Origin of the sequence: Pseudomonas sp. CCI4.2 (genome assembly GCF_034350045.1) — a bacterium.
Taxonomy (GTDB): domain Bacteria; phylum Pseudomonadota; class Gammaproteobacteria; order Pseudomonadales; family Pseudomonadaceae; genus Aquipseudomonas.
Window position 1 is genome coordinate 380,001 of record NZ_CP133781.1, and the last position, 57,671, is coordinate 437,671.

Sequence of the window (57,671 nt, forward strand, 5' to 3'; positions counted from 1 at the left end):
AACAACACACCGATCCCGGCATACAGCGCCCACTCCTTAAGGTCGGCACGGACAATCCAGAACATATGAAGCAGCCCCAGCCCGAGAATCACATAAATGAGGCGATGGAGCTTCTTCCACTGCGTGCCCAACCGACGCTGACTATAACGATTGGACGTTATCGACAACGCGAGCAAACACAGAAACGCCAAACTGCCCACAATGATGTAGGGACGCTTAACCAACTCGACACCCAATTGGGACCAGTCCAATCCTAGAATGAAGAAGGCGTAAGCGCTCATGTGCAGAACAACATAGGTGAAGCACCACAGCCCTAGCTGCCTGCGCACCGCAATCCACCCCGCCCATCCGCTCAAACGCTGAAAGGGGGTCATCGCCAATGTAATCAACAACAAGGTCAACGTACCCAAACCGAGACGATCAACCAAAACCTTGCCGGGATCAGGCCCTAACGCAAAAATCCAAGCCTGGTATAGCCACAAAACAGGTGCGATGCAGGCCGCGATAAAAACGCCAACACGCCAAAATGGATAACGCATCAATAGTTCTTCCGCAGGTCCATACCCGTATATAAAGAGGCAACCTCCTCCCCATACCCGTTGAACATCTCCGTCTGCCGAATATTGGGACTGAACAAACCGCTGGGCAGACGCCGCTCATGTGCCTGTGTCCAACGCGGGTGGTCAACCGTAGGGTTCACGTTGGCGTAAAACCCATACTCATTCGCCGCAATACTTTGCCAGGTGGTTTTCGGCTGCTCGCTGACCAAACTGATGCGTACGATGGACTTTGCGCTTTTAAAGCCATACTTCCACGGAACGATAAGACGCAACGGCGCGCCGTTCTGATTAGGCAATTCGCGGCCGTACATCCCGACTACCAGAATCGTCAAAGGATTCATTGCCTCATCCAGGCGCAGACCTTCAGCGTAAGGCCAATCAATCAATGCAAAATCAGAACGCTGACCCGGCATGGATTTAGGATCCTGAAGTGTTTCGAAGCGGATGTATTTGGCGCTGGCCGTCGGCTGTACCTGCTTTAGCAACGCAGACAGAGGGAAGCCCATCCAGGGAATGACCATCGACCATGCCTCTACACAGCGCAACCGATATATCCGCTCCTCCAATTGATAGGGCTTCATCAAGTCTTCAAGCGCATAACGACCCGGCTTCCCCACCTCGCCGTCAATCACCACAGTCCACGGTTCGGTTTTCAACGCACCCGCATTTTGCGCGGGGTCACCTTTATCGGTGCCGAACTCATAAAAGTTGTTGTAGTGAGTCGCATCTTTGAATGGCGTGATCGCCTCACCCTTGACCGTAACTGCCTGCCACTTGGTATCTGGCAGCTTTGCCTCGAACCAAGCAGGCGCGGAACCGGGCTCGACATCGGCATAAGGAGAGGGGTCTGTCGCGTCGGCCCAACGGGGCAATGCGCTAGCCGCCACAGCAGCAACTGAGCCGCCCAGCAATGCACGACGGGAGAAGTAAGACGATTCAGGCGTGACATCCGACTCATTGCAGTCGGATGCCGAGGGCAGCTTGATTAGCATGATGACTCCACAGCGTTGGGGGCTAGTGCACCAATAGACTGTGGAGTATGGGGGAAATCGGGCTACTCGGCCGATTTATGGCGACGAAGTCTTAACAAATATTGAACCGGGCCGGACGCCGCGTACGCGAGGAATATCAGCAATAGGATGCGTGGAGGGTCACTGAACACGACCGCAAAAACCAGCACCACCGCGAGAATGGCAACAAACGGCACGCGCCCTTTGAGATCCAGTTCCTTGAAGCTGTTGTACTTGATATTGCTCACCATCAGCATTCCAGCCGCTGCAACCAGCAACGCGACCAGGAATGACATCTTCGATCCCTGGATCCCGTAATCACTGAATGACCAGACAAGGCCGGCGACTACACCTGCCGCAGCCGGGCTGGCCAAACCGATGAAGTAGCGCTTATCAGCCTTGCCAACCTGGGTGTTGAAGCGTGCCAGGCGCAATGCGGCACCCGCGACATAGATAAATGCAACCATCCAGCCAACTTTACCCATATCACCCAGCGCCCAACCAAACGCTAATAAGGCCGGTGCAACGCCAAAAGCAACCATGTCGGCCAGGGAATCGTACTCGGCGCCAAAAGCGCTTTGGGTGTTAGTCATGCGTGCCACTCGGCCATCAAGACCGTCGAGCACCATGGCAATAAAAATAGCGATGGCAGAGAAGCCAAAATACTTGCTCGCTTCGGCCGGGTCCCCGGCACTCATCGCGCTTTGCGCACTCATCGAGCTGATGATGGAGTAAAAGCCTGCGAACAGATTCGCCGTGGTGAACAGATTTGGCAGTAGGTAGATGCCGCGATGCCGGACTTTACGTCCTTCGGCGTCATGGCCTTCTTCAACATGCTCATCGATCGGTAACAGGCTTTCGGCGTCAGAGGCCTGGTTTGGCTCTTCGGGACGTTCGCTCATGGACAATACCTTGCAACGGTGTGGAAAATTTCAATAGAGGTTTGCAACGAAGGTTCGTTATCAAACGATGCAGCTTTATACCAGAAGCGTGCCGCCATAACGAAAAAACGCGGCCGAAGCCGCGTTTTCCTACAACAAAAACCGTCAGAGCTGAAATCAGTTCTTGGTTCTGTCGACGATTTTGTTAGCGCCGATCCAAGGCATCATCGAGCGCAGTTTCTCGCCAATGATTTCGATGCCGTGGTTAGCGTTGTTGCGACGCTTGGCGGTCATCGAAGGGTAGCCAGTAGCACCTTCGCTGATGAACATCTTGGCGTACTCACCATCCTGAATGCGTTTCAGAGCGTTGCGCATAGCCTGACGCGATTCAGCGTTGATGACTTCAGGACCGGTCACGTATTCGCCGTATTCAGCGTTGTTGGAGATCGAATAGTTCATGTTGGCGATACCGCCTTCGTACATGAGGTCAACGATCAACTTCAATTCGTGCAAGCACTCGAAGTAGGCCATTTCCGGCGCATAACCAGCTTCAACCAGGGTTTCGAAGCCAGCTTTTACCAGTTCAACGGTACCGCCGCACAGAACGGCTTGTTCGCCGAACAGGTCGGTTTCGGTTTCGTCTTTGAAGGTAGTTTCGATGATACCGGTACGGCCGCCGCCAACGCCCGAAGCGTAGGACAGTGCAACGTTTTTAGCGTTGCCGGAAGCATCTTGGTAGATCGCGATCAGGTCAGGAATACCTGCGCCTTTGACGAACTCGGAGCGAACAGTGTGCCCCGGTGCTTTCGGCGCGATCATGATCACATCGAGGTCGGCACGCGGAACAACCTGGTTGTAATGGATGGCGAAACCGTGGGAGAAGGCCAAAGTCGCGCCTTTCTTCAGGTTAGGCTCGATCTCGTCCCGATACAGCTGGGATTGGAATTCGTCAGGAGTCAGGATCATGACCAGGTCAGCAGCGGCCACAGCGGAAGCAACGTCAGTCACTTTCAAGCCGTGAGCTTCAGCCTTGGCGACAGTAGACGAACCTTTACGCAAGCCAACAGTGACATCTACGCCGGAATCTTTCAGGTTGCACGCTTGAGCGTGACCTTGAGAACCGTAACCGATGATGGCCACTTTTTTGCCCTGGATGATCGAAAGGTCGCAGTCTTTGTCGTAATAAACTTTCATGAAATTCCCCTGTTATCGTGGCCGCTCGGGCCATTATCAAATTAAGTTAGATGCTCAGTACTTTGTCGCCACGGGCAATGCCCGTTACGCCACTGCGTACTGTTTCCAGGATGGCTGAAGTGCCAATGGCCTGAATGAAGCTGTCCAGTTTGTCGCTAGTCCCTGCCAGTTGCACAGTGTAAACGCTACTGGTTACATCAACGATTTGCCCACGGAAGATATCCGTGGTGCGCTTGATCTCGGCGCGCTGGGCGCCAGTCGCCTTGACCTTGACCAGCATCAGCTCGCGCTCGATGTGCGCGCTCTCGGACAGATCGACCAGTTTGACCACCTCAATCAATTTGTTGAGGTTTTTGGTGATCTGTTCGATGACTTCATCGTGCCCAACCGTAGTCAGCGTCAGACGCGACAATGTCGGGTCTTCGGTCGGCGCCACGGTGAGGCTTTCGATGTTGTAGTTGCGCTGCGAAAACAGGCCAACCACCCGCGACAAAGCGCCGGGTTCGTTTTCCAGCAGTAAGGAAATAATGTGCCGCATGATTAAGTCCGCTCCGTCTTGCTCAGCCACATATCGCGCATCGAGCCGTCTTTGATCTGCATGGGATAGACGTGCTCGCTGGTGTCGACCTTGATATCAAGGAACACCAGACGATCTTTCATGGCAAACGCTTCTTCCATCATCGGCTTCAAATCTTTCAGCTCAGTGATGCGCATGCCGACATGGCCGTAGGCTTCAGCCAGCTTGACGAAATTCGGCAACGACTCCATGTAGGAATGTGAGTGACGAGCACCGTAGTTCATGTCCTGCCACTGACGCACCATACCCAGCGCGCCGTTGTTCAGGTTGATGATCTTCACCGGCAAGTCGTACTGCAAGCAGGTGGACAGCTCCTGGATGTTCATCTGGATGCTGCCTTCGCCCGTTACGCAGGCAACGTCTGACTCCGGAAAGCTGAGCTTGACGCCCATGGCCGCAGGGAAACCGAAGCCCATCGTGCCCAGACCACCGGAGTTGATCCAGCGATTAGGCTTGTTGAACCGATAGTACTGCGCAGCAAACATTTGATGCTGGCCTACGTCGGACGTCACATACGCATCGCCACGGGTGACTTCACTGAGCGTCTCGATAACGGTTTGCGGCTTGATGATGCTGCCGTCGCCCCGGTTGTACGGGAACATGGCACGGTCACCGCGCCACTCTTCGACCTGTTGCCACCAACTGGCGACGATTTCCTTGTTCGGGGTTTCGCCGATTTCCTTGAGGGTCGCAACCATCTCGGTCAATACGCTTTCGACCGGGCCGACAATAGGAACGTCAGCCTTGATGGTCTTGGAGATCGAAGCCGGGTCGATATCGATGTGAATAATCTTGGCGCTCGGACAGAACTTGGCCGGACCATTGATAACCCGATCATCGAACCGCGCGCCGACAGCCAAAATCACATCGGCGTGGTGCATGGCCAGGTTGGCGGTGTAGCTGCCGTGCATGCCCAGCATGCCAAGGAACTGCCGATCATTGCCCGGATACGCACCAAGGCCCATCAAGGTATTAGTCACTGGCACGTTGAGCAATTGTGCCAACTCGGTCAACGGCGCTGAACCGTTGCCCAGAATCACACCGCCGCCGGCGTAAATGATCGGCCGCTTGGCAGCCAACAACATTTCCACTGCCTTGCGGATCTGGCCCGAGTGACCCCGAACGGCCGGGCTGTAGGAGCGCAGCTTGGCTTTCTTCGGAAAAATGTACTCGAACTTCTCAGCCGGGTTAGTCATATCTTTCGGGATATCGACCACGACTGGACCCGGACGACCGGATTGCGCCAGATAAAAGGCTTTTTTGAGCACTTCAGGAATTTCCGCGGCGTTTTTGATCATGAAGCTGTGCTTCACGATAGGCCGGGAGATTCCGATCATGTCGGTTTCCTGAAACGCGTCGGTACCGACCATGTTGCTCGGAACCTGACCCGACAGGATCACCATTGGGATCGAGTCCATGTACGCAGTCGCGATACCGGTAATGGCATTGGTTGCCCCCGGACCGGACGTCACCAGCACTACGCCAGCCTTGCCCGTCGCGCGAGCATACCCATCAGCCATGTGCGTTGCGGCTTGTTCATGGCGAACCAGGATGTGAGTCACAGCCGGCTCTTTGAACAGGGCGTCATAGATATGCAGGAGGGCACCGCCGGGGTACCCGTAAATATGCTTAACGCCTTCGTCACGCAAAAAGCGGACGACCATTTCAGCGCCAGATAAAAGCTCCACGTTATTCACCTCTAAAACGCCAGAATTCCGCCCACACGCGGGACGGATCTTAATTAGGTTTACTGCTAGCAGAGCATGAGCGACGGTGGTCGCCGACTACGTCAGCACTGACTGAGCAAGTATTGGGAGTTCCCCAAGTGTTGCGGGGCTTTCCCACCCAGCGCGAGGTAACGCGTTGCGGGTGTTACAGGTCGGCGCGGATGTGCGCCTCATGATCTACCGAGACGGCCTGCTTCTGGCAGTCCGTCTTCAGCGAACTTTGGATTGTTGTGATTAGACCTGCTCAAGTCAAGTCATCCGTGCGCTTTCTTCCGACTAACAGCATGAAAAATCACTGAATCACGGCTCTGACCCCGCACTTATGGTAGTTTGCCGCGTGCACAGTCATCGAAGGAAGGAACCATGCGTTGCATGATTTTAGCGGCAACCTTGTTGTGTTCGCTAAGCGCCGTCTGCCAGGCAGGCCAGATCTACAAGTGGGTCGATGCTCAAGGTCAGACTCATTTTGATGCGCAGCCGCCTGCTAACCAGCCGGCGCAGCAGATAGACATCAAGCAAACGCAGACACCACCATCCAGGGCAGCTCTGCCGAAAGCGCCCTTGTCAGGAAGTGACCACGGTGATCAGGCCGCGATAGACGCCAAGGTCAAAAAGCAGGTAGCGGTTCAGGAAGCCAAGCGTGCCACCTACTGCGAGAACGTGAGGACTAACCTCGCGCAGCTTCGCAATAATCCACGGGCCCGTCTGGAGGTCAACGGCGTGATCAGGCGCTTGACTGACGAGGAACGCCAGACCCGCACCGCCGAAGCTGAAAAAGGAATCGCGGACAATTGCCAATAGACCTACTCCGGAGTAGGTCCGACGTATGCCTTAGCGTGTTTCGGTGATTAACCGGTCGAACTGCGCCAGCAATTGCTGAAGAGTACGCGTATCTTGCGGATGACCTGAATAGACCATTTCGGCCATTTCCAAAATGCCAGAGGCGTTGGGAAGTGGCAGGTCCTGCTCAAGAATAACTTTCATTTTTGGCAGAAAAATCCACTGCAACCACTGATCAAACGCCAGCAGATCGACACAAAACGGTTCATGACTGGCCAAAGCTTGCGCACTGGGTGGCGACTCACGCCACCATCCCAGCACGCGTAATTCGCGCTCGATCAGCAGCAAATGCTCAGCCACTTGAGGGAAGCGCTTGTCCATCAGGAGCCGGTTCCCGCTTTTTGACGGGCCAACGCAGCACCCGCCGCATCACCTTGTTTTGCGCGGGATTGAGCAATCAACCCCCACAGACTCGCCTGCAAGTCTGATCGGCCGTTGGAGTAGGTCAAAGCGCGGCGAGCAAGTTGCTCAGCCTGAGGAGAATCGCCCTGAGCCAAACGCACTTGGGCCAGACGGAATAGCACTTGTGGTTCGCGTGGAGCCACACGTTGAGCGCGCTCCAGACTCGACGACGCACCATTCAGATCGCCACTGGATTGTTGCTGCTGTGCGGTGGTGAGCAACGAAAGTACCGCGCCATCGAGCTGCTCATCCGCTGACAAGCCCCCGCCGCTGTTGCTGCTGGGAATCCCTGTCGGCGCTGTGGAGTTATAGCTGTTGTTGATCGGCGCTGGATCCATCGGGGCTGAATTGATGGGGGCCGTATCGATAGGCATGGTGTCGATTGGACTGGTATTGAACTGGGGAGCCCCCGTTGATGCAGGGTAGCTCTGGATCGGAGCCGAGCCACCGCCACTTGGGATCATTACGGTCACACCCGAATCTTGTGGCACCGCTTGCTGTTGCTGCTGAGGCGCGGTCTGACGATAGCCGCCTGCACGATTACCCTGAACACGCTCGCTATTGGAGACTTTGCTACCGGAATCTTCTACCGGAATGGAACCACGCTGTACGCTGGCGCAACCGTTTAGCAAAGCCACCGCTGTTAAAGCAGGAATCAACCACTTATTCACGTCACATCCTCTTTGCTTATTTCAACCAGCCCTTGACCCAATCCATGACGGAATCGGCTGCGGCGGGGACGCCGCCACAAGCAGTGCCGGGCGCCGGTTCACTGCCGCGAATATACGGCATCTGCACCGCATTCGGGCAGGTCGAATCAGAGCCTTGGCCCGTGCTGGAATTGATCCAGGCCTGAACCACATTATCGGGCTGCGCGGTTTCCAGCGAAATCGGATCGGCCCGGCGCATGAAGCTGGTCCATATTTGCAACGCCCCCGTTGCGCCAGTGAACGGTGTTTGGCCGTTATCGTCGCGACCTACCCAGACCACCGCCAACAAATCCTGGCTGAAACCAGCAAACCAGCTGTCACGCGAATCATTGGTAGTACCGCTTTTACCGGCCAGATTCAGCGTACTCGGCAACTGGTTATATGCCGACTTGCCAGTGCCTTCGCGCATGACGCGCTGCATGGCATTTTGCAGCAGATAAATGGAGCCCGGATCGAAGCGCTGCTGGATCTGGAACGGGTAACGCTTAAGGGGTTCACCTTCGGCGGTCAGTACGCTACGGATGCCTCGCATCGGGGTATTGAAACCACCGTTGGCAATGGTCTGATACATCGTTGCCACTTCAATCGGACTGAGGCTGCCCGCACCCAATAGCATCGATGGATACGCTGGCCACTCTCGGGTTATGCCCAACTTAGCCAATGTTTTGAACACATTAGGCACACCTAGTTCGAGACCCAGCTTCGCCGAGGACAAGTTGTAGGAATGCGCCAGGCCCTGATACAGAAAAATATTACCGTGGGATTTGTGATCGAAGTTCTGTGGTTTCCAGATCTGACCATCCGCGCCTTTGACCGAAAATAGTTCGTCGGCGATCCAACTGGTCAAGGTGTATTTACTTGGCTGTTCCAGCGCCGTCAGGTAAATCGCCGGCTTAACCAGTGATCCGATCGGACGTACGGCATCCAGTGCTCGGTTAAATCCGGCGTAGCCTGCTTGACGGCTACCAACCAGGGCTTGAACTTCACCGGTTTCCGGGTTGGTCACGACCATGGCAGTTTCCACGTCCTCGCCACCCTTGCGCCCGTCAAGCTTTTTGAATGCCTCGGTGACTGCGGCTTCGGACTTCATCTGCAGGATCGGGTCAAAACTGGTGAAGATGCGCAGACCTTCTTCGGTCAAATCCTCGTCGCGGTAATCTTCACGCAACTGTCGCTTGACCAGATCCAGGAAGTCCGGGAACGAGCTGTCCGCCAGGCTGCCGACTTTGCTCACGCCCAAGGGCATTTTCTTCGCGGCGGCAACCACCTCCGCCGTCGCTACGCCCTGCTGCTCCAGCAGATCAAGCACCAGATTGCGGCGCTCCATTGCCCGGTCAGGATAGCGACGAGGGTTGTAATAGGACGGACCTTTGACCATACCGACCAACAGCGCCACTTGGTGCAGCTTCAGTTCAGACAGCGGCTGACTGAAAAAATATTGGCTGGCAAGCCCGAAACCATGAACGGCGCGCTGACCATCCTGACCAAGGAAAACCTCATTGAGGTAAGCCTCCAGAATTTCCTTTTTGCTGTAATGAATCTCCAGCAGCACTGACATCATGGCCTCGGTCAGCTTACGGCTGAGGCTACGCTCGTTGGTCAGGTAGAAGTTTTTGACCAACTGCTGCGTAAGCGTACTGCCGCCCTGGCGCATCTGGCCAGATGAGGCGTTGACCCAGAATGCCCGGGCAATCGACTTGGGTGAAACGCCAAAGTGGTGATAGAAATCCCGGTCCTCGACCGTCACCAGGGTGTCGAGCAGATACGGCGGCGCCTGATCGAGCTTGATCAGGATGCGGTCTTCGAGGTTTTTCGGGTACAGCCCGCCGATCATCAGCGGCTCAAGCCGAGCCACTGATAGCTTGGAACCGTCGGTCGCTGATAAAGCGGCGACAGAGTTTCCCGCAAAACGGACACGCACTTTCTGGGCGGGGTCAGTGCCCTCGTAGAATTGGAAACCCCGCGTATTGAGATCAACGGTTGTGCCGCTGACCGCCGCTGCGCCCGGACCGTTGGCCACTGCTTCACGACGATAGCCCAGCGCGTCGAGTTCAGTCAGAAAATCGACCTGGGACAGCTTTTGCCCGACGAACAACTCCAACGGACGCGCGTAAACCTTGGCCGGAATAGTCCATCGCTTACCGGAAAACTTTTCCTGAACGATGGCATCAAGGTAGATGGCAAAGCCGGCGAGCACGACCAAGCCGACCAGCCCGAGCTTCAGCGCCCAGCCTAACCAGGGACGAAGACCGCCAGAGGCGCGTTTTTTTGGGGTACGAGAAGTGCGGGTACGAGTCATGGCGGCGGATTATACGCACTTTATCGATGATCGAAAGACGCGCTTCTAGCGGTTTGCAGCACAGCGATGAGTCGCCATAATAGCGGCCTGAATTTTTAACCCCTTGAAGGATCGCCTGTGAGCCAATCCCTGATAACCGCACTGCAAAACCCGGCTTTATTTCCACACCCGGTCGACAGTTTTCAGGTCATTGAGACACATATTTCCTGGGTACTGCTAACCGGCCCTTATGCTTATAAATTCAAAAAACCGGTAAATTTCGGTTTCCTCGACTTCACTACGCTTTCAGCCCGGGAACACTTTTGCGGCGAAGAGCTGCGTTTGAACCAGCGCCTGACCGAGGACCTTTATCTGGAAGTCTTGCCGATTACCGGCAGCGTCGACGTACCGCAGATAGGCGGTGATGGCGAAGTGATCGAATACGTCCTGAAAATGCGCCAGTTCCCACAAAGTCAGTTACTCAGCACCTTGCAGGCCAATGGCGAACTCACCACGTCGCACATCGACGAAATGGCCAAGCAGATTGCTGAGTTCCACCTCGCCGCACCTCATGTGCCGTTGGCGCACGCGCAAGGCACGCCTGAATCCGTAATGGCGCCGGTGCAGCAAAACTTCGATCAAATTCGAGCACTGATCAGCGATAAAGCTGACTTGCAACAGCTGGAAGCATTGGAAGCCTGGGCGCAGTGCAGCTTCGAACGGCTCAAAAGCCTGCTTTCCCAGCGTAAAGCCGAGGGATTTATTCGCGAATGCCATGGCGACATTCATCTGGGTAACGTCACGATGATCGACGGCAAGGTCGTCATTTTCGATTGCATCGAATTCAACGAACCCTTCCGGTTTACCGACGTCTACGCAGACATAGGTTTTCTCGCGATGGACCTCGAAGACCGTGGCCTGAAGTCTTTGTCACGACGTCTGATCAGCCAATACCTGGAACTGACCGGCGACTATCAGGGCCTTGAACTGCTGAACTTCTATAAGGCGTATCGGGCGCTGGTTCGCGCAAAAGTCGCGCTGTTCAGCCTGCCTGCAGACGCTGAGCCCGTGCAGCGAGCGACCACGCTGCGTCAATATCGCAACTATGCCAATCTGGCGGAAAGCTATAGCGCAATACCATCACGCTTTCTTGTCATCACCCACGGCGTCTCTGCCGTAGGAAAAAGCCACGTGGCGATGCGTCTGGTGGAAGCATTGGGGGCGATTCGCTTGCGTTCGGACATTGAACGCAAGCGCCTTTTCGCCAATAACAAAGAGACTGGCGACCTTTATGGCGCTGATGCCAGCACCGCCACCTACACCCGATTGAATCAACTCGCCGATAGCATCCTGCGCGCGGGTTTTCCCGTGGTCATCGATGCAACCTATCTGAAGCGCGAGCAACGTGACGCCGCAGCCAAAGTTGCCGAAGCGTCTGGCGCGCCGTTCCTTATTCTCGATTGCAGCGCGCCGCAAGCCGTTATCGAAGGTTGGCTGGCGCAACGTCAGGCACAAAACAACGATCCGTCCGACGCCACTCTGGAAGTAATCGAAGCTCAACAAGCTAATCGTGAGCCACTGGGTGCGGATGAAATTCTGCGCAGCACGCAGGTCGAAACCAACAACAGCAGCGATTTAGACGGTCTGGTCGCCCACCTCCGCCAACGCTTGCCGGGCCTCTGAGCGTCTTTTTGAGCCGTACAGCAGTTATCGCTTCACGGCTCAAAAGTAGTGGCACTATACTGGCGTCATAAATAAAACAGGAGAAATTTCATGAGCCATCCCAAGCAGCTCGACTCCCACCTCTATGTGCTGCTGCACCACGAAAAAATTGAAGATTTCAATCTTCAGAAACCCAGGACGGGCCCCATAGATTTGGCTGGCGGAGATTTTCGCGGGCTGGACTTAAGGCAACTGGATGCTGTGGGCATTGACTTCACCGATGCGTACTTTCGTGCCGCTGATTTGCGAGGACTTGATTTGCGTCATACCTCAATGGAAGGTGCGAGCCTAGGCCATGCGCAAATCTCTGGGGCCTTTTTCCCGGCAGAACTGTCGGCAGACGAAATTCTGATGTCGGTGAATTTCGGTACGCGCCTGCGCTACCGAACCAAGTAATCGATACTTCTGCCTGAGGTACCGTTTTTCCCCGCACGTTCTTCCGTGCGGGGGAGGGTCGCAGCACGCCGACCGAAATCCCAGCGAGATTGAACTCGCCGCAGCAACCTTCCCAACTCCTCATTGTCAGCTGATCAGCGCCTTACGCGCTTTTTTTACTCCCCGCTACACTTCTTTAAGGTTTGCTAACACAGCAAACGCAGTGCAGTGCTCAGCCATCGCAAGGAGGCAGGATGAACGATGAACTGCAACACCTGAAAAATCTCGGTAAAACATCGTCACAGTGGTTGCACGCAGTGGGTATCCACAGCGCCTCCGATTTACGTCGGCTGGGTGCGGTGGACGCTTACAGGGCGGTGCGTACGCGAGGTTTCCGTGCATCAAAAGTTCTACTCTATGCCATCGAGGGGGCACTTTTAGACATCCATTGGAGCGACATACCCGCCGAGCGCAAGGACGCGTTGAACGAACAACTCGACGCGATTTCGCTGCGCCCAAATGCCTTGAATTCAAACGCCAGGTCAGCCCAATGAAAATAGCGTGAATGACGGTGTTGACATACAAATGAGAATTGCTATGATTCGCACAACTGGTCGCGAGACTGGTCGATGATTTGGCAGACCATTGGTTCGGAATCTCAGATTATCTCCTCATCAGGCTAATCACGGTTATTTGACCCGGCAGTTTTGCCGGGTCTTTTTTTGCCTGCCGATAAGTGCTCATCTGCTTATCAACGCCCCGGCGCCAATACGCCCAAGCGAGTGAGCACATCATCCAGCAAGCTTGCGGCGCCCAACCTCACGCGGTCGACACCCACCCAATGTGGGCCGAAACGGGCCTTTGCTAAGTCGAGATAGACCCTCGCTTCATCAAACGTTCGGATACCGCCAGCCGCTTTGAATCCGCCCTGCCCGCCCGCTTCAGCGATCACCTCCAGAATAATCCGCGCGGCTTGCGGCGTGGCATTGACGATGACTTTGCCCGTGCTGGTTTCGATGAAGTCCGCACCCACCGCAAACATGTCCACGCACACTTTGCGAATGATTTGGGGGTCTCTCAACTCTCCGGCTTCCAAAATAACTTTGAGTGTCGCCCGATCCCCGCACATTGCTTTACAGGCTGCCACCAAATCCGTCGCCCCCTGATTATTGCCAGTAAGGTGCATGCGATAAGGGTATACCAGACTGATTTCATCAGCGCCCGATGCCAACGCTGCACGGGTTTCGGACACGGCTGACAGAAGATTCGACCCACCATAAGGGTAATTGGCGACCGTAGAGATGCGCACAGTATCAGCACGCAAATCGTCCAGGGCGCGGCGCGCCAAGTGAACAAAGTGTGGAAAGACACACACCGCAGCGACCGCGCCCACAGGCGTGATAGCCCGTCGGCAAAGAGCGAGGACGCGCGCTTCGTTGTCATCTGCGTTGAGCAAAGTTAAATCCAGCAACCCAATCATTTGAAGCGCTAACTGCTCCTCTTGCGATGTCATTTCTCTCATCCTGTTCAGCCGCTCAGTGGCAACCGAGACAATAAACGAGACGCAAGCAACAAACGTGTCCGACCTTAGAACAGAGAAAGGGACTACACAAATACAGGAAGTATCCTAAATGGCAAGCAACACTATTTAGACTGATTACGCCATTGCGCGCAGTAATCCTTCCGTGACGATGCGGCGGTGTACCACACGTAATCGGCAGAAGCGGACGTCACATAAGCGCCCACTTCCGCCAACAGCAGCACGACAGTACCGTCTGCCGCGCCCAGATCAAGAAGATGGATTGGTACGCCGACGTCCTTGCGCACGTGGTACGCCCCCGCAAACAACAGCGCCGGAACGGGAGCGGCGAGCAGCCGCTGAGCCATTCGTCGATCACGTTGTTGCTGGACGGCAAGCATCGCAGGCATGTGCTCTTCTGGAAGTTGACCACAATGGGAATCACGAATTTGCGCCAGCAACTGCTCACGCACAACCAACGCCGTAGAGTGAACTCCCGTCAACAGGGGCTGTTGCGTATAGATTGCAGTGATTTCATCAGGGTCCAGATTTGCAGACAACAGAGGATAAGACTGCCCAAGCGCATAACGAACAATGGGGCCGTATAAAGCCCAGTCCCAACCCTCTTGCCATGCCAGCTCGGTAGGAAGATCAGCGGGGACTACCGACTTATACGCCGCCTTGGCCTCATCGACCCTTGATTGCTGATTCGGGTCGAGCATCTCCAGAAGCAGGCTGCCCTGAGAACGTCGATCGGCCAGCACCTGCAACACCCATAACTCCAACGCGTGATGGTCTGGATTATCATGCTGCTCGCCGACCAACACTCTGGGGGCCTGCGCCAGACGATCAGCCAATTGCTGCGCCGTCAGTTTTTGACCAGTGTTTAAATCACGAATCATGCCTGCATTCACACGCTCATACCCAAGACGGCTTTGCCAAGCCGGTATATTTCCTGACTGAGAAGCCGCCTGATCAGTGCCCGGCGCCCCTAGCCCTCCTGCCAGCAGTATTATCAACAGCAAACGAAGCATCAAATCTGCCTCTGGTGAATGCCTGTCATCGCCAAAGCCCTACACTACCAAAAAACCTGCACAGTTCAAGAGCGGCAGACGGCCACATTAACGCGCTGTAAGACCCAAGTCATGCCGCTATAGCGCCCTTGGTCGGCAACTTAGTGAATTTATGTGTCAAAGTGCCATTATCGCATTGAATTCCCGGACGAGCAGCGTCGAACTGCCGGACCTGCGACACTGGCCCTCCACTGAAAGACAATGGAGCCCAGCATGAAATTCCTCTGCGACGCAGAGTATCTAGCCGAAGCCCAAAGCCGAGGTTTCGACATCGACGGGCTCAAGCTGGTGGCAATCCGAAGGGAAGGCCAAGTATTTGTTTACCGCAACCGCTGCCCGCATCGGGGGGTGCCGCTTGAATGGGAGGCTGATCAATTTCTCGACTTGAGTGGCAGCCTGATCCAGTGCGCCACCCACGGCGCACTGTTTCTCATTGAGAGCGGGGAATGCGTGGCGGGGCCTTGTGCCGGTCAGTCACTGAGCGCAATGACTTGCCGTGAGGACTTAAGCGGAATCTGGGTCAGCCTGCCTTCTGACAACTAGGCTTGGCGCCCGCCAAATGCACATCAAGGCGACGGTCTATGCGAATTTCTTCGGGGGTCAATTGCACGCCGTAGGCCAACACCTCTACGCCAGCGGCCACCGCCTCACGCAGGGCCGCCGCGTAAATGGGGTCAATCTCTTCTGCTGGGCGTACCGCATCGATGCCAGTAAGGTTGACGCAATACACCAACACCGCACGCACCCCATTGCGCGCCAGGCTCGCCAACTCACGAAGATGACGGGCGCCCCGCTGGGTCACCGAGTCAGGAAACGCCGCGATCTTCGAGTCGTTAAAACCCAAGGTGACACTTTTGACTTCTACGAATGCTGGCCCGCTCGGGTAGTCCAGGCGAAAATCCACCCGACTGTTTTCTTGCCCGTACGGCACTTCGCGCTTGAGCACCGTAAAGCCATTTAGCTCGGTAATCACACCCGCACGCAGGGCTTCTTCCACCAGGTTATTCGCCCGCCCCGTGTTAACACAGGCCAAACGTCCCTGTGGTGTTTCGGCAATTTCCCAGGTTCCAGGCAGCTTGCGTTTCGGATCGCTGGAACGACTGAACCAAACCCGCCCACCGGGCGCCATGCAATTGAACATCGAACCGGTATTGGGACAGTGAATGGTCAGTTTTTCACCGCTGGCGGTTTCAATGTCAGCGAGAAAGCGTTTATAGCGAACCAGCAGGCGACCGTGTTCGAGTTCGGGAGAAAACCGCATCAGCCTTGCCAGCTCCGCAAACCCTGGGCAATTCGCTCAACCGCTTCTTGTAACCGAGGCAGACTTTGAGTGTAAGCAAATCGAACATGATGGCCCGATTGATAGCGGCCAAAATCCAGGCCCGGAGTGATTGCGACGTGTTCGACTTCAAGAAAATGCTGACAGAACGCAAAGGCGTCGCCACCAAACGCGCTGATGTCTGCGTAGAGATAGAACGCCCCTTCCGGCTCGACAGCGATGCCAAAGCCCAATTCGCGTAACGCGGGCAACAGAAAATCACGTCGACGCCCGAACTCAGCGCGCCGTTCTTCGAGAATCTCCAGGGTTTGTGGTTCAAAACACGCAAGCGCGGCGTATTGGGCCATGCTCGGGGCACTGATGTAGAGGTTTTGCGCAAGTTTCTCCAAATCTGCCACCGCATCTTCCGGCGCGACCAGCCAACCCAACCGCCAGCCGGTCATACCAAAGTATTTGGAGAAACTGTTGAGAACGAAGGCATCGTTATCAACTTCAAGCACGCTGGCCGCGTCACAGCCATACGTGAGGCCGTGATAGATCTCATCCACCACCAAATGACCATTTCGGACTTTCAACGCCGCAGACAATGCGGCCAACTCATCGCGACTGAGCATCGTGCCGGTGGGATTGGCGGGCGAAGCGACCAATGCACCGACGGTGTTTTTATCCCAATGGCGGGCCACCAAATCAGGGGTTAATTGATAGCGCACGTCCGGACCCACCGGGACCAGTTGCGCAGCGCCTTCGATCAGTCGCAAAAAGTGACGATTGCAGGGGTAACCTGGATCGGCCAATAACCAGTGTTTGCCAGGATCTACTAACAGGCTGGTGGCCAGCAGTAACGCCCCGGAGCCACCCGGCGTAACCAGGATCCGGTTGGGATCCACCGTTACGTTGTAGCGCTGAGCGTAAAACCCGGCGATGGCTTCGCGTAGTTCAGGCAACCCACGGGCGGCGGTGTACCGGGTCTTGCCTGCTGCCAACGCGGCCTGGCCTGCGGCGATGATCGGTTCGGCTGTCGTGAAATCGGGCTCGCCGATTTCAAGGTGGATGACATCGTGCCCTGCCGCCTGCAACTCGTTCGCCCGCGCCAACAGGGCCATGACATGAAAGGGTTCGATAGCGCGACTACGCGCACTGTAGGGGTAAGCCATGAGCCTTCCTTAAACGGAGAATCGGAATATCAATCGCCTGATTCTACCCAACCGGCCGCCTTACAGTCCGGTTTATGACGCTTACTTTTGGACAACCAAACCTTGCGCTAAAAAAACCAAACGGGTACTTACCACCGGACTAAAATCAATTTTTGCGAACGATTTTTCGTACCCTACTCAAGTATCACAGCCTACAAAGGTAAAAAGGTGCTAGCAGGCTCGACAACCGGGAGTAGCGCGCTCCGATTTGATCTGGTAAGTTCGCCCGCTTGCAGCCGCAGGGCCGGCAGGTGTCGGTGTAGAAACAATCCTGCGCAATGGATAGAGAAAAGCGAGAGGCGGTCCATTCATGCCCACCCAAGAAAAGCAGCAAAGCAGCCAGCCAGTTCGTGACTTCGAACCTTACGCAATCAGTAAGGGCGAGGAATACATGAGCGAGCCTATGCGTTTCCACTTCATCGGCATCCTCAATAAGTGGAAGCTGCAGTTGATGCAAGAGGTCGATCGGACCATGGATCACATGAAGGACGAAGCGGCCAACTTTCCCGATCCAGCAGATCGTGCAAGCCAGGAAGAAGAGTTCAACCTGGAACTGCGCGCCCGCGACCGTGAGCGCAAGTTGATCAAGAAGATAGACAAAACGTTACAGCTGATCGAAGCAGAAGAATATGGCTGGTGCGAGTCTTGTGGCGTAGAGATCGGCATTCGCCGACTTGAAGCCCGCCCTACCGCTGACCTTTGCATCGACTGCAAGACGTTGGCGGAAATCAAAGAAAAACAGGTCGGTAAATGACCTGTAACAAGGGGCGCTTCGGCGCCCCTTGTTGTTTCTGGCGTTCTCACTCTCTTTAGGAGATGCCGCCCCGTCTTCGACGTGGACCTGTCGCGCAGCAAACACTGGCAAATTATAGGACTCGGCTGGGTGGTCCAAGAAAACTGGATCGCTACACGTTCGCGCCTACAGTAATGGAGCGCAAATACCCCATATATCAATGCTGACTGTTCCATTACCATCGCACCATGAAATCCCCCTCGTATATCGGGCGCTTTGCGCCAACCCCCAGCGGTTATCTGCACTTCGGCTCACTGGTTGCCGCATTGGCGTCGTACCTCGACGCGCGCGCCGTGGGTGGAAAATGGCTGATGCGCATGGAAGACCTCGACCCGCCACGCGAAGTCAGCGGCGCGCAGACAGCCATTTTGCGCACTCTGGAGAGCTACGCGTTTGAGTGGGACGGCGAACTGATCAATCAAAGCCAACGACATGAAGCCTACGAGCAGGTCATCCATCGCTGGTTGAGTCAGGGTTTGGCTTATGCGTGCAGCTGCTCACGCAAACAATTGGAACGCTCCAACGGTGTGTATCCCGGCGGATGCCGCAACCTCGGGCACGACACTGACAACGCCGCAATACGCATACGTGTGCCCGAACTGAACTACGTTTTTGAAGACCGGGTACAAGGTCTTTTTACCCAACACCTAGGGCGCGACGTCGGCGATTTCGTTATCCGTCGCCGCGATGGCTTATATGCATATCAACTGGCAGTGGTCATCGATGATGCTTGGCAGGGGATCACCGATGTTGTCCGTGGCGCGGACTTGCTCGATTCGACACCCCGCCAGATCTACCTCCAGGAACTGCTCGGCCTGCCGCAACCCCGCTATCTTCATGTGCCGCTGATTGTTCAACCCGACGGCAACAAGCTCGGCAAATCGTACCGTTCACCACCACTAGAACAAGGCCAGGCAACCTCGCTGCTGCTTCGCGCCTTACGGGCCTTAGGTCAACCGGCGGACGATGAACTTAACTACGCGAGCCCCCACGAGGTGTTGAAATGGGGAATCCAGCGATGGAATGCTACCTTAATCCCCCGATTGCGAAGCCTTGAAGAAGCTGAGTTAAGCTGAGTTAGAGCCTTCGGCGTGGCCAGGTGGCAACCGTCCGCAAAACGCCACTTGCAGCTTCGCTGCCATCCAGTACCATCGCCCGACCTTTTTAGTGAGGCCAGTATGTACATCTATCGATTGGTCCTGCTCCTGGTGGTAGGGATATACCTGTTCTCCCCAGCCATCATGGACTGGTGGATTGAACCAACAGGCGCGTGGTATCGCCCGTATTTGCTCTGGCTGATTCTGATCGTCGTGACCTTTATCCTGCAGAGTCAACGAGATGCCGATGAGCTTTAGCCTGACCCAAATGGTCCTGATCAGCGCCGCCTATTTGCTGGTACTGTTCGGCGTCGCTTGGGTCAGTGAGCGTGGCCTGATCCCACGCTGGATCATTCGTCACCCGCTGACCTACACCTTATCGCTCGGCGTGTACGCCAGCGCCTGGGCGTTCTACGGCACGGTGGGACTGGCCTATCAATACGGCTACGGCTTTTTATCCAGCTACCTCGGCGTATCCGGGGCATTTCTGCTGGCGCCGGTATTGCTCTATCCGATCCTCAAGATCACCCGTACTTACCAGCTGTCATCGTTGGCAGATTTGTTCGCCTTTCGTTTCCGCAGCACGTGGGCCGGCGCACTGACCACCATCTTTATGCTGATCGGCGTGCTGCCGTTGCTGGCTTTGCAGATTCAATCAGTCGCCGACTCCATCGGCATCTTGACCCACGAACCGGTGCAAAACCGAGTCGCACTGGCGTTCTGCGCCTTGATCACACTGTTCACTATCTTCTTCGGCTCCCGGCATATCGCGACCCGGGAGAAACACGAAGGCCTGGTGTTTGCCATCGCGTTCGAGTCAGTCATCAAGCTGGTGGCCATGGGCGGCGTTGGTTTATACGCCTTGTACGGGGTATTCGACGGCCCGACTCAGTTGGAGCAGTGGTTGCTGCAAAACCAGGCCGCCCTCGCCGCGCTTCATACCCCGCTGCAAGAAGGCCCATGGCGCACGCTGCTGTTGGTGTTCTTCGCCTCAGCCATCGTCATGCCGCACATGTACCACATGACCTTCACTGAAAACCTCAATCCACGCTCGCTGGTCAGCGCCAGTTGGGGTTTACCGCTGTTTCTGTTGCTGATGAGTTTGGCGGTGCCACTTATCCTGTGGGCCGGACTTAAACTAGGTGCTCAAACCAGCCCGGAATATTTCACCTTGGGTGTCGGTATTGCGGCCAATAACAAAGCGTTGGCGTTATTGGCGTATGTAGGCGGTTTGTCGGCGGCGAGCGGGTTGATCATCGTCACCACGCTGGCTTTGTCGGGCATGGCGCTCAACCATTTGGTGCTACCGCTGTATCAACCGCCTGCGGAAGGCAATATCTACCGCTGGCTGAAATGGACCCGTCGCGGCCTGATCGTCGCCATCATCATGCTCGGCTACGGGTTCTATCTGTTACTCGGCAAACAGCAAGACTTGGCGAACCTGGGCATCGTGGCCTTCGTCGCCACCTTGCAGTTTCTGCCAGGTGTATTGTCGGTGCTGTACTGGCCCACGGCCAACCGTCGCGGATTCATCGCCGGGATGGTAGCCGGGATTGGCGTGTGGATGGTGAGCATGCTGTTGCCATTGATTGGCAACTTCCACGGCTTTTACATCCCGATGCTGGACATGATTTATGTGCCAGATGACGCCAGTTGGCACATGGCAGCCATCGCTTCACTGGCCGCTAATGTCCTGATCTTCACCTTGATCTCGTTGTTCAGTGACGCCAGCCCGGAAGAAGCCAGCGCCGCCGAAGCCTGCGCCGTGGATAACGTGCGACGACCGCAACGGCGAGAACTGCACGCCGCGTCCCCTCAGGAATTTGCCACGCAACTGGCCAAACCGCTGGGTGCCAAAGCGGCACAAAAAGAAGTCGAACAAGCACTGCGGGACCTTTACCTGCCCTTCGATGAACGCCGCCCTTACGCGTTGCGCCGCTTGCGTGATCGAATCGAAGCGAATCTGTCGGGGTTGATGGGCCCGAGTGTTGCCCAAGACATGGTTGAAACGTTCCTGCCTTACAAGTCCGGCAGTGAAAACTACGTCACCGAAGACATTCACTTCATCGAAAGCCGTCTTGAGGACTACCACTCACGACTGACCGGCCTGGCTGCCGAACTCGATGCGTTACGCCGTTATCACCGCCAGACCTTGCAAGAACTGCCCATGGGCGTGTGCTCATTGGCCAAGGATCAAGAGATCCTGATGTGGAACAAAGCCATGGAAGAATTGACCGGCATCGCGGCGCAGCGCGTCGTGGGTTCTCGGCTGGAAACCATCGCCGACCCGTGGAAAGAACTGCTTCAAGGCTTTATCGACCTGCCAGACGAACACTTGCACAAGCAGCGCCTTGGGCTAGATGGCCAGACGCGCTGGTTGAACCTGCACAAAGCCGCCATCGACGAACCTCTCGCGCCGGGCAACAGCGGTTTGGTGTTGCTCGTCGAAGACCTGACCGACACCCAAATGCTCGAAGACAAGCTGGTTCACTCCGAGCGCCTGGCCAGCATCGGCCGTCTGGCTGCGGGCGTTGCTCACGAGATCGGCAACCCAATTACCGGCATCGCGTGCCTTGCGCAAAATCTGCGCGAAGAACGCGAAGACGACAGCGAGCTGACCGAAATCAGTAGCCAGATTCTTGAGCAGACCAAACGCGTTTCACGCATCGTGCAATCATTGATGAGCTTTGCCCATGCCGGCGGCCATCAACATTCCGATGAAGCGGTATGCCTGGCTGAAGTGGCCCAGGATGCTATCGGTTTACTGGCGCTGAATCGGCGTAACTACGAAGTGCAATTTTTCAACCTGTGCAACCCGGAACACTGGGTTGACGGCGACCCCCAACGGCTCGCTCAGGTGTTGATAAACCTGCTAACCAACGCACGTGACGCATCGCCATCGGGCAGCGCCGTGCGGGTAAAAACAGAACTATCCGAACACACGGTCGATCTGATCGTAGAAGACGAAGGCAGTGGGATTCCAAAATCAATCATGGACCGATTATTCGAACCGTTCTTCACGACCAAGGACCCGGGGGAAGGCACCGGACTGGGCCTTGCACTGGTCTATTCCATCGTTGAAGAGCATTATGGACAAATCACCATCGACAGCCCGGCTGACCCCGAGCATCAACGCGGCACCCGTATTCGGGTGACATTGCCGCGTCATGTCGAAGCGACGTCCGCTGTTAACTGAGACCGTCGAGAGTATTGAATCACATGCCTCACATTCTGATCGTCGAAGACGAAACAATTATCCGCTCGGCCCTGCGACGCCTGCTGGAACGAAATCAGTACCAGGTCAGTGAAGCCGGTTCAGTGCAGGAAGCACAGGAACGTTTCACCGTCTCCTCGTTTGATTTGATCGTCAGCGACCTGCGCCTACCTGGCGCGCCGGGCACTGAACTGATCAAGCTCGGCCAGGGCAAACCGGTCTTGATCATGACCAGCTATGCCAGCCTGCGCTCTGCCGTGGACTCAATGAAAATGGGTGCGGTGGACTACATCGCCAAGCCCTTTGACCACGACGAAATGCTCCAGGCCGTCGCGCGTATTTTGCGTGACCGGCAATCGATCCAAAGCCTGCAGGCTGAACGCACCGCGGCCGGGGCCAAACCGGCCAGCGTGTCCGACAAGGGCGTGGTCGACAACAGCAATGGCGAAATCGGCATCATCGGTTCATGTCCACCGATGCAAGACTTGTACGTCAAGATCCGCAAAGTAGCGCCCACCGATTCCAACGTTTTGATCCAGGGTGAGTCGGGCACCGGCAAAGAGTTGGTCGCCCGCGCACTGCACAACCTGTCCAAACGCGCCAAAGCACCGATGATTTCGGTCAACTGCGCCGCGATCCCGGAATCCCTCATCGAATCCGAGCTGTTCGGCCACGAGAAAGGGGCGTTCACCGGGGCCAGCGCTGGCCGTGCCGGCTTGGTTGAAGCCGCAGATGGCGGCACCTTGTTCCTCGATGAGATTGGCGAGCTACCGCTCGAAGCCCAAGCGCGCTTGCTGCGCGTGCTTCAAGAGGGCGAAATCCGCCGTGTCGGTTCGGTGCAATCGCAAAAAGTCGATGTGCGTCTAATCGCCGCGACTCACCGTGACCTCAAGAGCTTGGCCAAAGTGGGCCAGTTTCGTGAGGACTTATATTACCGCTTACACGTGATTGCGCTGAAACTGCCTGCGCTGCGTGAACGTGGCGCCGACATCTTGGAAATTGCCCAGTCGTTCCTGGCCCGGCAAAGCGCGAAGGTTGGCCGCACAGACCTGAAATTCGCACCCGATGCCGAACAGGCGATTCGTCATTACACCTGGCCGGGTAATGTTCGCGAGTTGGAAAACGCAGTCGAGCGCTCGGTGATCCTGTGCGAGAGCCCTGAAATTTCCGCCGAGCTGCTGGGTATCGATATCGAGTTGAGCGATCTGGATGATGAGGATTTCATCGGCCTGGGTCCGCAGCAGAGTTCGACCAGTTCAACTAGCCATGAGCCTACCGAAGATTTGTCGCTGGAAGATTACTTCCAGCACTTTGTCCTTGAGCATCAGGACCACATGACCGAAACCGAATTGGCCCGCAAACTTGGGGTCAGCCGTAAATGTCTCTGGGAACGTCGCCAGCGCCTGGGTATCCCACGGCGCAAAACTAGCATTGCCAGCGAAAGCTGAGACCTAAAAAGCGCGCGAGGCTCTGGCCCGCGTTGCTCCAGCGTGCGAAACAACTGTTACCCCCTCCCTAACACGTAACAAACGCCGGGTCTTAAGGTAACGAAAGCCCGGCTTTTTTAGACCCACTAAAAACCTCTATCCCGCTCTAAGCCCCGGTTTTAAAGGATTTCTAAAAGTTGGCACAGGTCCTGCTATATCTCTAGTACAAGAACAATAAAAAGCATCGAAAGACACCATAATAAAAATAAGACGAATCGACTCACGCATAATAAAAACAACACGGCGGAGGCGCAGCTAACTGATTCTTTTGGAGAGGAGTTGTATTTGGGGCTTGCCCCACGACCAGGCTGAGAATTATAAAAACTACCCTGAGGTAGCGCCTGAACTGGTTGGATCGAACGATCATTGCAACGCAGCGACCAAAGCAATCCGTTTGCTCTTGACTCCCGACTGGGAGGTTTCGCAGGTGAAACCCTGTGGATTGGGCACTCAATAAAAACAAAAAGCCCGACTCAATAATAAAAATAAAGCGCAAACACTTTGGGGGAGCTTCGGCTCCCCCAGTAGCTTCTGTCATTTCTCCCTTGCCGTTTGCTAACCACTCCGGCAGCCGCTTGCTCAGCTTCCTACACCATCCCCTGACTAAATGCTAGAATCCCCGCCCATCATGCGGTCATTCTCGTTTTTGGCCGAATATTCCTTCAAACAGTGCATCCCATGCTGAAAAAGCTGTTCCAGTCATTCCGCTCTCCATTGCGTCGGCCGCAACAAACGCAACACATACGCACCACGCCTGAAGTGCTCACCAGCAGCCAACATTCGCTGCAGCGCGGGCAGTTCAGTCGTTATGCCGTAAACATTGTCGAGCGTTTGCAGACCGCCGGGTACCAGGCTTATCTGGTGGGCGGCTGCGTGCGCGACCTGATGTTGCATATCACGCCTAAGGATTTCGACGTCGCCACCAGCGCAACGCCGGAACAAGTGCGTGCCGAGTTCCGCAATGCCCGAGTGATCGGTCGGCGTTTCAAACTGGTCCATGTTCATTTCGGCCGAGAAATCATTGAGGTCGCGACCTTTCGCGCCAATCATCCCCAAGATGATGAGGAAGAAGACAGCAATCAGTCTTCACGCAACGAAAGCGGACGCATCCTACGCGACAACGTCTACGGCACCCTTGAAGAGGATGCCCAACGTCGCGACTTCACGATCAATGCGCTTTATTACGACCCGGTCACCGAGCGCGTTCTCGATTACGCCAACGGCGTACACGACATCCGTAATCGTCTGATCCGCCTGATCGGTGATCCCGAGCAGCGCTATAAAGAAGACCCGGTGCGGATGCTGCGTGCGGTGCGTTTCGCTGCGAAGCTGGATTTCGGTATCGAAAAACACAGTGCTACGCCGATTCGGCAATTGGCGCCCATGCTGCGCGATATTCCTTCCGCACGCTTGTTTGAAGAAGTGCTGAAACTATTTTTGTCCGGCTATGCCGAATCGACGTTTGAGATGCTGGTCGATCTTGAACTGTTCGAGCCGTTGTTCCCCGCCAGCGCCAGGTCGCTGGAGATGAACCCGACCTACACCCACACGCTGATCAGTGAAGCGCTGGCCAATACCGACCTGCGTATTTCGCAGAACAAACCAGTCACGCCCGCCTTCCTGTTTGCCGCCATGCTCTGGCCCGCGCTGCCCGCTAAAGTCATTCGCTTGCAGGAACGCGGCATGCCGCCGATTCCAGCCATGCAAGAAGCTGCACACGAACTGATCGTCGAGCAATGCCAGCGGATCGCCATTCCAAAACGCTTCACCATGCCGATCCGTGAAATCTGGGACATGCAGGAACGTCTTCCACGCCGTACCGGAAAACGCGCCGACCTGCTGCTCGATAACCCACGTTTCCGTGCTGGCTACGACTTCCTGCTGCTGCGCGAAATAGCAGGCGAGGAAACCGAAGGCCTTGGCGATTGGTGGACCGACTACCAGGAAGGCAACGAAAGCGAGCGCCGCAACATGATTCGCGACTTGGGCAACAAGCCCGATGCGACCGGCGCTGCCCCGCGCAAACGCCGTCGCAGCAGCGGCAGCAAGCGTAAACGCAATGCTTGCGACGCACCGATCACCTCGGGCGACTGATCGTGGAACGCGTCTATGTCGGCTTGGGCAGCAATTTGTCTGACCCGGCAGAACAATTGCGCCATGCCATCAAGGCATTGGCGCAATTACCGTCTTGCGAATGGGCCGGCGTGTCGTCGTTCTATGCCAGCGATTCGCTGCTGCCCGGCCAGCCCCGCTTTACCAACGCCGTCGCCGCGCTAAATACAGCGCTTGAACCGCTGGCATTACTTGATGCATTGCAGGCTATCGAATTGGATCAAGGCCGAGAGCGCCATGAGCGTTGGGGCCCAAGAACGCTAGACCTGGACATCATTCTCTTTGGTGACCGGCTCATTGACGAGCCTCGGCTGAAAGTCCCTCACTACCACCTGCACGCTCGCGCTTTCGTCCTGTACCCCTTGGCAGAACTCGCCCCCCACCTGCAATTGGCCGATGGCCGCTCTCTTGATCAACTGCTAGCCGACTGCCCTTTCGTGGGTCTCGAACGCCTATAATCCCCCTCGGAGCCAACTTGTTGGCGAAGGTCCTTCGGACCTGATCGCAGCCTCCGGCAGCTTGTGTCTGCAGAAATCTATGCATCGCCAAAATCCGTGGGACCGAATTCATTCGGGAAGGCTTCAGTTTTGACACTCCGCAACCTCAAACCACACAAAAGTGCCACCCCGTTGGGTGAGCAACAGCGCGGCGTCGAAGACGGGGTGGCATCCCCCACAAAGGTTTGAACGATCAAAGATAGTTACCGCCTGAAACCCGCCAGCGGTAACAGATCCCACAAACGGTAACACCCGTAATTGACTTCACGCCCCCTCATCACGAAGATAGGCGTCCCGCTGCCGATCACTTGGCAAAAGGGCGCGAATCAGGCCTTTGCAAAACTCCGCATACGACGGTGTGCCTGTTTTTCCAGATGATCTCATGCGTTGCTCGCAGTAGTTTCACAGCGCCTGAACGAGGATTTTTTTCATGCCAGACATAACCCTGACGACCTTGCAAAGCCTCAAGCAGAAAGGTGAAAAAATCACCATGCTGACCTGCTATGACGCGACCTTTGCTCACGCTGTCAGCCAGGCCGGTGTCGAAATATTGCTGGTCGGCGACTCGCTGGGCATGGTTTTGCAAGGTCATGACAGTACGCTGCCCGTGACCAATGCCGAAATGGCCTACCACGTTGCCTGCGTCAAACGCGGCAACCAAGGCGCGCTGATCCTCGCCGACCTGCCGTTCATGGCCTACGCCACGCTCGAACAGACCTTTGCCAACAGCGCGCAATTGATGCAAGCCGGCGCACACATGGTCAAAGTCGAGGGTGCGGCCTGGCTGGCCGAATCGATCAAGCTCTTGGCCGAGCGCGGCATTCCGGTATGCGCTCACATGGGCCTGACCCCCCAATCAGTAAATATTCTCGGTGGCTATAAAGTGCAGGGCCGACAAGAAGCCCAAGCCCGGCAAATGCGCGCTGATGCCATCGCTCTGGAGCAAGCAGGTGTGGCGATGATCCTGCTCGAGTGTGTGCCCAGCGAATTGGCACAGGAAATCACCCAAGCGGTCAAAGTACCGGTGATTGGCATTGGTGCTGGTAGTGCGACCGACGGCCAAGTGCTGGTCCTGCACGACATGCTCGGGTTGGCCATCACTGGCCGCGTGCCCAAGTTCGTGAAGAACTTCATGTCGGGCCAGCCAGATATCCAGTCGGCGCTACAGGCATATGTCGCCGCAGTTAAAGATGTGAGTTTCCCGGCAATAGAACACGGATTTTCCGCATGAACACAGTAAAAACCGTCCGCGAGCTACGCGCTGCGGTCGCTCGGGCACGCAGCGAGGGCAAACGTGTCGGCCTGGTCCCGACCATGGGCAACTTGCACAGTGGTCACGCCGCACTGGTCCTAAAGGCCGCTCAACGCACCGACTTCGTGGTGGCGAGCATTTTCGTCAACCCGCTGCAATTTGGCCCGAACGAAGACTTGGCGACTTACCCCAGAACCTTGCCTGCCGATCAGGAAACCCTGTTGCAAGCCGGCTGCCATCTGCTGTTCACGCCCTCGGTGGATGAAATGTATCCCCATGGCATGGACAACCAAACCCGAGTTAGCGTCCCGCACCTGTCTGAAGGCTTGTGCGGCGGCAGCCGTCCCGGTCATTTCGAAGGCGTGGCCACTGTCGTCAGCAAGCTGTTCAATATGGTTCAGCCTGATCTGGCAGTGTTCGGCCAAAAAGATTTTCAGCAACTGGCGGTCATCAAAGCGCTGGTTCGCGACCTGAACATGCCCATCCAGATCATTGGCGAACCCACGGTACGCGCCGCCGATGGCCTGGCGCTGTCTTCACGCAATATCTACCTCAGTGAGGAGCAGCGGGCGGCAGCACCCGCGTTGTACAGCGCCATCAAGCTAATCGCCGACCGCATTCAGAACGGCGAAAAGGATCTTGAACGCTTGCTCGCAGAAGGACGGGCACTCCTTGAGGCCGCCCATTTCCGCACTGACTATCTGGACGTTCGCGAAGCGACGACCTTGCGCCCCGCCGCTGCCGACGATCAGGATTTAGTGATCATGGCCGCCGCGTACCAAGGCTCCACCCGACTGATCGACAATTTGCACCTGACCAAGGAATAAACATGCACGCAATCATGCTCAAGGCCAAGCTACACCGTGCCGAGGTTACGCATGCAGTTCTCGACTACGAAGGCTCTTGCGCCATAGACGGCGAATGGCTCGACCTTGCCGGGATTCGTGAGTACGAACAAATCCAGATCTACAACATCGACAATGGCGAGCGCTTCACCACCTATGCTATTCGGGGTGAAGAAGGCTCGCGGATGATTTCAGTCAACGGCGCCGCAGCACATAAAGCGAACGTGGGGGATCGGGTCATCATTGCGGCCTATGCTCATTACAGCGAAGCCGAGTTACTCACGTTCAAGCCGCGCATGCTGTACATGGCCCCCGGGAATGAACTTAGCCACACCAGTAATGCCATACCCGTACAGGTAGCCTAATATTTTTTTCGCATCAGCACAGATAACGACTCACTGGAAAGCCCGGCAACAGATGTGCGAAATAGTACCGAGCAAAGGTCAGGCAAGGCGCAGACAAGCGAGCAGACTGGGATTAGTGTTCGGCTGCCTGGATGCGATTAATGATCATGCTTCGATTATTCATACACCGTCCGGGCTTTTTTAGTGGCCAAAAGGCAGTTCAAGTACAAGGAAACCCGCAGCGATGGCGTACTACCGCACTCCTCTCGACGTGACCACCCGACCCGCCTGGCAGGCGCTGACCCAACACCGCAAAGCCATGCAGGATTTCAGCATGCGCGAAGCGTTCAGCACAGACCCCCAGCGTTTCAATGAATTCACCCTTAGTAGCTGTGGGCTGTTCCTCGATTACTCGAAAAACCTGATCACGCCTGAAACCCGCGATTTGCTGGTGAACTTGGCCAACGAAGTCGATCTCAAGGGCGCGATCAAAGCGCTGTTCGACGGCGAAATCGTTAACGCCTCCGAAGGTCGTCCAGCCTTACACACCGCACTGCGCCGCCCTGTTGGCGACAAGTTGTCGGTGAATGGCGTCAATGTGATGCCCGAAGTCCACAAAGTCCTTAATCAGATCACCGATCTGGTGGGCCGAATCCACGACGGTTTGTGGCGCGGCTACTCCGAGAAACCGATCACTGACGTAGTGAACATCGGTATCGGTGGATCGTTCCTCGGCCCTGAGTTGGTGTCCGAAGCGCTGTTGTCCTACGCGCAAAAAGGCGTGCGCTGCCATTATTTAGCCAACATCGACGGCAGTGAGTTCCATGAACTGACGATGAAGCTTCGCGCCGAGACCACGCTTTTCATCGTGTCATCCAAATCGTTCAATACTCTGGAAACCCTGAAAAACGCCCAAGCCGCTCGAGCCTGGTACTTGGCGCAAGGTGGCTCAGAGGCTGAGCTATATCGCCACTTCATCGCGGTTTCCAGCAACAACGCTGCCGCCGTCGCCTTCGGTATTCGAGAAGAAAACATCTTTCCGATGTGGGATTGGGTCGGCGGTCGTTACTCGCTCTGGTCAGCCATCGGCTTGCCGATTGCATTGGCCATCGGTATGTCCAACTTTAAGGAGCTGCTGTCTGGCGCCTCGTCCATGGACCAGCATTTCCAAAGCGCGCCGTTTGAACAGAACATGCCGGTGCTGCTGGGTCTGCTGGGCGTTTGGTACGGTAACTTCTGGGGCGCAAAAAGCCACGCGATCCTGCCGTACGACCACTACCTGCGTAATATCACCAAGCATCTGCAACAGCTGGACATGGAATCAAACGGCAAAAGCGTGCGCCAGGACGGTACCCCGGTGTCCACCGACACGGGCCCGGTTATCTGGGGCGGCGTCGGCTGCAACGGTCAGCACGCTTACCACCAGTTGCTGCACCAAGGCACCCAGATGATTCCGGCTGACTTCATCGTGCCGATTGTCAGCTTTAACCCGGTTGCCGATCACCACCAGTGGCTGTACGCCAACTGCCTGTCGCAAAGCCAGGCATTGATGATGGGCAAAACCCACGCCGAAGCTGAAGCCGAGCTGCGCGAAAAAGGCATGTCCGAAGAAGACGTGCAGAAACTTGCGCCGCACAAAGTGATTCCGGGCAACCGTCCAAGCAACACGCTGGTGGTTGAACGCATCAGCCCCCGTCGTCTGGGCGCCTTGGTGGCGATGTACGAACACAAGGTGTTCGTACAGAGCGTCATTTGGGGCATCAACGCCTTTGACCAATGGGGCGTTGAGTTGGGCAAGGAACTGGGTAAAGGCGTCTACAACCGCCTGACCGGTGCCATCGAGGAGCCCGCTGACGATGCATCGACCCAAGGCCTGATCAATTATTTCCGTGGTCGTCACCGCGGCTGATCTTTCGCATTCATCACACAACCCGCCCCTCGTCAGAGCGGCGGGTTTTTGCTGCTTGGTGCATCGCTAAGGGTGTGCCGTGCCCCTTGAACCCACTCACACCAAAGCGCACCCTGAGGAAATGTAAGGCTAATAAGAATTAGGATGTGCCCATGTTCGATATCAGCAAATTCCCTGTCGCCGATGCCGTGCGCACTGCCGCGCAGCTCAGCGAAGACGACTATCAGACGCTGTATCAACAATCGGTCGATCATCCGGATGCGTTCTGGGCGGAACAGGCCAAGCGCTTTCTTGACTGGTCAAAACCCTGGCAACAGGTGCATCAGGCGGACATAAAAACCGGAGAAGCCAGTTGGTTCAAGGGCGGCGAACTGAACGTCAGCTATAACTGCATCGACCGCCATCTTAAAGACCAAAGCGAGCAGATTGCGATCATCTGGGAAGGCGATAACCCTTCCGAATCCGCTGAAATCACCTACAAAAAATTGCACAACAACGTCGGGCGTCTGGCCAATGTGCTTAAAGGCCGTGGCGTGAAAAAGGGTGATCGGGTGTGTATTTACATGCCCATGATCCCCGAGGCTGCCTATGCGATGCTGGCCTGCGCGCGCATCGGCGCCGTGCATTCGGTAGTGTTTGGTGGTTTTTCACCGGATGCGCTGCGTGATCGCATCCTGGATGCTGATTGCCGTGTGGTGATCACCGCGGATGAAGGCGTGCGCGGCGGCAAATACATTGCGCTTAAAGAGAACGTCGATGCTGCGCTGCAAAGCTGTCCAGACGTGCATACCGTGCTGGTGGTCGAGCGCACTCAGGGGGAAATTGACTGGGTGACCGGCCGTGACATCTGGTATCACGAAGCCGTTAGCGGCATCAGCAACGACTGCCCACCTGAGCCGATGGACGCTGAAGATCCACTGTTCATCCTCTACACCTCCGGCAGTACCGGCAAACCCAAAGGCGTATTGCACACCACTGGCGGCTATTTGTTGCAAGCGGCGATGACGTTCCAGCATGTATTTGACTACCGCGACGGTGAAGTCTTCTGGTGCACCGCCGACGTCGGTTGGGTCACCGGCCACAGCTACAGTGTTTACGGCCCGCTGGCGAACGGCGCGACCACGCTCATTTTCGAAGGTGTGCCTAACTTTCCAGACGCCTCGCGCTTCTGGCAGGTCATCGATAAGCATCACGTCAATATTTTCTACACCGCGCCCACCGCCCTGCGCGCCCTGATGCGTGAGGGCCCAGCAGCGTTGCAAACGACATCGCGTGACAGCCTGCGCCTGCTTGGCAGTGTCGGTGAACCCATTAACCCGGAAGCTTGGGAATGGTATTTCCATAAAGTCGGCAAAGAGCGCTGCCCCATCATCGATACGTGGTGGCAGACCGAAACCGGCGGCATCATGCTCACCCCCTTGATCAGCGCTCAACACGTTAAACCCGGCTGCGCCACACGCCCGATGTTTGGCGTACAACCGGTGCTACTGGATGAACAAGGCAAGGAAATCAGTGGCGCTGGCAGCGGTCTTTTAGCCATCAAGGCCAGTTGGCCGGGGCAGATTCGAAGTATTTATGGCGACCGCCAGCGCATGGTTGAAACCTATTTCAAACCCTACCCCGGTTACTACTTCACCGGCGACGGCGCACGCCGCGATGAAGACGGTGATTACTGGATCACCGGACGTGTGGACGATGTAATCAACGTGTCGGGACACCGCATTGGCACGGCGGAAGTTGAAAGCGCTCTGTTGTTGCACGACAGCATCGCCGAGGCAGCAGTAGTCGGCTATCCCCACGACGTGAAAGGCATGGGCATTTACGCGTTCGTCACGCCCATGGATGGGGTTGAGGCTGATGACGCGTTGAAGAAACAACTGCTGGCGCATGTCACCAAAGAAATCGGCAGCTTTGCCAAACCCGAATTGATCCAATGGGCACCGGCACTGCCGAAAACCCGTTCGGGTAAAATCATGCGTCGCATCTTGCGCAAGATCGCCTGTAACGAACTGGACAGTTTGGGCGATACTTCGACGTTGGCCGACCCGAGCGTGGTTGAAGGCCTGATTGATAAACGCCTGAACCGTTGAGCCTGCCGAACCCATGGAATTCATACGTAGCCGTATCGAAACACAAGTCATGAGCCTGACCGGATTGTCCCTTGGCCAACTGGACCTGGAAAACCCAAAAGGTGATCCGGGCTTATTTGGCCCCCAGGCCATTTGCTGGCAAGTGCATGCCGACTTCAGCAGCATGCTGATCGGTGGCATCAGCGCGTTATTGCTGCAAGCGCTGCACCCACTGGCCCTGGCCGGGGTCTGGGATCACTCGACTTTTCGCCACGACATGATGGGCCGCCTGCGTCGGACCGGGCAATTTATTGCCGGTACCACGTTCGGCTCGACTCAGGACGCCAACTGGCTGATCGAGAAGGTGCGCACTATTCACCTGCAAGTGACCGGCACCGCCCCGGATGGCCGGCCGTATGCGGCCAGTGACCCGGACCTGCTGACATGGGTGCATGTCGCCGAAGTCAGCAGCTTCCTGGGTGCTCATCTGCGCTACTGCAATCCGGATCTTTCCGTCGTCGATCAGGACCGTTACTACGCCGAAGTTGCAATCATTGCCGAACGGCTCGGAGCGCGCGACGTACCACGCTCGTCCCAAGCGGTTGCTGATTACCTGGAACGAATGCGCCCCCAGTTGTTATGCGATGAGCGCAGCCTGGAGGTGTTAAGCCGGTTATTAGCCGCGCCCGCACCGAGTAGACTGGCCAAGCCGTTTGGCGCATTGATGATGCAAGCCGGCATTGAGTTGTTACCGCTCTGGGCCTGCAGTTTGTTTGGCTTGAGCCAACATCCGCTGCAGCGCTCGATGATTCGCGCCGGCGTTAAACGCAGTTCACCAGTGTTGCGCTGGGCAATGCGTAACGGTTCGGTTCATCGCGCCCATCGCCGAATGGGCCTGGCTTACAAATAGGCGAAGAGAAGCCGTCGTTGGAACCCACCCGGCGATGTGTGACACCATATGCCGCCGTTGTCACCGCTACTGCTACTGCCGCAGCGAATCGGGCCGAACATACCTGGCCCGACGCACATTTATTAATTGTGAGGACCTGCCATGCAAGACGTCGTAATTGTTGCCGCTACCCGTACCGCAGTCGGTGCATTTCAGGGGGCTCTGGCAAATATTTCCGCAGTCGATCTAGGCGCTGCCGTCATTCGTCAACTGCTGGCACAAACCGGCCTTGATCCGGCTGAAGTCGATGAAGTGATCATGGGCCACGTATTGACCGCTGGTGCAGGACAGAACCCTGCCCGTCAATCAGCAATCAAGGCAGGCCTTCCCTTCGCCGTTCCCGCCATGACGCTGAACAAGGTCTGCGGCTCGGGCTTGAAAGCGTTGCATTTGGCAACCCAGGCCATTCGCTGTGGCGACGCCGACGTCATCATCGCTGGCGGCCAGGAAAACATGAGCTTGTCTAACTATGTAATGCCCGGCGCACGTACCGGTCTGCGCATGGGCAACAGCACCTTGATCGACACCATGATCAGCGATGGTCTGTGGGATGCATTCAATGACTACCACATGGGTATCACCGCCGAAAACCTGGCCGACAAGTACAGCATCACTCGCGAAGCACAAGACGCGTTCTCGGCTGCTTCGCAGCAGAAAGCCGTAGCGGCCATCGAAGCCGGGCGTTTTGTCGATGAAATCACCCCGATTCTGATTCCTCAGCGCAAAGGCGACCCGGTGTCGTTTGCCACAGACGAGCAGCCACGCGCTGGCACCACGGCCGAATCCTTGGGCAAACTCAAGCCTGCGTTCAAAAAAGACGGCACCGTGACCGCGGGCAATGCTTCGTCGCTGAATGACGGCGCCGCTGCGGTGATTTTGATGAGCGCCGCCAAGGCTGAAAAACTTGGGCTGCCGGTACTCGCACGCATCGCGGCATACGCCAACGCGGGCGTCGACCCAGCAATCATGGGCATCGGCCCTGTGAGCGCCACCCGCCGCTGCCTCGCAAAAGCCGGCTGGTCGATTGACCAACTGGACCTCATCGAAGCCAACGAAGCCTTCGCCGCTCAATCACTGTCGGTGGCCAAAGAGTTGGGCTGGGACATGAATAAAGTCAACGTCAACGGCGGCGCCATCGCGTTGGGCCACCCTATTGGCGCGTCAGGCTGCCGGGTGCTGGTGACCTTGCTCCACGAGATGATCAAACGCGACGCCAAAAAAGGCTTGGCAACCCTGTGCATCGGCGGCGGCCAAGGCGTGGCATTGGCGTTGTCTCGCTGACAGATCACCTGTAGGAACCAACTTGTTGGCGAAGGTCGCCGCGCGGTGTATCCGGCATGCCGCCTCGCAAACAAGTTGGCGCTTACGAATGCGCAGGCATGACCTGATGCACCGCTCTGTTGCTTAACTGTTAAACTGCCGCGCCCATTTCCAACCAAGGCGCGGTGCATGTCTTCCTTGAATCAGGCGCTCAGCGTCGCCCTCGATAACCGTCAGTCATTGCTCGCCGAGCTGCATGAGCAAGGCACGGATTGTTATCGCCTGTTTCACGGCAGCCAAGAAGGCGCCAGCGGCCTGACCATCGACCGTTATGGCCCGCAATTGCTGGTGCAAAGTTTCCACAACGCGCTCGAACACGACGAGTTGTTAGCGCTGCATGCCGCCGTCAATGCACGCCTGGGAATCGATACGCAATTGGTCTACAACGACCGCTCACACGGTAACTCACGCATCGACCGCAACGACGCTGTCTACACGGCAGACCAAGCGGCGCTTGGTGATTTGATTGGCCATGAGTGGGGATTGAACTACCGCGTGCGCGGGCGACACGCCGGTCAAGATCCGCTGTTGTTTCTCGACTTGCGTAACACCCGGGGCTGGATCAAACAGCACAGTGCCGGAAAAACCGTACTCAACCTGTTTTCCTACACCTGTGGCGTCGGCCTGAGTGCCGCTGCGGGAGGTGCACGAGAAGTCAGCAATCTGGATTTTGCAGAGGGTAACCTGGCAGTCGGCCGGGAAAACGGCCTGCTGAACCCCGAACTTAAACCGATGAAGTTCGTGCAATCCGACTATTTTCCGGCCATTCGTCAACTGGCAGGGCTACCCATCGCCCCGCGTCGTGGAAACAAGCTGCCGGACTATCCGCGTCTTGAGCAGCGGCAATACGACCTGGTGTTTCTCGATCCGCCCGCCTGGGCGAAAAGTGCGTTTGGCACCGTGGACTTGCTCCGCGACTACCAAAGTCTGCTCAAGCCTGCCGTGCTCACCACCGCCCCTAACGGGATTCTGATTTGCTGCAACAACCTTGCGAAAGTCAGCATGGAGGATTGGCGCGAACAGGTTCTACGCTGTGCCACTAAAGTCGGGCGCCCGGTACGCGAGTGGCAGGTGATGACCCCGGGCAGTGACTTTCCGTCCATGGACCAGCAGCCACCCCTCAAAACACTAATTTTGCAGTTTTAAATAAAACGCAGCTTGGGACGTTTCCTACAACAGACGAGGCCGTTTCTTCGGAACCAGTTTCGCGTGCCATACTCAAAGGACCTCCGATAGAGAGACGACGCCTCACATGTCCAAAGGATTGATTCGCGCCATTGGCGCCTTGCTGACCGTCATCGCACTTTACAGCGTACTGGGCTTTCTGATTTTGCCCGGCATCGCACTGCGTATCGTCAACCAACAACTGGCCAATTACTCAACGGTTCCGGCAAAGCTTGATCGGCTGGAACTTAACCCCTTCAGCCTGGAAGTTACCCTCTGGGGCCTGAACATTGGTACGCCGGGTCTGGAACAAATTGGCTTCGAGCGCCTGTACGCCAACCTGCAAATCGACAGTTTATGGACTCGCGCCCTGCATTTGGAGGCCATTGAGCTGGATAAACCCAAGACTGAGCTGCGGTTCGGCAAAGATGGAACGCTGAATCTGGCACAGTTGTTCAAGCTGCCGCCAACTGAGCCCGCCAAAGACCAACCGTCCAGCAAGCCGTTCCCGATGCGCATCGATCAAATAAAACTGGCCGGGGGCTATGTTCACTTCCAGGACCTGCGCCCCAGCGAACCGATTGAATTTTTGTACGACGCGCTCAACTTTGAATTGAAGAACCTCAGCACCCTGCCCGAAGACGATGCCGACATGACCTTAGTCGCGGCAGGCCCCGAAGGCGGCCAGATTGATTGGGTTGGACGTATCAGCCTGGTTCCGATTACCTCTGAAGGCAAACTCAAAGTCACTGACGGCAAGATGAAAGTCTGGTGGCCGTATGTACGCGACGCCCTGCCGCTGGAACTAAAGGATGGCGTTCTCAACTTCAGCACCGATTACACGCTGAGCTTGGCCAAAGGAACGGAATTGTTGTTAAGCAACACCGCGTTGAGTGTTGCGCCTCTTGCCATAGACACGCCTGACGGTCGGCCGCTGGTGCGCCTTGACCGCCTCGATGTCAGCGAAACCTCTATCGACTTGGCTAAACAGTTAGTCACGGTTGGCAAGATCCGCAGCAATAAACTGGAAACCTGGGCCGCTCGCGAAGCCGATGGCCAGCTCGACTGGCAGAAGCTGTTCGCCAGCCAGCCAAAAACACCGGCCCCCGCAGCTTTAAAGGCGCCAGCAGCGGCTGCAGGCAATGCTCCAGAAGTAGCGGCACAACCTATTGCGCCGAGCAAACCGTGGCAGGTGCTGTTACGTGATGTGCAACTGCGCGACTACCACATCCATCTGGCGGACCGAGTTCCAAAGGAACCAGTGGCATTGGAAGTAGGTCCGCTAAATCTGGATCTGCAGAACTTCGACAGCCTTAACAAGTCACCTTTTACGCTTAAACTCGACACTGGGTTGGGCAAACAGGGCCACATTACAGCGGCTGGCGGCGTCAATCTGAGCCCGGTCAGTGCCAAACTGCAAGTCAGCACCAAAGACATCGACCTGCGCCTGGCGCAGTCCTATATCACTCCATATATCCGCCTGGAATTGCGCAGCGGAATGCTTGGCAGTGATTTGGCAGTCAACCTGAAAAGCACAGAACCCCTGGCCCTCGGGATCACCGGCAAAGCGCAAATCGACCAACTGCACACACTCGACACCATCAAGCAGCGCGACTTTCTCAAATGGCAGCAGCTGGGTCTTGAAGGTGTGGACTTCGAACTCGGTGATCACCTGACGATAGCCAAAGTGAATCTGGTGCAACCTTACGCGCGGTTCATCATCAACGATGACCACACCACCAACATAGATGACCTGCTGATCAAACAGCCTGCTGACAGCAACAAACCCGCCGCAAAAGCCTCGGCAACCGTTGCTGCTAAAGGTCCCAACCCGATGGGTATTCGCATCGGTGAAGTGAGTATCAATGACGGTTCAGCCAACTTCGCCGACCTCAGTCTCACACCCAACTTCGCCACAGCGATTCAGCAGCTCAACGGTAAGATTGGCACCCTGGATAATCGTCAGCCAAAACCTGCAACCGTCGATATTAACGGCAAGGTTGACCGCTACGCACCCGTCACAATCAAGGGCAGTCTGAATCCCTTCGATCCATTGGCAAGCCTAGACATTGCCACCAGTTTCAAGCGCGTAGAACTGACCACCCTGACGCCGTACTCAGGGAAGTTCGCAGGTTTCCGCATCCGCAAGGGCAGACTTAATCTCGACCTGCATTACATGATCACCAAAGGCCAGCTCAAAGCCGAAAACAAAGTGGTGGTCGAAGAACTGCAACTGGGTGAAAAAGTCGACAGCCCGAATGCAGTCGATCTACCCATTCGTTTGGCCATCGCCCTGCTCAAGGACACCGACGGCAAGATTTCCATTGAGCTTCCGATTTCCGGTGACCTGAACAGCCCGCAATTCAGCGTGATGCCGATTGTTTGGCAAACCTTGCGAAATCTGGTTTTGCGCGCCGCTCAGGCGCCCTTCAAATTCATTGGTGGGTTAATCAGCGGCGGCGACTCTCAAGACCTCGGCACTGTGGCGTTCGCGCCGGGTGCCACCGACCTGAGCCCCGACGCGCAATCCGCGCTAAACAAGCTTGCAGGGGCCTTGAAAGAGCGCCCGACGCTGCGTTTAGAGATCGAGGGCACCAGCGCAGAAAGCAGCGACGGTCCATTGATTGCCGAGCAGCGTCTTCAGCGCGAGTACCAAAGCACCTATTACAAGATTCTTCAGCGACGTGGAGATAAAGTTCCTGCGCAGGCGTCATTGCTGCCCGTGCCGGAAAACGAAAAACCGCCGATGCTGGAAGCGATCTACCGGGACCACTTGAAACAGCAACCGCCGGCCGAGTGGGCCGAGCAGGGCAAAGAAGACCGCGCCGCGAAAATGCATGATGCGGTGATCAAATCCTGGAGCTCCAATACGGTGCTACTGCGGCAGTTGGGTCAAGCGCGCGCCAGCAGCATCAAGGATTACCTGGTCGACAAGGCGAAGCTGACGGACGAGCGGATTTTCTTTGTGGATGCGAGTTTGGGTAAAGCTGAAGCGGATGGTCGGGTAGTCAGTCAACTGCATTTGGATAGCGAATAAACCATGCGAGTAAGTCGTTTTTTGTTTCTGATAGTGGCCGGATTGACCCATCAAGCGCAGGCAGACAGCCTGCGCTGTGGGAGCCAGTTGATAAGCTCCGGGGATCACGAATTTGAAGTGCAACAGAAATGCGGCGAACCCGCCGCTCGTAACCTGATCGGCTATTTACACAGCCCCAACCGGCGCGAAGAAGTGCAGATTGATGAGTGGATCTACGGCCCCACCAACGGCATGTATCAGTACCTTCGTTTTGAAGGCGGACGCCTGATTGGAATCAACAGCAAGCGCGGCAATTGACTCGCGTCTCTTTATTCCGTCTTAAATAGAACAGGCCCCGGCGCGAACGTCGGGGCCTGTAACAACCCTATCTCTAAGGCTTGGCATAAACCTTCAATGCATCAGCTGATACCTTCCTTCGCTATCAACTGACGTTACCGATGGTAGTAGCGAGCGTGTTACTGAGCCTTAAGGCCTGCAGCGGACACAGCTTTAACACCTTTGATTTTCTTGGTGATGGCAACAGCCATGTCTTTCTGGGACTGAGTGATTGCTACAGTTGACGACAGGGAAACCACGCCTTTGTTGGTTTCTACCTTAATGTCAGTGCCTGGAATGCCTTTTTCAGTGACCAGATCGGATTTGACCTTGGTGGTGATCCAAGTGTCGGAAGTTGCGCCTTCTGCCGTAGTCATCGTGCTAGCAGCAACCACCATTGGAGCCTGGGTAGTTGTAGTTTGAGCGAAAGCCGAGTTAGCCATGGTGAATGTAAGGGCAGTGGCAGCAGCGGCGGCAATAGCGAACTTATTCATATTCATACGAGTCACTCCTGTTTTTCTCAGAATCTGCGCCCGTTTCGTTGGCCGCAGGGTTACAGGTGGTATCGCAAGCGCTGTGCCATTTTTCAATATAAAAAAAACCTTTGAAAAACATGTAGTTGTACAACAATGTTAACGCTGGATTCGTGCAAATTGCACGTTCACTGTGTCGCTTGCGTGCAGGATGCATGTTTTCGTTAGCTGAAATATTGGCTGAAACCATAACGTCCTAAAAACACTCAAAAATTAGCGCCCAGTTTCCGTTGCAGCTAATGGCGCTGCCGCTGACAGTAGCAGCGAAATGCACAACCCCGTTTCCCGGGCCACATCAGAGAAGCCGAGCTCTACGTCAGCACCTATCCGCTGCGCGATGGCGCTGACGATAGAAAGACCTAAACCTGATCCCACTTGGTCGCTTCCAAGCGTGCGATAAAACGGGTCGAACACCCTAAGCCTTTCGTTAACTGAAATCCCTGGGCCCGAATCCTTGATTTGCAATCGCGCGCGCTGCCCCTCAACGGCAACTGATAGGTCGACTCGTCCCTCGTTGGGCGTATAGCGGATGGCGTTATCGACCAAATTTTTGATCACGGTGATCAGATCGAATTCGTGAACCAAAACCCACACGTCTAGATCTCCCTCCACGCCAATATCAATATGCTTGGCCTCAGCCAAAGGAAGCAGGTCTTCCAAAACATGCCGATATACACCTAGTACAGAAACCGCTGACCTTGGCAGGTCCAGCGCGGTTTGAGCTTTGGCTAAGGTCAGGAGCTGATCGAGAAGGTTCCGGCTACGCTCAATGCCTCGTCGCAACAATACCAATCGGGCTTGCGCCTGCGAGGACATGTCAGCCTCAGCCAAGCGCTCAGCCTGCAACGAAAGGGCCGTCAGTGGCGACCGCAGCTCATGCGCCGCATCCGCGACAAAGCGCCGCTGAGTGTCCATTGATTGCTCAACGCGGTTAAGCAGGCGATTAATTGCGACGACAAAGGGACGAATCTCTGCCGGTAGATGACTTTCCTTCACCGGATGTAACTCCTGCTCTGCGCGCTGATCGATCTCAACGGACAAGGCAGTAATCGGAAGAAAAATCTTACGCACAAGGTCGGCGACTACCAAGAGCAGGATCGGCACCAGAATCAGCAGTGGTATGACGGAACGCAACGCGCTGTCGCGTGCGATTTCATCGCGAACACTTGCTTCCTGCGCCAAGGCAATTCGCCGCTTACTGGCCATTGTTTTAACGAGTACCCGGAACGGTTCGCCACCCACATCAAGGGTATGCAAACCATCCGACAACGTAGTGGGCAGGGGTAATGGTGCATACTCGTCGTTTCCCAGAGCCTTGCCATCGCCATCCGCGAGGTACTGAACGATAACGCGGAACTCAGCATCATCGTCTTGGGCCTGACTGTCTTTACTGAAACCTATTATTGGAAGGTGCTGACGGTCGTAGATCGACGCAACCTGCCGTAACACATCATCCTGCAGCTCGTTGGCTTCGTCGAACGCGGACATAAATGAAAAAATGCCGGCTGCAATGGCCACGACAAGAATCGCCAACGCCAATGAAAAAGAAAGCCTGAGCTGAATCGACTCGCTCATGCGTTTTTTGAAACCATCCATCCTACCCCCCTGACGTTTTTGATCGCGTCGCTCCCCAGTTTGCGACGCAGGGCGTGGATCAGAAACTCTACCGCATTGCTTTCAACTTCTTCTCCCCAACCGTAGATGCGGTCTTCGAGATCGCTGCGAGAAAGAATCGCACCCGGCCGCACTAATAGCGCGTGCAGCAAGGCGAATTCACGATTGGAAAGCTGCACCGGGGTACCATTGTTGACCACGGACTCGCGTGTAGCAGGGTCAAGTGACAGCATACCGTTGCTGAGTAATGGAATCGCGCTCCCGCCTTTGCGCCTAAGCACCGCACGCATGCGCGCAAGCAACTCGGCCATCTCGAATGGTTTGAGCACATAATCATCAGCGCCGCCGTCCAGACCGCGCAACCGATCATCAAGGCCGTCCCGTGCGGTGATAATCAGCAACGGCACCGGATTGTCGCTAGCGCGGATGCTACGCAATACTTCCAACCCATCCTTGCCGGGTAGCCCGAGGTCGAGCAGCACCAAATCGTAGTGTTCGCTGCCGAGTGTCGTCAGTGCGGCGTGACCATTTTTTACCCAGTCCGCCGCGTAGGACGAATCCCTTAGGGCAGCCTGAATGGTTTCTCCAATCATGACGTCATCTTCGACCAGCAATACCCGCATGTCCGCAGTTCTCTTTACAAACGAGCCTGATAATAGATCCCTGCGCCTTACTGCGCAGCAACTACGATCCCTTTAGAAGCTAAACCCTATCGTGAGAGCCCCTAGAGGTAAGTCCGATCAATCAGCTCGTCAATACGGTATTTACAGGCCATCGAATTTTTTCAACAAATCTGTCATGGCTGCTTTGCAATCGGCTTGGTTGGGGATGCCGGTGCGCAGTGCCTCGATAGATCGATCAATGGCCTTGTCGATCATATGCCAGTCGTCCGCGGCGCGAGGCTTCAGGCCCGCTTCTGCAGAGTCCCAAGCGAGCTCCAAATCCTTGATGCGCGATTTGGCAGCAGGCAAATCGCCCTTGTCTACGATGGCCGCGACATCGGCGGCGATACTGCGAAAAGCTGACAAATCACCCAGTTTGGAAGATGACTTAGTTTGGCCGGCTAATGACGTCTGGGTCGATGGCGCCGCAGGTACGGCGCTTAACTTGGTTTTGTCGTCGGGTTTCGAGCACCCGGCGGCAAGCGTTAGCAGCGCAATGGCTGAAGCAATCGAGGCTGAACGTATTAGCGAATGAAAACGATGCATGATTTTTCCTTGGATTATTAAGTGGGTTATTTCGTGATCTGTGCAGAGGTACGGCTGCCAACGGTGATTTGCGCCACCGCCACCAGGATTACAATCACGGTCAAGAAGAGGGCGCTGGTCCACATAGCGCCCATGCCGAAACCGCCATAGGTTTTGGCTTGGGTCAGCAGATCGCCCAGGGATGCGCCAAAAGGTCGAGTCAGGATGTAGCCGATCCAGAAGGTCAAGACAGCGTTGCCGCCAAGGCGCCAGGCGATGTAGCTGAGCGCAATCAAAGCACCGAAAATCATCGCTCCTAACGTGAACCCGAGGCCCAGCGCTTCAGTCGCCAGATCACCCGCTGCGGTGCCCAATGCGAAGGTGCAAAGGATGGTCGCCCAGTAAAATAACTCTCTACGGAGCGTGGATATCTCGTGGATGGACAGGGTTCGTTCGACTTGATACCAGACCGCAAATATCACCGCCAATGTCACGGCAAACACCCCGGTGCTGACATACAAACTCACGCCCAGGCCATCGGTAAGCAGGTCGGTGATCTGCGTGCCCACCACACTGACCAACACCACCGTTAGCCAGTAAGTCCAGGGCGTATGACGGCGTGTGCGCAGTTGCAGAACCAGGGCGATGGTTAACAGTGCGCCCATCACCCAGCTTGTCAGCCCCTGCCCCCATCCGGCATCGACAGCCAGGTAATCGGCGCCGGTTTCACCGACAGTGGTCGACATGATCTTTATGATCCAGAAAGCTAGGGTGACTTCGGGAACCTTGTTTAACCAGTTTGATATCGAAGGTATTGTCTGGGCGGTCATTGGCTTTAGCTCCTGACGATGCGAGTAGGTCATGCAGCAAGTCTGACCGACGAAACTTAGGCCACCCATAGGAACGTGAGACCAAAAAAAAACCGCTTCCTCAAGAGAGGAAACGGTTTTCTTAAACTGAACCAGAGGCCGGCTTTAGCAACCGGCCCTTAGTCCATATTTAGCGTAGGGCTAATTACACACCGGACGCTTTTGCTGCTGCTACGTCTTTGATCGACAGCTTGATACGGCCGCGGTTATCGACGTCCAGTACCAGTACTTCGACTTCCTGACCTTCTTGCAGAACGTCGGTCACTTTCTCAACGCGAGCATCGCTCAGCATGGAGATGTGAACCAGACCGTCTTTACCAGGCAGGATGTTGACGAATGCACCGAAGTCGACAATGCGCTCAACCTTACCGATGTAGATTTTGCCGATTTCCGCTTCAGCAGTGATGCCCAGAACGCGTTGACGTGCTGCTTCAGCCGCTTCTTTGGTTTCGCCGAAAATCTTGATGGTGCCATCGTCTTCGATGTCGATCGAAGCTTTGGTTTCTTCACAGATCGCACGGATAGTCGCACCGCCTTTACCGATAACATCACGGATTTTGTCGGTGTCGATTTTCATCGCGATCATGGTCGGTGCGTTTTCCGACAACTCGGTACGCGAACCGGCAAGAATCTTGTTCATCTGACCAAGGATGTTCAGGCGCGCTTCCAGGGCTTGGCCCAGAGCGATTTCCATGATTTCTTCGGTGATGCCTTTGATCTTGATGTCCATCTGCAGCGCGGTGACACCTTTAGCGGTACCGGCTACTTTGAAGTCCATGTCGCCCAAGTGATCTTCGTCACCGAGGATGTCGGTCAGGATGGCGAACTTCTCGCCTTCTTTAACCAGACCCATGGCAATACCGGCCACCGGTGCTTTCATCGGTACGCCAGCGTCCATCAATGCCAGGGAAGCACCGCACACCGACGCCATGGAGCTGGAGCCGTTGGATTCGGTGATTTCCGACACAATACGGATGGTGTAAGGGAACACGTCCGCAGCAGGCAACATCGCCTGTACGCTGCGACGAGCCAAACGACCGTGACCGATTTCGCGACGACCAGCACCACCCATGCGACCACATTCACCTACCGAGAACGGAGGGAAGTTGTAGTGCAGCATGAACGGGTCTTTGCGTTCGCCTTCCAGGGTGTCGAGCAGCTGTGCGTCCCGAGCGGTGCCCAGGGTCGCTACGACCAGCGCCTGAGTTTCGCCGCGGGTGAACAGCGCCGAACCGTGAGTCTTCGGCAAAACACCGACTTCGATGTTCAAAGGACGCACGGTGCGAGTGTCACGGCCGTCGATACGTGGCTTACCGTTTACGATGTTCTCGCGCACGGTGCGGTATTCGATTTCGCCGAAGGCTGCTTTGACTTCGCCAGCAGAAGGCTGGCCTTCTGCACCGGAAAGCTTGGCAACAATCTGGTCGCGCAACTCGCCCAGACGAGCATAACGCTCGTGCTTGACGGTGATGGTGTAAGCCTGGGAGATCGCGTCGCCGAACTCACTGCGGATCGCGGCCAACAGTTCGGTAGCTTCAGGCTTCGGCTGCCAGTCCCACGTAGGCTTGGCGGTTTCAGCGGCCAGTTCTTTGATGGCGTTGATCACCACCTGGAATTCGTCGTGGGCGAACAGAACGGCGCCCAACATCTGGTCTTCGGTCAGCTCTTTGGCTTCCGATTCAACCATCAATACCGCTTCCGACGTACCGGCAACAACCATGTCCAGGCTCGAAGCCTTGAGTTGCTCGTAAGTCGGGTTCAGCAGATAGCCGGTGCTTTCGTGGAAAGCAACGCGCGCGCAACCGATAGGGCCGTCGAACGGGATACCGGAGATTGCCAATGCAGCCGATGTACCAATCATGGCGGCAACGTCTGGATCAGTCTTTTTGCTGGTGGACAGAACGGTGCAGACAACCTGCACTTCGTTCATGAAACCTTCTGGAAACAGCGGACGGATCGGACGGTCGATCAGACGCGAAGTCAGGGTTTCTTTTTCGGAAGGACGGCCTTCACGCTTGAAAAAACCACCGGGGATCTTGCCCGCGGCGTAGGTCTTTTCCTGGTAGTGGACGGAAAGTGGGAAGAAGCCTTTACCTGCGTCAGCTTGCTTGGCACCGACCACAGTCACTAACACGCTGACGTCGTCGTCAACGGTGACCAATACTGCGCCGGAAGCTTGACGGGCGATACGGCCAGTCTCGAGGGTGACGGTCGATTGACCGAACTGGAATTTCTTGATTACCGGGTTCACGGTTTCCTACCTTCTTTGGTGGCTCTTGGGGGAACTGGTTTCTTGCGAATTCTTGGGCAGTGAAAGGGTTCGGACCTATCGACCGTCCAGATAAAACTTGAGGCTGGAAGCCTGCCAGACCGTTCGAGCAAACCCGAAAAGTCGTGACAAACAACCAACCTCTATCGACATCGCTATTAGCGACGCAGACCCAGACGACCGATCAGGGCGCTGTAACGGCTAACTTCTTTACCTTTCAGGTAATCCAGCAGCTTGCGACGCTGGTTTACCATACGGATCAGACCACGACGTGAGTGGTGATCTTTACCGTTGATCTTGAAGTGACCCTGCAATTTGTTGATGTTGGCGGTCAGCAGTGCAACTTGCACTTCTGGCGAACCAGTATCACCAACAGCTTGCTGGTAGTCGGCAACGATTTGAGCTTTTTCTTCAACGCTGAGTGCCATGTGGGCAATCCTTAATCACGGAAACCGCTCCAGAGAGACGATTTCAATAGGCCGAGGGCAAACCCCCGTATTTTAAAATGAGTTGTGACCGCGCCTACTGACAGCCACCCTCGTTCGGTCATTCTGACCGAATCAATCGACGTGGCGCGATGCGCCCGTCTTCACTCACTTCACCGATACCGATGAAGCGACCTTCATGATCTTGTACACGGACCATACCGAATTGCGGCGCGTCCGGTGCTCTGACGGGTTGACCATGCAACCAGTAGAACGAACTGTGTTCCGAAAACTGCAACAGCGGCCAATGCAACAAACCACTGTCTGATGGCATCAGGAAGCGATCAACCGCTTCATTGCCGCCATCGGCGTGTACTTGCTCCAACTCTTCCAACGTGACCGTTTGGGCCAAGCTGAAAGGTCCGGCCTGGGTACGACGCAACTCAGCAACGTAAGCACCACAACCGAGTTTTTCACCAATATCCTCAACCAATGTGCGGATATAGGTGCCTTTGGTGCAATCAACTGCGAGGCGTGCCGTGTCGGCTTCGCACTCAAGCAATTCCAGGCGCGCAATAGTAACAGAACGCGGTTCACGCTCCACCACTTCCCCGGCCCGGGCTAGCTTGTATAACGGCTGCCCGTCACGCTTGAGCGCTGAGTACATGGGCGGTATCTGACTGATTTCACCGCGGAAACTCGGTAAAACAGCTTCGATATCGGCACGACCAACGGTCACTGGACGAATTTGTAACACGTCACCTTCCGCGTCGGCAGTGGTGGTTGTTTTACCCAATTGCATTCTCGTTTCGTACGCTTTGTCCGAATCGAGCAAGTATTGGGAAAACTTGGTGGCTTCACCAAAGCACAATGGCAACACACCCGTTGCGAGCGGGTCGAGGCTGCCAGTGTGGCCAGCCTTCTCCGCGTTAAGCAGCCAACGGACCTTTTGCAAGGCGGCGTTAGAAGTGAAACCCAGCGGCTTGTCGAGCAGAATGATCCCACTGACGTTGCGGCGTATACGCTTGACCTGAGCCATTTGCGTTACTCCTTGCTGGTTTCTGGCTTGTCACTGTCTGGCGTAATGCTTTGCGGAGCGCCTTCCGGGTGCTGACCATCTTCGGCAACAGCACGCTCGATGAGCGCCGAAAGATGGGCACCACGCACGACACTTTCGTCGTAGTGGAAGTGCAGCTGCGGAACGCTGCGCAGTTTCATTTCGCGGGCCAACTGCATGCGCAGGAACCCTGCTGCCGAGTTGAGCACTTTGATGGTCTGCGCTATTTCTTCGGCGCTGTCTTGCCCCATCACGGTCATAAAAATTTTCGCATGACCGACATCGCGACTGACGTCGACGGCGGTGATAGTCACCAGGCCGACGCGCGGGTCTTTGATTTCGCGGCGGATCAACTGAGCCAGCTCGCGCTGCATCTGATCGCCAATACGTTGGGTACGGCTATATTCTTTTGCCATGTCTACTACCTGTCACCGACCTGGGGCGAAAACCCTCACGGTCTGAAAGCGGCAAACGCCCGGCCTGACAAAAGTCAGACCGGGCGTTGCGTTTAGAGCCCATGAACAACCGCCTGGCATTTGCATGCTGCGGTCGACCATGGCTCTTGAAGCTCGCGACTTAAAGGCTGCGAGCCACTTGGACCTTCTCGAAGACTTCGATCTTGTCACCGACTTTGACGTCGTTATAGCTCTTCACGCCGATACCGCATTCCATGCCGGCACGTACTTCGGAAGCGTCATCTTTAAAGCGGCGCAGGGATTCCAGCTCGCCTTCGAAGATAACGATGTCTTCACGCAGTACACGGATTGGACGGTTACGGTGAACAACACCTTCGATAACCATACAACCGGCGATCGCGCCAAACTTCGGCGAACGGAACACGTCACGCACTTCGGCGGTACCCAGGATATTTTCCCGGACGTCGCTGCCAAGCATACCGGTGAGGGCTTTCTTGACGTCTTCGATGATGTCGTAGATCACGTTGTAGTAACGCATATCCAGACCTTCCTGCTCGACTATCCTGCGAGCGCCAGCATCGGCACGCACGTTGAAGCCAAACAGTACAGCGTTGGAAGCCAATGCCAGGTTAGCGTCGCTCTCGGTGATACCACCGACACCGCCACCTACCACACGCACTTGCACTTCGTCGTTGCCCAGGCCATTCAAGGCACCGTTCAACGCTTCCAACGAACCACGGACATCAGATTTGAGGACGATATTAAGCGTCTTCTTCTCTTCCTGGCCCATGTTCTCGAAGATGTTTTCCAGCTTGCCAGCGTGAGCACGAGCCAGTTTGACTTCGCGGTACTTGCCTTGACGGAACAGAGCCACTTCACGGGCTTTCTTCTCGTCCGCCAGTACGCTGAGTTCATCACCCGCTTCCGGAGTACCGTCCAGGCCGAGAATCTCGACAGGGATGGAAGGACCGGCTTCCTTGATCGACTTGCCGTTCTCGTCGAGCATGGCGCGGATACGGCCATAGTTCGAACCGACCAGCACCATGTCGCCTTGGCGCAACGTACCGTCTTGAACCAGAACAGTTGCAACCGGACCACGACCTTTGTCGAGACGCGATTCAACTACAACGCCACGGCCGGGAGCCGATGGAGTTGCTTTCAGTTCCAGTACTTCGGCTTGCAACAAGACCGCTTCAAGCAGTTCGTCTACACCAGTACCCACTTTCGCGGACACTGAAACGAAAGGCGTGTCGCCACCCCATTCTTCAGACGTAACGCCGTAAACAGACAGCTCGCTACGGATACGATCGAGATCAGCACCCGGCTTGTCGATTTTGTTCACTGCTACAACCAACGGAACACCGGCGGCCTTGGCATGTTGAACAGCTTCGATGGTCTGCGGCATAACGCCGTCGTCCGCAGCAACAACCAGAATCACAATGTCGGTGGCCTTGGCACCACGGGCACGCATTGCAGTAAACGCAGCGTGACCAGGGGTGTCGAGGAAAGTCACCATGCCACGGTCAGTTTCGACGTGGTATGCACCGATGTGCTGGGTGATGCCGCCGGCTTCGCCCGCTGCAACCTTGGCACGACGGATGTAGTCGAGCAGCGAGGTTTTACCATGGTCAACGTGGCCCATTACGGTCACTACTGGCGCACGGGAGAACGTCTCACCTTCGAACTTCAGCGATTCGGCCAACGAATCTTCCAGGGCATTGTCGCTGACCAGTTTGACCTTGTGGCCCAACTCTTCGGCGATCAACTGGGCAGTTTCCTGATCCAGCACCTGGTTGATGGTCACCGGAGTGCCCATCTTGAACATGAACTTGATGACTTCAGCAGCCTTGACCGACATCTGTGCCGACAATTCGCCGACAGTGATGGTCTCGCCGATGGCAACGTCACGAACTACAGGGCCGGTTGGGCTCTGGAAACCGTGAGCGTTACGCTTCTTCAGCTTGGCCTTGCCACGACCGCCACGACGGAAGCTGTCGCTTTCTTCGTCGGTGGTACGAGGCGCAACACGTGGCGCAGGCGCTTTCTCTTTAACAGAGGCGCGATGCGGCGCGTTTTTACGGTCGCCATCACCGCCCGTGCTACGACGATTGTTATCGTCGGCACGTGGCTTGTCTGGACGACGCTGTTCGTCATTGCGTTTGCGAGCATCAGCAACCGGTGCAGCTGCAACCGGCGCTTCACGCACAGGCTCAGCAACAGGAGCAGGAGCGGCGGCTACGGCTGGAGTCGATTGCGCAGCAGCAGGCTGGTTACGCGAATCTTCTTCGGTACGACGCTTGGCTTCTTCTTCGGTTTTCTGACGCGCAGCGTTTTCTACAGCACGACGCTCATCAAGCTCACGCTTGCGCTCGGCTTCGATTTCTTCCGGGCTGCGTTGTACAAAGACTTTCTTCTTGCGCACTTCAACGCTGATGCTTTTGCTGCCAGCAACGCGCAGGGTGCTAGTGGTTTTGCGCTGCAAAGTGATCTTGCGCGGCTCTTCCACTTTAGCCTTGTGACCGCTTTTCAAATGCGTCAACAGGGCTTGTTTCTCTATGTCGGTCACAACTTGCTCGGCGGCGGTGTGCGGCAGACCTGCCTCACGCATCTGCTGTAACAGGCGCTCTACCGGTGTGTCGACCACTGTGGCCAGTTCTTTCACCGTGACTTGCGTCATGCACTTCTCTCCTCAGGCCGCGCCTACTTACTCGAACCAATGGGCTCGGGCGGCCATGATCAACTTGCCGGCACGAATATCGTCAATGCCGTCGATGTCGAGCAGGTCGTCAATAGACTGCTCGGCCAGGTCTTCGCGGGTAACTACGCCGCGCACCGCCAGTTCCATCGCCAAATCCTTGTCCATACCCTCAAGCGAGAGCAGGTCTTCGGCCGGATGGGCGTCTGCCAGCTTTTCCTCAGTAGCGATGGCTTTAGTCAACAACCGATCCTTGGCCCGAGCGCGAAGCTCGTTGACGGTTTCCTCGTCAAAGCCGTCGATGTTGAGCATTTCTTCCAACGGTACGTAGGCAATCTCTTCCAGGCTAGTAAAGCCTTCATCAACCAGCACCTGGGCAAGGTCTTCATCGACTTCCAGCTCTTCGATGAAGTTGCGCAAGATGTCGCCGGTCTCTGCTTGCTGCTTAGCCTGGATGTCCGATTCGGTCATGACGTTCAGGGTCCAACCAGTCAACTGGCTAGCCAAACGAACGTTCTGACCGCCGCGACCAATGGCCTGAGCCAGATTGTCAGCGCCAACGGCGATGTCCATAGCATGGGCATCTTCGTCGACGATAATCGCCGCTACTTCAGCAGGCGACATGGCGTTAATTACGAACTGCGCCGGGTTGTCGTCCCACAGCACGATATCCACACGTTCGCCGCCCAATTCGCCAGAAACAGCTTGAACGCGCGAACCACGCATGCCGATACAAGCACCTTGCGGATCGATTCGTTTGTCCTTGGAGCGAACAGCGATTTTTGCACGCGAACCTGGGTCACGAGAGGCAGCCATCACCTCGATGAGACCTTCGGAAATTTCCGGCACTTCAATCCGGAACAGCTCGATCAGCATCTCTGGCGCAGTACGCGACAAGATCAACTGTGGCCCACGGTTTTCAGTGCGGATTTCTTTAAGCAGTGCACGAACGCGAACACCTACGCGGAAGGTTTCCCGCGAAATAATGTCTTCACGCGCCAGCAATGCTTCGGCATTGTTACCCAGGTCGACGATGACATTGTCACGCGTAACCTTTTTAACGGTGCCGGAAATGATTTCGCCCAGACGCTCACGGTAGGCATCTACCACTTGAGCACGTTCGGCTTCCCGAACCTTCTGCACGATGACCTGTTTAGCAGTCTGCGCAGCGATTCGACCGAACTCGATGGAGTCGATTTTAATTTCGACTACATCACCGGCAACTGCACCCGGCTGTTTTTCCTGAGCTTGATCTACAGCCAGTTCGTGTGCCGGGTCGTCGAGATCTTCATCTTCAACAACTGTCCAGCGCCGGAACGTCTCGTAGTTACCCGTCTGGCGATTAATCTCCACACGCAGTTCAACTTCATCTTCAAAACGCTTCTTGGTAGCAGTGGCAAGAGCCAGCTCCAACGCTTCAAAAATAACACCTGCCGGAACGCCCTTTTCATTGGACACCGACTCAACAACCAGCAGTACTTCTTTGCTCATCGTACGCCTCGCCTTTCGCAAGCCATTTGGATCCGCGGGATCCGCGTCTCAGTCAAAACTGGGAATAATGTTGGCTTTGTCGATCAAGTCGATCGGCAACAAGAATTCGTGGTCCTCTACCTGCACCACGATGTCCTGCTCCTCCACCCCGCGGAGAAGGCCCTGAAAGTTGCGACGACCCTCGAAGGGTGAACGCAACTTTATTTTCACTTGATCGCCGGCGTGCAAGGCAAACTGTTCAAGAGTGAACAGAGGGCGTTCCATACCAGGAGAAGAAACTTCAAGCGTGTATTCAACGGCAATCGGATCTTCTACGTCCAAAACACCGCTGATTTGACGGCTGACAATGGCGCAGTCATCCACCAAAACGCCGCCTTCTTTATCAATATAAATACGTAACAGTGAATGGCGACCTTGAGCTGAAAACTCAATCCCCCAGCATTCATAGCCCAGGGCCACGACCACCGGGGCCACCAAGGCCTGCAACTGTTCTAGCTTGCTCGACACCTGAACCCCCTTGTGCATGCGATGCAAATAAAAAATGGGCGAAACGCCCATCCCTGAAACGCCGTCGAATAGCGGCGTTATAAACTGTCCAGCTAACAAAAAGCCCCTAAAAAGGGGCTCCGCTAAAACTGGTTGCGGGGGCCGGATTTGAACCGACGACCTTCGGGTTATGAGCCCGACGAGCTACCAGACTGCTCCACCCCGCGACAAAGCTGGGGCGGAAGTATACGACCGATCCCTTACAGGGTCAATCGAACCTCCACCTACAGGAAAGCCCGCTATTGCGGGCTTTCCTGACAATTGGTACCGAGAAGGGGACTCGAACCCCTACACCCATTGGGCACAACCACCTCAAGGTTGCGTGTCTACCAATTCCACCACCTCGGCAATACAACTTTTTGGCGACCCTGCATCAGTCGCCTGCCCTACTTATTTCTGCTGTGGCGCTTGAGGTACGTCAGCAGGAACAACTGCTGGCTTTTGCGCTTCGAGCACCGGCACATCACTTACTACCGGTTTTTTCTGTGGTACTTCCAATACCGCTGGATCTGGCAAACCTACCTGAGTCAGCTGGTGAGCTTTCTCTTTAGCAAAGTAACCTAACCCCAAGCTGGTTATGAAAAAACCAGCGGCGAGTATAGCAGTAAATTTACTGAGAAAGGTAGAGGAACCTTGGCTTCCGAATACAGTATTTGAAGCACCTGCACCGAAAGACGCACCGGCGTCCGCACCTTTGCCCTGCTGTAGCAATACCAGAGCGATAACACCCAGGGCGCCCAACAGATGAAAAACGACTACGACTGTTTCCAGCATTTTTTCAGTTTCCCGCGGCGCGACAGATCGCACCGAACTCATCTGCATTCAGGGACGCTCCACCAATGAGCCCCCCATCGATATCCGGCATGCCGAACAGTTCAGCCGCATTGGCCGCCTTCACGCTGCCGCCATAAAGAAGTCGCACACCTTGCGCGACTTCAGCATTCTCTGCCGCCAACTGCGCACGAATGGCTGCGTGCACTTCCTGCGCCTGTTGGGGCGATGCAGTCAACCCGGTGCCTATAGCCCAGACTGGCTCGTAAGCGATGACTGCATTTACAAAAGCACCGACACCCAGCTCTTCGATGATGCTACCGAGCTGACGTCCTACCACTTCAAGCGTCTTGCCCGCCTCGCGCTGTTCAAGGGTTTCCCCCACACACAGCACTGGCGTCAAACCACACGCCTGAGCAGCCGCAAACTTGCGATTAAGCAACTCGTCATGCTCGCCCATTATCTGGCGGCGCTCGGAGTGTCCGATCAACACCAACGTACAACCCGCATCAGCCAGCTGACTCGGTGCAATTTCACCGGTCAGAGCACCTTGCGATGATTCTGCCGCTGAGTTTTGCGCACCCACAGCGATTGCCTTGCCACTTAGCCCGTCAATCACTTGATTCACGTACAAAAAAGGCGGAAAAACCGCTACATCAACACCGCTCGGCAAGACCAGATTACGAAGGCCTTTGGTCAGCTCAGCGACGCTGGCGCGGGTACCGTGCATTTTCCAGTTACCGGCTACCATAATGCGACGCATGCTATACCTCGTCGGTCAAAGTGGGCGCAGATGTTACCCAACCGCAACAACACTGGCAAGCCGAAATCAGGCGCAAACTTCAGTAACCAGTTTTACCAGCTCATCCGCATATCTATGAACCATCACCTCATCGTCACCTTCAACCATTACGCGCACCAACGGCTCAGTGCCAGACTTACGCAATAGCACACGGCCACGACCTCCCATGGCGGCCGTAACGCGCTGACATGCCTCTTTGACGGCCGGATGCTCAACAGGGTCGATGTCACCGGCATAGCGCACGTTGACCAGCACCTGAGGGCACTTGCGCAACGATTGACGCGCCAGCGCCAGGCTTTCACCGCGACGACGCAAGGCCAGCAGCACTTGGAGTGCTGCAATAATCGCATCGCCCGTCGTCGTGTGCTGGAAGCAAACGATATGCCCCGAATTTTCACCACCCAACTGCCAGTTACGCTCGAGCAGCTCAGCGGTCACGTAACGGTCACCGACACTTGCACGGACGAAAGGAATATCAAGCTCGGCAAAAGCGAGTTCAACACCCAGATTGGTCATCAAGGTGCCAACCACACCACCTTGCAGTTTGCCTCGCTCCTGCAAATCACGGGCAATGATGAACAAAAGGTCATCACCTTCAACAAGCGCACCCGTGTGATCAACCATCAAGACTCGATCGCCGTCACCGTCGAAGCCGATCCCGAGATCAGCCTGTTCGGCCAGCACTGCGGCTTGCAGGTTACCCATATGGGTCGAACCACAATTGTCATTGATGTTCAGACCATTGGGTTGCGCAGACAGTACCGTGACCTGAGCGCCCAACTCGCGAAATACGTTGGGGGCGACTTTGTAGGTAGCACCGTGCGCGCAGTCGATCACCAATTTCAGGCCAGCAAAATCGGTACTGGTCGGAACGCTGCTTTTGCAAAATTCGATATAACGACCCGCGGCGTCGTTGATGCGTGACACTTTGCCAAGCTTATCCGATTCCACTACCGTCATCGGCGTGTCGAGCAGTTCCTCGATCATCATTTCTACTTCGTCTGGAAGCTTGGCGCCCAGACCGGAGAAAAACTTGATCCCGTTATCATGGTGCGGGTTGTGCGAAGCGCTGATCACGATGCCCGCTTCGGCGTGAAAGGTTCGGGTCAGATAGGCGATCGCCGGCGTAGGCATAGGCCCAAGCAGCATGACGTCTGCGCCTGCAGCAGAAAGACCGGCTTCCAGCGCTGATTCGAACATATAGCCTGAGATTCGCGTGTCTTTACCCACCAAAACCCTGCAAGCACCTAGTCGGCGAAACGCGATCCCGACAGCCCAACCGAGTTTAAGCATGAACTCCGGAGTGATCGGGAACTGACCTACTCGACCACGAATACCGTCGGTACCAAAATATTTTCTAGTCATAGATGCTCCCTCATTCTTATTCAGCCGACTCGACAGCGGCAATCATCCGCACCACGTCGATGGTTTCGGCAACATCGTGCACACGCAAAATGCGCGCACCCTTGATCATGGCCATCGCCGCCAAGGCCAAGCCACCAGAAAGTCGTTCTGTGACAGGGCGCCCAAGGGCCTGCCCGATCATGCTCTTGCGCGACACGCCGACTAACAACGGCCTTCCCAGGGCATGCAAATCTTCCATATGCTTAAACAAGCTCAGGTTGTGCTGAAGATTTTTTGCGAAGCCAAAACCCGGGTCAAGAATGATTCGCTCATGAGGAATTCCAGCCCCTGCACACTGCTCCATCCGCTCGACCAGAAAGCTCCGCACTTCAGCCATAAGGTCCTGATACCGAGGATTGTCCTGCATATCCCCCGGCTCACCGCGCATGTGCATCAGGCAAACAGGCAAACCGGTAGCAGCCGCAGCATCCAAGGCGCCGTCTCGACGCAACGAGCGGACGTCGTTGATGAGTCCGGCACCCAAGCGAGCCGTTTCCCTAATCACCGCAGGAGTGGAGGTATCGACCGATATAATCACATCCAGCTCTCGACTTATAAGTTCGACCACCGGTGCAATTCGCTCAAGCTCTTCAAGCGGGGATACCACTCGCGCGCCAGGCCGAGTGGACTCACCACCCACATCAATAAGTGTCGCACCCGCCGCGACCATTGCTTGGGCATGGCGCAACGCGGCATCGCGATGACTGAAACGACCGCCATCGGAGAAGGAGTCAGGAGTGACATTCAGGATGCCCATAACATGCGTATGGGCTAAATCAAGAACCCGATTGCCGCAAGGCAACCGGGTTGGGTACAGCGCAGAAGTCATGTCAGACCTTAGAGTTCAGCAGCAGGACCGCCGATAGGCGCTTCTGGACGCGGGTCCAGCGGAGCTACCGGAGTACCAGTACCCGAGCCGCCCTGACCCCAATCACGAGGTTCGCGAGGAGCACGACCCGCCATGATGTCGTCGATCTGTTCCGCATCGATGGTTTCATACTTCATCAACGCATCAGCCATGGCGTCCAGCTTGTCACGGTGATCGGTCAAGATCTGCTTGGCCGAGCCGTAGCACTGATCAATGATGCTACGAACTTCCGAATCGATAAGTCTCGCAGTCTCGGCTGAGACGCTAGAGTTCTGACCACCACCGCCTCGACCCAAGTACATATCATTTTCATCTTCGGCATACATCAACGGGCCTAGCTTCTCGGACAGGCCCCATTTGGTGACCATGTTCCGGGCAATTTGACTGGCCCGCATGATGTCGTTAGATGCACCGGTAGTAACACCGTCAAAACCCAACGTCATCTCTTCAGCGATACGCCCGCCATAAAGCGAACAAATCTGGCTGATCAGCGCGCGCTTGGACAGGCTGTAGCGATCTTCCTCAGGCAGGAACATCGTTACACCCAGCGCCCGACCACGAGGGATAATCGACACCTTGTAGACCGGATCATGCTCAGGCACGACTCGACCAACAATTGCGTGACCCGCTTCGTGATACGCGGTATTACGCTTTTCTTTCTCGGACATGACCATGGACTTGCGCTCGGCGCCCATCATGATCTTGTCTTTGGCCAGTTCGAACTCTTTCATCTCAACGATGCGTTTACCGGTGCGAGCAGCGAACAGCGACGCTTCGTTGACCAGGTTGGCCAAGTCAGCACCGGAGAAGCCTGGCGTACCACGGGCGATCACACCTGGGTTGACGTCTTCGCCCATGGGCACTTTACGCATGTGAACTTTGAGAATTTGTTCGCGACCGCGAATATCGGGTAGTCCAACCACAACTTGACGGTCGAAACGGCCTGGACGCAGCAAAGCCGGGTCAAGTACGTCAGGACG

51 protein-coding genes and 2 tRNA genes (2 of these 53 cut by a window edge) are annotated in these 57,671 nt (G+C 55.8%); 21 read left to right on the plus strand and 32 right to left on the minus strand.

Going from position 1 to position 57,671, the window contains the following annotated elements; translation table 11 throughout:
* From msrQ to RHM65_RS01785, 6 genes are all read right to left on the minus strand, one after another.
* Positions 1-539: the 5' portion of a protein-methionine-sulfoxide reductase heme-binding subunit MsrQ gene (gene msrQ / locus RHM65_RS01760; protein ID WP_322167667.1), read on the minus strand. Its footprint begins 82 nt before the window's first position; the window shows 539 of its 621 coding nt (coding positions 1-539); its start codon is at positions 537-539; the stop codon falls past the left edge of the window.
* Entirely contained in the window at positions 539-1,552 is a 1,014-nt protein-coding gene (gene msrP, locus RHM65_RS01765) for a protein-methionine-sulfoxide reductase catalytic subunit MsrP (protein ID WP_322184204.1), read from the minus strand. Before msrP ends, msrQ begins: the two co-directional genes overlap by 1 nt.
* A gap of 62 nt (positions 1,553-1,614) precedes the next feature.
* Positions 1,615-2,472: a CDP-diacylglycerol--serine O-phosphatidyltransferase gene (gene pssA, locus RHM65_RS01770; RefSeq protein WP_322167665.1), complete on the minus strand. Its 858-nt coding sequence runs from the start codon at positions 2,470-2,472 to the stop codon at positions 1,615-1,617.
* Positions 2,473-2,628: 156 nt separating this feature from the next.
* Positions 2,629-3,645 (minus strand): ketol-acid reductoisomerase, encoded by a 1,017-nt coding sequence (gene ilvC, locus RHM65_RS01775; protein ID WP_322167664.1) that lies wholly within the window; start codon positions 3,643-3,645, stop codon positions 2,629-2,631.
* A gap of 46 nt (positions 3,646-3,691) precedes the next feature.
* Positions 3,692-4,183, minus strand: a complete 492-nt coding sequence (gene ilvN / locus RHM65_RS01780; RefSeq protein WP_299835450.1) for an acetolactate synthase small subunit — start codon at positions 4,181-4,183, stop codon at positions 3,692-3,694.
* A 2-nt stretch (positions 4,184-4,185) separates the two neighbouring features.
* On the minus strand, positions 4,186-5,910 hold the full coding sequence (locus tag RHM65_RS01785) for an acetolactate synthase 3 large subunit (protein WP_322167663.1): 1,725 nt from the start codon (positions 5,908-5,910) through the stop codon (positions 4,186-4,188).
* A 402-nt stretch (positions 5,911-6,312) separates the two neighbouring features.
* Here RHM65_RS01785 and RHM65_RS01790 point away from each other — a divergent pair, with 402 nt between their 5' ends.
* Positions 6,313-6,750: a DUF4124 domain-containing protein gene (locus tag RHM65_RS01790; RefSeq protein ID WP_322167662.1), complete on the plus strand. Its 438-nt coding sequence runs from the start codon at positions 6,313-6,315 to the stop codon at positions 6,748-6,750.
* A gap of 30 nt (positions 6,751-6,780) precedes the next feature.
* Here RHM65_RS01790 and RHM65_RS01795 read toward each other — a convergent pair whose 3' ends face one another.
* Genes RHM65_RS01795 through mrcB form a run of 3 tightly spaced genes read right to left on the minus strand, consistent with a single transcriptional unit; the run spans position 6,781 to position 10,200 of the window.
* Positions 6,781-7,110 carry a YqcC family protein gene (locus RHM65_RS01795; RefSeq protein ID WP_322184206.1) on the minus strand — a complete coding sequence of 110 codons (330 nt, stop codon included), beginning with the start codon at positions 7,108-7,110 and terminating at the stop codon, positions 6,781-6,783.
* Entirely contained in the window at positions 7,110-7,823 is a 714-nt protein-coding gene (locus tag RHM65_RS01800) for a hypothetical protein (protein WP_322170725.1), read from the minus strand. Before RHM65_RS01800 ends, RHM65_RS01795 begins: the two co-directional genes overlap by 1 nt.
* Positions 7,824-7,878: 55 nt before the next feature.
* Positions 7,879-10,200 (minus strand): penicillin-binding protein 1B, encoded by a 2,322-nt coding sequence (gene mrcB / locus RHM65_RS01805; RefSeq protein ID WP_322167660.1) that lies wholly within the window; start codon positions 10,198-10,200, stop codon positions 7,879-7,881.
* 117 nt (positions 10,201-10,317) lie between these two features.
* Here mrcB and RHM65_RS01810 point away from each other — a divergent pair, with 117 nt between their 5' ends.
* The 3 genes from RHM65_RS01810 (at position 10,318) to RHM65_RS01820 (ending at position 12,830) form a co-directional block, all read left to right on the plus strand.
* Positions 10,318-11,862, plus strand: coding sequence for a bifunctional aminoglycoside phosphotransferase/ATP-binding protein (locus RHM65_RS01810; protein ID WP_322167659.1), 1,545 nt, complete (start codon positions 10,318-10,320; stop codon positions 11,860-11,862).
* A gap of 90 nt (positions 11,863-11,952) precedes the next feature.
* Positions 11,953-12,297, plus strand: coding sequence for a pentapeptide repeat-containing protein (locus tag RHM65_RS01815; protein ID WP_322167658.1), 345 nt, complete (start codon positions 11,953-11,955; stop codon positions 12,295-12,297).
* A 233-nt stretch (positions 12,298-12,530) separates the two neighbouring features.
* Entirely contained in the window at positions 12,531-12,830 is a 300-nt protein-coding gene (locus tag RHM65_RS01820; RefSeq protein ID WP_322167657.1) for a TfoX/Sxy family protein, read from the plus strand.
* A 197-nt stretch (positions 12,831-13,027) separates the two neighbouring features.
* Here RHM65_RS01820 and deoC read toward each other — a convergent pair whose 3' ends face one another.
* Together deoC and RHM65_RS01830 are read right to left on the minus strand one after the other, a co-directional pair.
* A complete protein-coding gene (gene deoC / locus RHM65_RS01825; protein WP_322167656.1) occupies positions 13,028-13,798 on the minus strand; it encodes a deoxyribose-phosphate aldolase in 771 nt (256 codons plus the stop codon).
* 122 nt (positions 13,799-13,920) lie between these two features.
* Positions 13,921-14,829 (minus strand): ChaN family lipoprotein, encoded by a 909-nt coding sequence (locus RHM65_RS01830; RefSeq protein WP_322167655.1) that lies wholly within the window; start codon positions 14,827-14,829, stop codon positions 13,921-13,923.
* Between the two features lie 252 nt (positions 14,830-15,081).
* On the opposite strand from RHM65_RS01830, the gene RHM65_RS01835 reads away from it, so the two are divergent.
* Positions 15,082-15,411, plus strand: coding sequence for a Rieske (2Fe-2S) protein (locus RHM65_RS01835; protein WP_322167654.1), 330 nt, complete (start codon positions 15,082-15,084; stop codon positions 15,409-15,411).
* Here RHM65_RS01835 and sfsA read toward each other — a convergent pair.
* Both sfsA and RHM65_RS01845 read right to left on the minus strand, forming a co-directional pair.
* Positions 15,389-16,129, minus strand: coding sequence for a DNA/RNA nuclease SfsA (gene sfsA / locus RHM65_RS01840; RefSeq protein WP_322167653.1), 741 nt, complete (start codon positions 16,127-16,129; stop codon positions 15,389-15,391). The genes RHM65_RS01835 and sfsA overlap by 23 nt on opposite strands.
* Positions 16,129-17,301, minus strand: coding sequence for a pyridoxal phosphate-dependent aminotransferase (locus RHM65_RS01845; RefSeq protein WP_322167652.1), 1,173 nt, complete (start codon positions 17,299-17,301; stop codon positions 16,129-16,131). The genes sfsA and RHM65_RS01845 overlap by 1 nt, the downstream gene beginning before the upstream one ends.
* A 349-nt stretch (positions 17,302-17,650) precedes the next feature.
* Here RHM65_RS01845 and dksA point away from each other — a divergent pair, with 349 nt between their 5' ends.
* From dksA to RHM65_RS01925, 16 genes are all read left to right on the plus strand, one after another.
* Positions 17,651-18,094, plus strand: a complete 444-nt coding sequence (dksA, locus tag RHM65_RS01850) for an RNA polymerase-binding protein DksA (RefSeq protein WP_322167651.1) — start codon at positions 17,651-17,653, stop codon at positions 18,092-18,094.
* A 227-nt stretch (positions 18,095-18,321) separates the two neighbouring features.
* Complete coding sequence (gene gluQRS, locus RHM65_RS01855) at positions 18,322-19,209, plus strand: tRNA glutamyl-Q(34) synthetase GluQRS (RefSeq protein WP_322167650.1); 888 nt, start codon at positions 18,322-18,324, stop codon at positions 19,207-19,209.
* 262 nt (positions 19,210-19,471) lie between these two features.
* The gene (locus tag RHM65_RS01860) at positions 19,472-22,426 is read left to right on the plus strand and encodes a sensor histidine kinase (RefSeq protein WP_322167649.1); all 2,955 of its coding nucleotides are present in this window, start codon (positions 19,472-19,474) and stop codon (positions 22,424-22,426) included.
* A gap of 23 nt (positions 22,427-22,449) precedes the next feature.
* Positions 22,450-23,892 (plus strand): sigma-54 dependent transcriptional regulator, encoded by a 1,443-nt coding sequence (locus RHM65_RS01865; protein ID WP_322167648.1) that lies wholly within the window; start codon positions 22,450-22,452, stop codon positions 23,890-23,892.
* Between the two features lie 717 nt (positions 23,893-24,609).
* Complete coding sequence (locus RHM65_RS01870; RefSeq protein WP_322167647.1) at positions 24,610-26,025, plus strand: polynucleotide adenylyltransferase PcnB; 1,416 nt, start codon at positions 24,610-24,612, stop codon at positions 26,023-26,025.
* A 2-nt stretch (positions 26,026-26,027) separates the two neighbouring features.
* Entirely contained in the window at positions 26,028-26,501 is a 474-nt protein-coding gene (folK, locus tag RHM65_RS01875; RefSeq protein WP_322167646.1) for a 2-amino-4-hydroxy-6-hydroxymethyldihydropteridine diphosphokinase, read from the plus strand.
* A 469-nt stretch (positions 26,502-26,970) separates the two neighbouring features.
* Positions 26,971-27,771, plus strand: coding sequence for a 3-methyl-2-oxobutanoate hydroxymethyltransferase (gene panB, locus RHM65_RS01880; protein WP_322167645.1), 801 nt, complete (start codon positions 26,971-26,973; stop codon positions 27,769-27,771).
* Positions 27,768-28,619 (plus strand): pantoate--beta-alanine ligase, encoded by an 852-nt coding sequence (panC, locus tag RHM65_RS01885; RefSeq protein ID WP_322167644.1) that lies wholly within the window; start codon positions 27,768-27,770, stop codon positions 28,617-28,619. The genes panB and panC overlap by 4 nt, the downstream gene beginning before the upstream one ends.
* Before the next feature lie 2 nt (positions 28,620-28,621).
* Positions 28,622-29,002: an aspartate 1-decarboxylase gene (panD, locus tag RHM65_RS01890; protein WP_322167643.1), complete on the plus strand. Its 381-nt coding sequence runs from the start codon at positions 28,622-28,624 to the stop codon at positions 29,000-29,002.
* Positions 29,003-29,225: 223 nt separating this feature from the next.
* On the plus strand, positions 29,226-30,890 hold the full coding sequence (gene pgi, locus RHM65_RS01895) for a glucose-6-phosphate isomerase (RefSeq protein ID WP_322167642.1): 1,665 nt from the start codon (positions 29,226-29,228) through the stop codon (positions 30,888-30,890).
* Between the two features lie 152 nt (positions 30,891-31,042).
* Positions 31,043-32,980 carry an acetate--CoA ligase gene (gene acs, locus RHM65_RS01900; protein WP_322167641.1) on the plus strand — a complete coding sequence of 646 codons (1,938 nt, stop codon included), beginning with the start codon at positions 31,043-31,045 and terminating at the stop codon, positions 32,978-32,980.
* 13 nt (positions 32,981-32,993) lie between these two features.
* Positions 32,994-33,869 (plus strand): oxygenase MpaB family protein, encoded by an 876-nt coding sequence (locus tag RHM65_RS01905; protein ID WP_322167640.1) that lies wholly within the window; start codon positions 32,994-32,996, stop codon positions 33,867-33,869.
* A gap of 141 nt (positions 33,870-34,010) precedes the next feature.
* Entirely contained in the window at positions 34,011-35,189 is a 1,179-nt protein-coding gene (locus RHM65_RS01910; RefSeq protein ID WP_322167639.1) for an acetyl-CoA C-acetyltransferase, read from the plus strand.
* Between the two features lie 168 nt (positions 35,190-35,357).
* On the plus strand, positions 35,358-36,374 hold the full coding sequence (locus RHM65_RS01915; RefSeq protein WP_322167638.1) for a class I SAM-dependent rRNA methyltransferase: 1,017 nt from the start codon (positions 35,358-35,360) through the stop codon (positions 36,372-36,374).
* Positions 36,375-36,480: 106 nt separating this feature from the next.
* Positions 36,481-39,429 carry a DUF748 domain-containing protein gene (locus RHM65_RS01920; RefSeq protein ID WP_322167637.1) on the plus strand — a complete coding sequence of 983 codons (2,949 nt, stop codon included), beginning with the start codon at positions 36,481-36,483 and terminating at the stop codon, positions 39,427-39,429.
* Positions 39,430-39,432: 3 nt separating this feature from the next.
* Positions 39,433-39,726, plus strand: a complete 294-nt coding sequence (locus RHM65_RS01925; RefSeq protein ID WP_322167636.1) for a DUF2845 domain-containing protein — start codon at positions 39,433-39,435, stop codon at positions 39,724-39,726.
* A 158-nt stretch (positions 39,727-39,884) separates the two neighbouring features.
* On the opposite strand, the gene RHM65_RS01930 is transcribed toward RHM65_RS01925, so the two are convergent.
* The 19 genes from RHM65_RS01930 to ftsH all read right to left on the minus strand — a co-directional run.
* Positions 39,885-40,238, minus strand: coding sequence for a BON domain-containing protein (locus RHM65_RS01930; RefSeq protein ID WP_322170722.1), 354 nt, complete (start codon positions 40,236-40,238; stop codon positions 39,885-39,887).
* Positions 40,239-40,490: 252 nt separating this feature from the next.
* Positions 40,491-41,873 carry a sensor histidine kinase gene (locus RHM65_RS01935; protein WP_322167635.1) on the minus strand — a complete coding sequence of 461 codons (1,383 nt, stop codon included), beginning with the start codon at positions 41,871-41,873 and terminating at the stop codon, positions 40,491-40,493.
* A complete protein-coding gene (locus RHM65_RS01940) occupies positions 41,849-42,514 on the minus strand; it encodes a response regulator transcription factor (protein WP_322167634.1) in 666 nt (221 codons plus the stop codon). Before RHM65_RS01940 ends, RHM65_RS01935 begins: the two co-directional genes overlap by 25 nt.
* 141 nt (positions 42,515-42,655) lie before the next feature.
* On the minus strand, positions 42,656-43,099 hold the full coding sequence (locus RHM65_RS01945) for a hypothetical protein (protein WP_322167633.1): 444 nt from the start codon (positions 43,097-43,099) through the stop codon (positions 42,656-42,658).
* A gap of 26 nt (positions 43,100-43,125) precedes the next feature.
* The gene (locus RHM65_RS01950; protein ID WP_322167632.1) at positions 43,126-43,908 is read right to left on the minus strand and encodes a hypothetical protein; all 783 of its coding nucleotides are present in this window, start codon (positions 43,906-43,908) and stop codon (positions 43,126-43,128) included.
* 184 nt (positions 43,909-44,092) lie between these two features.
* Positions 44,093-46,198, minus strand: a complete 2,106-nt coding sequence (gene pnp / locus RHM65_RS01955; protein ID WP_322167631.1) for a polyribonucleotide nucleotidyltransferase — start codon at positions 46,196-46,198, stop codon at positions 44,093-44,095.
* Positions 46,199-46,374: 176 nt separating this feature from the next.
* On the minus strand, positions 46,375-46,644 hold the full coding sequence (rpsO, locus tag RHM65_RS01960; RefSeq protein ID WP_299832411.1) for a 30S ribosomal protein S15: 270 nt from the start codon (positions 46,642-46,644) through the stop codon (positions 46,375-46,377).
* Positions 46,645-46,762: 118 nt separating this feature from the next.
* Positions 46,763-47,680, minus strand: coding sequence for a tRNA pseudouridine(55) synthase TruB (truB, locus tag RHM65_RS01965; protein ID WP_322167630.1), 918 nt, complete (start codon positions 47,678-47,680; stop codon positions 46,763-46,765).
* Positions 47,681-47,685: 5 nt separating this feature from the next.
* A complete protein-coding gene (gene rbfA / locus RHM65_RS01970; protein WP_297843241.1) occupies positions 47,686-48,114 on the minus strand; it encodes a 30S ribosome-binding factor RbfA in 429 nt (142 codons plus the stop codon).
* Between the two features lie 160 nt (positions 48,115-48,274).
* Positions 48,275-50,791 (minus strand): translation initiation factor IF-2, encoded by a 2,517-nt coding sequence (gene infB / locus RHM65_RS01975; RefSeq protein WP_322167629.1) that lies wholly within the window; start codon positions 50,789-50,791, stop codon positions 48,275-48,277.
* A 27-nt stretch (positions 50,792-50,818) separates the two neighbouring features.
* Complete coding sequence (gene nusA, locus RHM65_RS01980) at positions 50,819-52,300, minus strand: transcription termination factor NusA (RefSeq protein WP_322167628.1); 1,482 nt, start codon at positions 52,298-52,300, stop codon at positions 50,819-50,821.
* Positions 52,301-52,348: 48 nt separating this feature from the next.
* Positions 52,349-52,807, minus strand: coding sequence for a ribosome maturation factor RimP (gene rimP, locus RHM65_RS01985; RefSeq protein ID WP_322170719.1), 459 nt, complete (start codon positions 52,805-52,807; stop codon positions 52,349-52,351).
* Positions 52,808-52,936: 129 nt separating this feature from the next.
* Positions 52,937-53,013, minus strand: a tRNA-Met gene (locus RHM65_RS01990).
* A 95-nt stretch (positions 53,014-53,108) separates the two neighbouring features.
* A tRNA-Leu gene (locus RHM65_RS01995) sits at positions 53,109-53,194 on the minus strand.
* 42 nt (positions 53,195-53,236) lie between these two features.
* Positions 53,237-53,620, minus strand: a complete 384-nt coding sequence (gene secG / locus RHM65_RS02000) for a preprotein translocase subunit SecG (RefSeq protein ID WP_322167627.1) — start codon at positions 53,618-53,620, stop codon at positions 53,237-53,239.
* Positions 53,621-53,624: 4 nt separating this feature from the next.
* Positions 53,625-54,380, minus strand: a complete 756-nt coding sequence (gene tpiA / locus RHM65_RS02005) for a triose-phosphate isomerase (protein WP_322167626.1) — start codon at positions 54,378-54,380, stop codon at positions 53,625-53,627.
* A gap of 66 nt (positions 54,381-54,446) precedes the next feature.
* A complete protein-coding gene (glmM, locus tag RHM65_RS02010; protein ID WP_322167625.1) occupies positions 54,447-55,784 on the minus strand; it encodes a phosphoglucosamine mutase in 1,338 nt (445 codons plus the stop codon).
* Positions 55,785-55,800: 16 nt separating this feature from the next.
* A complete protein-coding gene (folP, locus tag RHM65_RS02015; protein ID WP_322167624.1) occupies positions 55,801-56,652 on the minus strand; it encodes a dihydropteroate synthase in 852 nt (283 codons plus the stop codon).
* Between the two features lie 8 nt (positions 56,653-56,660).
* A protein-coding gene (ftsH, locus tag RHM65_RS02020) for an ATP-dependent zinc metalloprotease FtsH (RefSeq protein ID WP_322167623.1) crosses the window boundary here: on the minus strand, positions 56,661-57,671 show its 3' portion. It continues 900 nt past the right edge of the window; 1,011 of the gene's 1,911 nt are visible here — the last part of the coding sequence; its start codon lies beyond the right edge, outside the window; its stop codon occupies positions 56,661-56,663.

Bases quoted from the DNA above. Each gene is read 5' to 3' on its own strand.
- msrP (WP_322184204.1), bottom strand. From the start codon at position 1,552: ATGCTAATCAAGCTGCCCTCGGCATCCGACTGCAATGAGTCGGATGTC.
- pssA (WP_322167665.1), bottom strand. From the start codon at position 2,472: ATGAGCGAACGTCCCGAAGAGCCAAACCAGGCCTCTGACGCCGAAAGC.
- ilvC (WP_322167664.1), bottom strand. From the start codon at position 3,645: ATGAAAGTTTATTACGACAAAGACTGCGACCTTTCGATCATCCAGGGC.
- ilvN (WP_299835450.1), bottom strand. From the start codon at position 4,183: ATGCGGCACATTATTTCCTTACTGCTGGAAAACGAACCCGGCGCTTTG.
- RHM65_RS01790 (WP_322167662.1), top strand. From the start codon at position 6,313: ATGCGTTGCATGATTTTAGCGGCAACCTTGTTGTGTTCGCTAAGCGCC.
- RHM65_RS01795 (WP_322184206.1), bottom strand. From the start codon at position 7,110: ATGGACAAGCGCTTCCCTCAAGTGGCTGAGCATTTGCTGCTGATCGAG.
- mrcB (WP_322167660.1), bottom strand. From the start codon at position 10,200: ATGACTCGTACCCGCACTTCTCGTACCCCAAAAAAACGCGCCTCTGGC.
- RHM65_RS01815 (WP_322167658.1), top strand. From the start codon at position 11,953: ATGAGCCATCCCAAGCAGCTCGACTCCCACCTCTATGTGCTGCTGCAC.
- RHM65_RS01820 (WP_322167657.1), top strand. From the start codon at position 12,531: ATGAACGATGAACTGCAACACCTGAAAAATCTCGGTAAAACATCGTCA.
- deoC (WP_322167656.1), bottom strand. From the start codon at position 13,798: ATGAGAGAAATGACATCGCAAGAGGAGCAGTTAGCGCTTCAAATGATT.
- RHM65_RS01830 (WP_322167655.1), bottom strand. From the start codon at position 14,829: ATGCTTCGTTTGCTGTTGATAATACTGCTGGCAGGAGGGCTAGGGGCG.
- RHM65_RS01835 (WP_322167654.1), top strand. From the start codon at position 15,082: ATGAAATTCCTCTGCGACGCAGAGTATCTAGCCGAAGCCCAAAGCCGA.
- sfsA (WP_322167653.1), bottom strand. From the start codon at position 16,129: ATGCGGTTTTCTCCCGAACTCGAACACGGTCGCCTGCTGGTTCGCTAT.
- RHM65_RS01845 (WP_322167652.1), bottom strand. From the start codon at position 17,301: ATGGCTTACCCCTACAGTGCGCGTAGTCGCGCTATCGAACCCTTTCAT.
- dksA (WP_322167651.1), top strand. From the start codon at position 17,651: ATGCCCACCCAAGAAAAGCAGCAAAGCAGCCAGCCAGTTCGTGACTTC.
- gluQRS (WP_322167650.1), top strand. From the start codon at position 18,322: ATGAAATCCCCCTCGTATATCGGGCGCTTTGCGCCAACCCCCAGCGGT.
- RHM65_RS01860 (WP_322167649.1), top strand. From the start codon at position 19,472: ATGCCGATGAGCTTTAGCCTGACCCAAATGGTCCTGATCAGCGCCGCC.
- RHM65_RS01865 (WP_322167648.1), top strand. From the start codon at position 22,450: ATGCCTCACATTCTGATCGTCGAAGACGAAACAATTATCCGCTCGGCC.
- RHM65_RS01870 (WP_322167647.1), top strand. From the start codon at position 24,610: ATGCTGAAAAAGCTGTTCCAGTCATTCCGCTCTCCATTGCGTCGGCCG.
- panB (WP_322167645.1), top strand. From the start codon at position 26,971: ATGCCAGACATAACCCTGACGACCTTGCAAAGCCTCAAGCAGAAAGGT.
- panC (WP_322167644.1), top strand. From the start codon at position 27,768: ATGAACACAGTAAAAACCGTCCGCGAGCTACGCGCTGCGGTCGCTCGG.
- panD (WP_322167643.1), top strand. From the start codon at position 28,622: ATGCACGCAATCATGCTCAAGGCCAAGCTACACCGTGCCGAGGTTACG.
- pgi (WP_322167642.1), top strand. From the start codon at position 29,226: ATGGCGTACTACCGCACTCCTCTCGACGTGACCACCCGACCCGCCTGG.
- acs (WP_322167641.1), top strand. From the start codon at position 31,043: ATGTTCGATATCAGCAAATTCCCTGTCGCCGATGCCGTGCGCACTGCC.
- RHM65_RS01905 (WP_322167640.1), top strand. From the start codon at position 32,994: ATGGAATTCATACGTAGCCGTATCGAAACACAAGTCATGAGCCTGACC.
- RHM65_RS01910 (WP_322167639.1), top strand. From the start codon at position 34,011: ATGCAAGACGTCGTAATTGTTGCCGCTACCCGTACCGCAGTCGGTGCA.
- RHM65_RS01915 (WP_322167638.1), top strand. From the start codon at position 35,358: ATGTCTTCCTTGAATCAGGCGCTCAGCGTCGCCCTCGATAACCGTCAG.
- RHM65_RS01920 (WP_322167637.1), top strand. From the start codon at position 36,481: ATGTCCAAAGGATTGATTCGCGCCATTGGCGCCTTGCTGACCGTCATC.
- RHM65_RS01925 (WP_322167636.1), top strand. From the start codon at position 39,433: ATGCGAGTAAGTCGTTTTTTGTTTCTGATAGTGGCCGGATTGACCCAT.
- RHM65_RS01930 (WP_322170722.1), bottom strand. From the start codon at position 40,238: ATGAATAAGTTCGCTATTGCCGCCGCTGCTGCCACTGCCCTTACATTC.
- RHM65_RS01935 (WP_322167635.1), bottom strand. From the start codon at position 41,873: ATGGATGGTTTCAAAAAACGCATGAGCGAGTCGATTCAGCTCAGGCTT.
- RHM65_RS01940 (WP_322167634.1), bottom strand. From the start codon at position 42,514: ATGCGGGTATTGCTGGTCGAAGATGACGTCATGATTGGAGAAACCATT.
- RHM65_RS01945 (WP_322167633.1), bottom strand. From the start codon at position 43,099: ATGCATCGTTTTCATTCGCTAATACGTTCAGCCTCGATTGCTTCAGCC.
- RHM65_RS01950 (WP_322167632.1), bottom strand. From the start codon at position 43,908: ATGACCGCCCAGACAATACCTTCGATATCAAACTGGTTAAACAAGGTT.
- rpsO (WP_299832411.1), bottom strand. From the start codon at position 46,644: ATGGCACTCAGCGTTGAAGAAAAAGCTCAAATCGTTGCCGACTACCAG.
- truB (WP_322167630.1), bottom strand. From the start codon at position 47,680: ATGGCTCAGGTCAAGCGTATACGCCGCAACGTCAGTGGGATCATTCTG.
- rbfA (WP_297843241.1), bottom strand. From the start codon at position 48,114: ATGGCAAAAGAATATAGCCGTACCCAACGTATTGGCGATCAGATGCAG.
- infB (WP_322167629.1), bottom strand. From the start codon at position 50,791: ATGACGCAAGTCACGGTGAAAGAACTGGCCACAGTGGTCGACACACCG.
- nusA (WP_322167628.1), bottom strand. From the start codon at position 52,300: ATGAGCAAAGAAGTACTGCTGGTTGTTGAGTCGGTGTCCAATGAAAAG.
- secG (WP_322167627.1), bottom strand. From the start codon at position 53,620: ATGCTGGAAACAGTCGTAGTCGTTTTTCATCTGTTGGGCGCCCTGGGT.
- tpiA (WP_322167626.1), bottom strand. From the start codon at position 54,380: ATGCGTCGCATTATGGTAGCCGGTAACTGGAAAATGCACGGTACCCGC.
- glmM (WP_322167625.1), bottom strand. From the start codon at position 55,784: ATGACTAGAAAATATTTTGGTACCGACGGTATTCGTGGTCGAGTAGGT.
- folP (WP_322167624.1), bottom strand. From the start codon at position 56,652: ATGACTTCTGCGCTGTACCCAACCCGGTTGCCTTGCGGCAATCGGGTT.